We start from the raw sequence: 57,671 nt of genomic DNA on the forward strand, positions 1-57,671 counted from the left end.
CTTTCCGGCGCTCCTCTTCTTCCCGGCGCGCAAGCTCCTCCGCCTCCGCTTTCCGGCGCGCTTCCTCTTCGCGACGCGCAAGCTCCTCCGCCTCCGCTTTCCGGCGTGCTTCCTCAGATGACTCTTTCGAGATCGCGACCGCCGGGGTCACGTCCGCCAGTTTAAATCCGCAATACTTGCAGAATTTCGCTCCTGCTTTATAGGTCTTCCCGCACTGGGGGCAGGTCTCCTGCGCCGGCTGTTCCTGTACCTTGGGTTCGGAAACAATTGCTTTCGGCATAATCTTTGCTCCGCAGAACATACAGAATTTTGTCCCCGGTCTGTACGGTTTTCCGCATTCCGCACACTTCGAATTTCCCGCCATGTCCTTCATTCCGTTCTCCTTTTGCATAACTCTTTTCCTCCCCTTTATCCATGGTCCCGGATCATCGAAACACTTTCGAGATCCGTTTATTTCAAACCTGTCCGGAACAGCTTCTAACAATCCACAAGTCCAACAAAATTTATTATAACAAAACATACGTTTTTTTGCGATGAAATGTGTAAAATAAGTATCTAAATCTGTTTATTCACATCTTTCTCTCTGTATACTACCTCAGATCGCTCATGCATTTTTCAATCAAAGTATTCAACGAAAAAACGCCAGGAGCGCTACCCCTGACGTTTTTCATTCTTTTAACCCTGCCCCGTCTGTTTGATAAATCAACCTCCATGACAGACGTTTTCTGTCTGATCCAACTCGGAAGGGAGTGGTTCTTTACATATAAAAAGCTTCTTCCAACGGATCCTTTCCGTCATTCGGACGACCATTTCCGTGATAAGAACGATCTCGATCCACACTCAGATGCGAAGCGAGCCAGTTGTTCACTCTGCAGACGCCCCACGGCGCATAAATTCCACAGGTGACGGCGCTGAGAATGCAGATCAGGATGTAATGGCCAAACAGCTCAACTCCCTTTCCGTCAAACTTCAGACGGTCTCCGCAATACCGGGTGTGCTGCGCGCGCCAGTTGGTAATATAGCATTCCATCCACGGATACCCAATTCCGCAGGTGATCATCGTCACAATGCTCGTCATAATGGAATAACCGACATATTCAAAGGTATTGCCGTCAAATACCGACTCAGGGAATTCCTCTCCGTCCCTTTCATCCATTCCCTCATAAAAGGTGTGCTTGGTTTCCCATTTCAGCACTGCCACATGTACAAAGAAGGAGTAAATGCCGCAGGTAACGATGGTGAGCAGTTCCCAAAGCAGCCATCTGCCCAGAAGCTCGATTCCCCGTCCGTTAAACTGAAGGCGTCTGCCGTCAACAACCGTATGAGATTTTTTCCATTTCTGGATCATGCAGATGACCCACGGCGTTGCAATTCCGAGGGTGCATACGATAAGCAGTCCGCCCAGGAACCAATATCCGAGCAATTCGATTCCGCGTCCGTCAAAATAAGATTCTTTCGAATTCATCCGTTCTCCCGATACCGCGGAACGAGCCGGAGCTTTTTTCCGCGTTTCATCCTTTCCGTTTTGTTTCCGGTCAGAGTTGTCAAAATATCCCTTGAAAGCATCGAAATCTTTTTGCGGATCGATCCTGCTTCCGATGCCCTGTTTCTGGATCATCACTCTGGAAATCACATCAAGTCCAAAGACCAGAAGGATCAGGGCGATCACGGTTTTTCCCGGAATGCCAAAGGCCGCGATCAGGGCGATCACGTCTGCGGCAAGCAGAATGAGCGCAGAATAACCATTCTCTGTCCGGCATTTTTCATCGGTGGCGATCACATATCCCGCGGATACCACCGAAGCCATGCACAGAAGGATCACGGCAAAATCCAGGATATTTTTCACACATCTCTGAAAATAATAAAGGCCCAGGCCAAACGGCATAAAACGGAAAAGTCCAAAGACCAGTCCGATAACAATACCGACAACAATGCTCACGAACGGAAGGATCGGTCCTGCCGCCGCCAACAGTTCGATATTCTCAAGGGAAAGAAGCTCTTTCACGCCGCTGTTTTTCAGATCGTCGCAACGGCTTCCCTCACTGTCGGTTCCTGCTTTTTCAGTTCCGGCAGTTTCTGTCTTATTCCCGCTATGACCGTTTTCCGTTCTGCTGTCTGCCGGGGCAGTCGCGCCGTTCCATGATCTGGCGTCGGTCCCGTTTTCCTGCGCGCCGGCCTTCATCTCAGCCGCGACGTTCCCGGTCTCCGGGGCGCCGACCTTTATCTCTGCGATGTCAGTCTCCGCCTCTGCAGAGCCGTTCTCTGTCTCCGCAGCGCCAGTCTCCGTCTCTGTTGCGCCGGTCTCTGCCTCTGCGGCGCCGGATCCTATCTCTGCAACGCCGTTTTCCGGTCCGACAGTGTTTTCCTGCTCGCTTTCGTCAACCAGATAATCAGCCAGTTTCGTTCCGCAGCTATCGCAAAACTTTTGACCATCCTGAACTCTCTGTCCACAATTCGGGCAAAACATATCATTTACCTCCCCAAACATTAAACAAATTGCATCTCTATAACATATACCATATTTGCACTCTGTATGCAAAATGCGCATTTTATCGCTGCGCCATCTCCTCCCATTCATTCAGGATCGGTTGTATCTTCTCCAGATTGCGCACAACCCCAAAAACCATCAGGATGCAGAGAATGATAATCAGAAACAGGATCTCGGCGCGGTAAAAACCCGTTCTTCCATCTTTCACATAGGCATATGTCCTCCAGCCTGCATACAGACCCAGAATCGGAATTAGAGGCACCACGACCGGATTATGCTGCATTGCCTCCGCAACATTCCCTCTCAAAAGAGCCATGATCGCATGTGTAATGCCGCATCCAGGACATTTGAATCCCGTAACCGTCCGAAACAGACAAGGGATCCCCAGCCCGGCATACTCATAAACCGCAAGGCCGATGATCCCTGCGATCGCAATTTCGGATATCGTCATGATGACGCGGTCCCGTCTCTTTTTACGAGCCCGCAGTTCTTTTTCACTGACCATTTATTATCCCCATGATCCACTATGGTTATTGAAACAAAGCCCGCGGAGCGATTTTTGTGACAAGGAAAAATCGGAGAACTTTCCTGTGCCACAAAAAATGTGCAAGGAGGTTTTTCCTTGCACATCGATATCTGATTTTGTGTTCCGCGCTCCGCTCTTATTCCATGTTTTCAAGCATGACATCGATCGTGGTGATCCGTGCGGAAAGGGCAAAGATCTCCGCCGCCTTCTTCAGTTCTTCCAGAGACGGGAAGGACGGGGCGATACGGATGTTGCTGTCGTGCGGATCCTTGTGATACGGATAGGTCGCACCGGCATCCGTCATAGTCACGCCGCACTTCTTGCAGCGGGCAACGATGCGCTTTGCCGTGCCGTCCATTCCGGTGAAGGAGATGAAATATCCGCCCTTCGGTTTGGTCCAGGAACCGATGCCCAGTCCGCCGAGCTCTCTCTCCAGAATCTCTTCCACCGCCTCAAACTTCGGGCGAAGGATGTCCGCGTGTTTTCTCATGTGCTCGTTCATTCCCTTGATATCGCCGAAGAAGCGTACATGGCGCAGCTGGTTTACCTTATCGTGGCCGATGGTCTGTACCTTCAGCTGCTTCCGGATGTCGTCCAGGTTGTTGTGGGATGCCGCAATGGCAGCGATACCGCTTCCCGGGAATGTGATCTTGGAGGTGGAGCTGAACTTGTAGACAATGTCCGGATTGCCGGCTTTTTTACATGCATTGAGAATCTCCGGCACAAAATCATGATCATTGTCGTAGAGATGATGAATACTGTACGCGTTGTCCCAGTAAATTCTAAAGTCCGGTGCCGCCGGCTTCAAGTGGGCAAAGCGGTCAACCACTTCCGCAGAGTAGGAATTTCCGGTCGGATTCGAATACTTCGGGACACACCAGATTCCCTTAACCTCCGGATCATTGTTGACATACATCTCAACCATATCCATATCCGGGCCGTCCGGAAGCATCGGAATGTTGATCAGTTCAAAGCCGAAGAACTCGGTGATGCCGAAATGACGGTCATAGCCCGGAACAACACAGAGCCATTTTACCTTGTCGAGCTTGCACCACGGGGTATTGCCCATAACGCCGTGGGTGAACGAACGGGAGATCTGATCGTACATCACGTTCAGACTGGAGTTTCCGTAAATGATAACCTGCTCCGGAGATACTTCCATCATGTCGCTGATCAGCTGCTTCGCCTCCGGAAGCCCTTCCAGAACACCGTAGTTCCGGCAGTCACTGCCGTCATCGCTGCGCAGATCACACTCACTGTTCAGAACGTCCATCATGCCCATGGAGAGATCGAGCTGCTCGGAACATGGCTTTCCTCTCGACATGTTCAGCTGCAAGTTCTTGTCCTGAAACTCATGATACTTTACCTTGAGCTCTTTGCGGAGCACCTTGAGTTCATCTTTCGTCATCTCGGAGAATGGCTTCATCTTAATTCCTCCTGCGTCATTCACTTGGTCAACAGGCTGCACGGCATCGATTGTAACAGAAAACTGTCAATTCTGTCATTTCAATGATGTTCAATTTTATCATTAAAACTTTTCACGTACAAGGGATTTTTCCGATACGAAACCGCCTAAATCACATCCCCGGTTTCCTTCTTTTCTGTCAGAAACCAACAATTAATGTAAGGAATTCTTATGGTGACGGCCTCAGGGGCTGGAACTATAATAAATTTGATCTTATCATCAGTTATTATGTCAGGGAAGATAATACTATGAAATGTCCGAATTGCGGCGCAACAGTCAGAGATGGATCTCTATTCTGTGATGATTGCGGATACAAGTTTGAAACCGCCACAACAGATTCCGCTTTTACTCACGGTATTCCGAACGCAGAAGAGATTCCGAAAAAGAAAACCGGGAAAAAGATACTTCTCGTAATCGGCGGTGCAGCGTTTATCGGTACTGTAGCATTTTTCACCGCTAACCTTCTAAAGCCAGACAGTGTCCGTTTCATAGAACTTCAGGAGAAAGCGATCAAATCCGCTTATCTTGATCCGGTGGAGGCTTTGTCCGAGCCGGTAAAGGATAAGATTGACACCGAGCTCACACTGACAGCAAAGATATCTGGTGCCAAGATATCCGATATTCTCGCCAAGACCGCCCTCGTACTGAAAATGAACAGAAACGGACATAACGGAACGATGAACATTTCTTTCCGATATAACAACTCCGATATTCTGACCGGGCTTCTCTGCACAGACGGCAGGAAGCTCGATATTGCTGTCCCATCTCTGAATAAAAAGGTTTACAGCAGCAATATCGTGACGATGGTCAAAAACCTGACCGGCAATGGTGATGCTCAGATTCACTCCGATAGCATCACGGAACTGGCTCTTAGCAATAAAAAGCAGAAAGAGATCGCCCAACGCTATATCAGCCTCTTAAACGACATTCTGTCAGACCAAAATCTGACAGTCGAAAAGAATCAAAATCTCGACTTCTCGGTATCCGCCATCACTTCCGCGGACGCCAGGTACGCTCTGGACGGAAAATCTTTCACAAAATACACCTTTGTTCCGACTGAGGAAGATTACAAGACTCTGATGCAGAAACTCAGCGAAACCATGGAAAAAGATACCTATCTCAAAAACTGGTACATAAAGTGTCAGGAGTACGGAAAACTGGCTTTTCCGCAAATGCCGACCTATGATGAGATCTTAAGCACGGTGAATGATGACGGTGGGCAAATGTCCCGGAATCTGGCAGCGTCCGAGCTGAAATGGACTGTATATGCCGATGCGAAGCAGGCGCGCTACATCCGCATCGAGTCAAAGAACTATAGCACATTGGAGATGGCTTTTGCCAACGACGGAACCCAGACTGCAAACATCATCACCTTTGGAGATGGCTTCTCCTTCTGTAACAGCTTCACAAAGAGCGGTTCCGTATATAGCGGTTCCATAAGCTTCAACGACTACAAACTCAGCTACAATAACGTGGATACTTCCAAGTCTTCCATACTGGGACTCTTCGTCGGTTCCTATTCCGCAGAAGGCGTGACGATGGATGTCAGGGATGCAGACAATGCAAATGATTATGAAGTGAAGTTCATGGGCACAGCCATCAATCTGCATGCGACTAAAACTTCCACTGTTGTTCCCCCCGAAGGCGATGTCGTTGATATCTCTGACTACACCAAGGAAGATTATCAGAATCTTGCCATGGAACTCCGCAAGAATTTCTATCAGCTTATGATGAGCGATCCGAATCTTCAGGAGTTGCTATTATTTACTTTCATCAACTTGTTCTAAGCTATCTTTTTCACCGTCTTCCCATTATCGTCAGCGGTCTGTGCTTCCTGTCTCGACAGGCAGCATAGGCTGTCCTGCATTTTTTTCGGCCGAAGGAAGCAAAAATCTCCGCCTGATTAATGCCCGGCGTCTGCCGCGATAAGAAGCAATACCGCATAATATATTTTGTTTCTTGCCCAAACAGCGTTGCAAAGAGCTAATGAAAGAAAGAATCGCTATGAATACCACTTACTGCACGCTCTCCGGCGTAACCAAAACCTTTCACTCCCGGTCCGGAAACCGGACGGTCGGTCCCATTGACCTCGAGCTCCGCGCGGGAGAAGTTCTCGGAATCCGGGGAATCAACGGTGCCGGAAAAAGTACCGTCATGAATATGATCGCCGGAATGATCCGGCCGGAGCGGGGAACCGTACGTTTTGCTCCGGAGGCCAGAAACCGGATCGGCTATGTTCCGCAGGAGCTCTCTCTCTATGAGACGCTGACCTGCCGCGACAATCTCCGCTTCTGGGGCCGCGCCGCTGGACTTCCGGGAAAGCAGATCGCCACCCGCGCTTCCTGGCTTCTGCATGAACTGAATCTGGATGAATGGGCCGATGCCGCGGTTTCTGCCTGCTCCGGCGGAACCAAACGCCGGCTTCACCTTGCCACGGCGCTGATGCTTCTCCCGAAGATTCTTCTTCTCGATGAGCCGAGCGTCGGCGCGGATGAGGATTCCGCCGATTCTATCCTGAAGACGATTCTTCATTTGAAGACGCTCGGTCTCAGCATCATCCTGATCAGCCACCGGAAAGGCGACCTGGAGCGGGTCTGCGACCGGATCCTGACACTGGAAAACGGCGCTATTTCTTCTGAAGAAATTCCCCAGCACTGAGAAAGGTTCCGATATGTCAGGCTTCAAAGCATGTTTATTCAAAGATCTGAAACTGTTTTTTAAGCGGGCCGGAGTACTGTCCCTTCTCCTGCCCCTTCTTCTCTACACAGCCATGTATTTTGGCTTCCGGAGTTTTTCTTCCTCTGCGGCGGTCCAGCCATTTCCCATCGCCATCCGCGATGAGGACAACACGCTGATGTCCCGCAATCTCATTCTGCAGATGAAGGACATTCCGATGTTCTCCGAGGTCCGCGTTCTGGAAAACGGTGAGACCGATCGGGAGGTTCTGGAGCAGGGAGCCGCTGCCGTGGTCACAATCCCTCAGTACCTTTTTTACAAAATGTACGCGGTGGAGGAGTGCCCGGTGGACGTCGCCGTCAATGACCGCATGGAACTTCCGTCCGCCCTCTTCCGCTCGATTTTCGGTTCCATTATGAGCATCATGGAGAGTGACGAGAGTTCTTTCCGCGGAGCATACCGCTATATGTACACCCTGCAGAATGGAGCCGACGCGGCTGCCCGCGATCTCGAAGACCCGGACATCCGGGAGGAGATCAACCGCAAAGCATCCTCAGAGCTTCTCTCCGACGCACTCGGCCGCCAGACAATCTTCGATACCGAATACTCCGCTTCGCGCATCATGATCACCTCCGTACTGCGGGATATTCTCGCCGGCATTTTCCTGATCATGGTTCTCGGATATGCGGTGACCGCGCTGAAGACCATTCCGGAAGAGCGGCGTCTCGGCGTGATTCCCCGGCTGGAGGCGCTTGGACACAGCAGCATCGTCTTCTACCTGTCCAAGCTGATTGCTGTTTTTCTCCTTCTGATGCCGATCCTTTTGGGACTCTTCTGTCTTCTCCCCCGGAAGGCATTCTGGATGATTCTTCCGTGGACGGCGCTTTTAATCCTGCTCGGTTTTCTCGAAATCCTGCTCATCGCCGAGATCGCCCGCGACAGCCGTTGGATCCAGCAGATCGGAAATCTCTTCCTGCTGCTGATGCTCATCAGCGGCGGAACCTTCTGGCCGCGCGCCGCTCTGCCCGGATTTCTGCGCGCGGTTTCGGGGCTGTCGGTCTCCTACTACTTTTCCGAGATTCTGGAGATCGCGTCAAACCGGATGCTGTATACGCCGGAACACCTTATCAAAGCCACCTGCACCCCGCCGATGATCCTCTGCGGAGTTCTGTTTATCCTCATTCTGATCATGAAACCGATACGGAAACTCCGATACGTATCCGCGTCTGCGGCGTCGGCATCCGGCATGACGGATCCGGTCGCTCCGGCTTCCTCGGCGTTCACTTCGTCTCTTGCCGGTTGGAAAGCGCTGGTCTTCTTCGGAAATCCGTTCCGGATGCTTCTGATCCTTCTCTTCTCCGGCATCCTGCTTTTTTCGGTGGAGACGGCCGTCTCGAGAAGGCAGAGTTCGGTCCGGATCTCGATTCTGGACCTGGATCAGACGGAATACTCGGCAGAGCTGATCCGAACCCTCCGGGCACAGGATGGCGTGACGATCACCGACGACGGCGGAATATTTTCCCTTGAAGCGGAGCCGGAAGGCACTCTCACAATCCCCCGGGGATTCGGCAATCTCATCGCCGCCGGAAAACCGCTGACGGTTCACTATGAGGCGGCCCGGGACACCTATTCCGAGCAGAGCACCCGGGAAATTATCTCCGGCGCGGTCATCTCGAAAAAAAGCCTGTATAAAGCACGGGCCATGGTGGAAAATGAGATCGGCCGGACGCTTTCGGACGAAGAGTTTTCTGACATGAAGGAAATGATCCGGGCGGAACGCGCATCCATGCCGGATTCCTACCGGATCACGACGCTTTCCGGGCTGGAGGAAAACGCCGGAGAAAAGAACTCCCTCTCCTCCACCGGCATCGTGGAGAACTTCCTTCCGGATACCTGGACCTTCTCCATTCTGGTTGTGACCATCCTTTCGCTCACCTACACCTCTGTCCGGGGAAGTAAGAGCATGCGGGCGGCAGACCGGCGGCTTCGGACCATGCCGAGGGGACCGATCCGGGCAGTCGTCTCCGATACCCTACCGATCGCGGGTCTTCTCCTGATCATCCAGTTCGCAGGGCTTGCTCTCGGTGGAAACCTGAATCCTTATGCAGCGGCTTCCTCCGTCCTGTTCTCCGTTCTCATGGCACAGTTCGGACTCTGGATCTCATCCGTGGTGTCCACGGAAGGCCGCGTCGACGGTCTGGCCTGCTTCCTGTCCATTATGATCCTTCTGATCGGCGGATGCTTCCTCGATCTCTCGGTTCTCTCCGACACGATGCGGCTGGTCACCTGGATCTCTCCGGCCGGACTTGCCCGCGCGGTCATGAAGAAAAGTGCTGCGGCCGCGGGGCTCCTTCTTCTGGAAAATGTCATTCTGACGGTGATCCTGCTGCGGAAGCGGGACATCGGATAAAGAGCAACGCAGAAAGCCGCGCAGCGGTTCCATCCCCCGGAGGGGCCGGAACCGCTGCGCGGCTCTTCTTATGTTCTGTTTATTCTTTTTTCTATCCCAGACATTCAGTGCTTTCCGCGCATTTTCAGCTCACTGATCTTTGTGCGGTAAATACGCAGCATCAGGATGGTAGTCATGATCACGGACACGATCTCCGCAACAGCGAAGGAATACCATACCGCGTGAAGACCTGCCACGCGGGCGAGAATCCATGCCACCGGCACAAGGCAGAACAGCTGACGGGCTACCGAAACCATCAGGCTGTAGACGCCATTTCCCAGCGCCTGGAACATGGAACCGGTAATGATCGCATATCCCGCAAAAGTGAAGGAAAGGCTGATGGTCCGGAGTGCCGGAACACCGATCTCCAGCATCTGATCCGACGCATTGAAGAGCAGAAGGAGATCTGCGGTCTTCAGCTGGAAGATGAGAAGTCCCGCGAACATGATGATGACAGCAATCACAACGCCCGCGCGGTATGTCTGCATGATTCTCTTCTTGTTGCCCGCGCCGTAGTTATACGCGACGATCGGGATAAAACCATTGTTCAGACCGAACACCGGCATGAAGATAAAGGACTGCAGTTTGAAGTACACGCCGAGGACGGAAACCGCCGTCTCGGAGAAGGTAATCAGAATCCGGTTCATGAAGAACGTCATGACGGACACGATCGCCTGCATGATGATACTCGGAACGCCGACCGCATAGATGGTGCGGATCGTGTGCAGATCCGGATGGAAGTCCTTCCAGGAAATCTGCACATCCGGGTTCTTCCGGTGATTGATGAAGATCGCCATGATGCCGGCGACAAACTGTCCGCAGACCGTCGCATACGCCGCCCCAGCGATGCCGAGTTTCGGGAAGCCGAACAGACCGAAGATCATGATCGGATCCAGAATAATATTCGTGACCGCTCCGGAAAGCTGCGTGATCATGGAAAGCAGGGTACGTCCCGTCGCCTGCATGATTCGCTCAAAACACATTTCCGCAAAGATGCCGATAGACAGGATCAGACAGATCCGGAGATAAGTTGTTCCCATCTGCGCAACTTCCTGCGTCGGTGTCTGACTGTGAAAATACGCCTTCGCACCGAAAAGGCCGATCAGCGCAAATACGACTGCCCCGCAAACTGCAAGAAAAATGCCGTTTTCCGCAGTGCTGTTGGCTGCCGCCTGATTCTTTTCTCCAAGCGAGCGGGAAAGAAGTGCATTCATTCCGACGCAGGTACCCGCGCTCACCGCAATGATCAGCGACTGAATCGGGAATGCCAGCGAAACCGCAGTCAGTGCATTCTCACTGATTCTCGCAACAAAGATACTGTCGACAATGTTATATAACGCCTGAACCAGCATCGAAATCATCATTGGAAGGGACATACCGATCAACAGACGGTTGACCGGCATGGTTCCCATTTTGTTTTCTGCCATTGTTCTTCCTCCTGTTCTTCTTTCTTTCACATCTCAATTCACACTTTATGTGCACCGGCAGCGCGTCCGTACCGGAGGATCCGTATCCGAAACCCATCCCATGATCTCTCATGAGTTATTTCGTTGAATTCTGTAGATGTTCTTAACCGTAACCATTCTATTATAAATGAATCCTTCCTTCTGTCAATGAAGAGGTTCTTCCTGTTTTTTCGGCTTCCGTGTTATAATATGGGAACGTGCATAAAAAGGTGATGAAAGGAAACTGATCCATGAAATACGAATACCCCTCTGTCTATGAAACTTTCCGCTGCATCGGCGGCGCCTGTCCGGACACCTGCTGCGCAGGCTGGGAAGTCGACATCGATCCCGACACCTATGACTATTATATGGAAACGGAAGGTGAATTCGGCCGTCGTCTCCGCAGTCACATGACCGAAGATGAAGACGGCGACATCTATTTTCCGCTGACACCGGAGGGCCGGTGCCCGTTCCTGAACCGGCACGATCTCTGCGATATCTTCTCCGAACTCGGCGAAGAAAGCCTCTGCCGTGTCTGCACCGAATATCCGCGCTACTATCTGCCCGCAGGCGACTACGAGCAGATTGACATGAGTCTTTCCTGCATGGAAGTCGGCCGCCTCTTCTTCTCCGATCCGGAGCCGGTCCGCTATCTCACGCAGGAGGACATTATGGACGGAGACCCGCTGACCGGAGAGGAAGTTCTGAGAAGAGATGAAATCCTCCGCCGCCGTGATGAAATGCTCGCTTTTATGCGGAAATCCCACTCCGAAACAGCCGACAGCCGCTTTGCGGCGCTTCTTGCCCGCTTCCCGGCCCTCTCCCCCGAATCGGATGAAGATCTCCTGTCTGTCATGGATCGTCTGGAACTCATCGACGATCGCTGGAACGACGTCATGATCCCGATCCGCACCAATCTCACAGCCATTCAAAAACACGAACGGGAATTTTTGAACTGCGCAGGACCGGAATTTGACCGATGGACCGGAAAACTCATCTCCTATTTTCTCTTCCGCTACTGCCTGAACGTCTTCTCCAGCGGAAGCTGGGAGAATGAAATGCGTTTCATCCGCCGCAGTCTCCGTTTCATCCGGCTGATGTGTATCGCCCGGGAAATGGGTCTTCTTCCGCGCTCTTCCTATGGCGGCCGCCTTTCCGGGCAGGAGCAGCAAGAGCGATGCAACTGTTTCACGCTGAGTGACATGATCGACATTGCCCATCTCTACTCCAAACAGGTGGAGCACTCTGACGGCAATGTGGAACTTCTGCGAACAATATCGGGAGAAAACATTAAATAATAGTAGTTATTACTGAATTAATGGTATTTTTTTGTTTTTCCTTACCAAAAATTTTCCATTAATTTCATTAATCATTACAGAATGTTCGTTTTACATCTGTACATTGGTATCATCTAACGATATAATGAGCATAATGCAAACCCAATAAATTATATAACAAATTTATTATGAATCCCGTTTCTTTGATAATTGGCGAGTTTTTTTCTTTAAAAATATATCGCATGGTTGACTATCATATTTTTTGTTATAAAATTTATTTTGTGATTATATTATTTGAAAGTTATATTAGTTAGAAAATTGATTTTTCCATATCAGGCACAAATACAACGACTCTGAAGAAATGCGTTCGAACCGCTACCGCACAACAGTTCGAACGCTGTTTCTATACAGAGAGAAAAGGAGGAGGGACAGATGGCGAATACACCGCACGGACTCGGTTTTATGGAACCGACATATATCCGTGAATCAGATCGCAATGATTTCTATCGGGCAAAATATCGACGTTTCTGTCATTCATCTTGCGTGTCCATGACTCTCTCCATGCTGGTCGCTTTCGGATTTTTCTTCGTCAACATTGCCACAGAAAAAATATCCAACGTGCCGCTCCTTCTGTTTCTGGATGTCTCGCCGCTCATCGTCTGGCTCATACTGTATTTCATTCTGATTCGTCGAAAAGATATTCATTACCGCTGGAAGATCAAATCGATGTATTTCTGTGCCTGGCTGACACTGCTCTGTATCCTGATCTCGCACTACGCGCTTGATTTCACGGGTGCTCTGGTTGTGGATCTTACTCTCGCACATCTGATCATGTTTGGAATCGGTCTCAGCGCACCGGTAAAGGAGATCTCGAAGCTCTCCATTGCCTACTCCATCATCGAGCTGATGGCTTTGTTCGCTTTCCCGAGCATCAGCGCCAACTTCATTCTCGCAGTCTGTATTACCATGTCTTCCGGAATTTCTGTCATGCTCTATAATCTGGAAGAAGCCTATGCGGACCTTTATCTATCCAAGCGAAAGATCGAATATGACATGTTCCATGATCCCCTGACCGGGACCTTCAACCGCAACAAATGGAATGCGCTTGCGGCGGACCGCCGCATCAACCGCCGAAATGAAACGGTTCTTCTGATGATGGACATTGATAAGTTCAAGTCGGTCAATGACTGCTACGGCCACGATATCGGTGACAAGACGCTGCAGCGGACGGCCGATATTGTCCAGTCCTGTCTGCGCAGCGAGGACATCATCATCCGGACCGGCGGCGAGGAATTCCTTGTCATCCTCTACAACACCACTGTCGCAAAAGCATATCAGATCGCAGAGCGGATGCGTGCCGCCATCGAGGGCGCATCCTTCGAAAAGGTAAAACACATCACCATTTCCATCGGTCTGAGTGACAACACAAAGTCCGATTTCGACGACGCCTTCAAAAAAGCGGATATCGCACTCTACCAGTCCAAGAAAAAAGGCCGCAACTGCGTTACGGTCTATGATCTGACGATGGATGAGAGCTGCGCTCTGTCCACGGTTTGACACAAATTCGAAGGATACAGGAAGAATTCGGCTCTCCTTTCTTCGAATTTCAGAGGGCACAGGACAAGCTTTCGAAAAAACATTCTACATCAAAAACCACCCGAGACCTTTCCGGTCCGGGTGGTTTTTTGGTGATTTTGCTTTTCAGAACGGAGATCCGGCCGTTCAGCCTTCCTGCGCCATTTCCGCAAATTTTGCTTCGTTCTTTTCCTTGTAGTGGTGTGCGTCCTCCAGCATCATCGCTTTCACCTTCATGAGACGGATCTGCGTGGATCGCTCATTCTCATCCAGTTTCATCGTGATGTACTTGATGATCCTCTGGCACTCCGGAATCGTCACATGCTCCAGCGCATTGACACGCCGACGTGTCTTCTCGATCTCGGAAGCCATCAGCTGACAGGACTTCTCGATCTCCGCCAGTCTCAGCATATCCGGAAGAATATCGGCGAGGGATTTGACCGCCCCGTCGAGATCGCCGGACGTAAACGCGAAACCGTAGGAGTAAATGTCATTGGCGTCCGCCGTCTTCGTCTTTGTCGTGTAGACCGGGATATTCACGCTCATGACGTTTTTATATCCGATATCCAGATCGACAGCCTGCTTCGGCGTCATCAGCGCGGTAGACAGGGTCTGCTGGTCCATTCCGGCCTTTGCAACGACAAAATTCCGGTTGGCGTCGCGGATTCCTTCTTCCACTTTCAGACGAAGTTCCATGTTTTCACGTACCAGATCGAAGAACTGGCGCATCAGCTCATCCCGCTTATCCTTGAGGAGCTTGTGGCCCCGGAGGGCCATCGTCAGCTTCTTTTTGGTCTTCGCGAGCTCCATTCTGGTCGGTATGATCTGTGAAGATGCCATAATCCTTCACCTCCTCAGACTTTTCCGTAATACTCATCCAGGAACTTATCGTTAATTCTCTTCAGCTCGGTTCTCGGCAGCTCACTCATCAGCTTCCAGCCGATGGTCAGCGTCTCTTCGATGGAACGGTCCGTGGTATATCCCTGGGAAACATATTCCTTCTCAAAATTATCCGCAAACTTTGCATACTTCAGGTCAATCTCGGTCAGCGCCGCCTCGCCGAGGATGGTCATAAGCTCTTTCGCGTCTTTTCCTCTCGCGTATGCCGCGAACAGCTGGTTCATGACATTGGCGTGATCCGCACGGGTCTTTCCCTCACCGATACCTTTATCCTTCAGTCGGGAAAGCGACGGCAGAACGTCAATCGGCGGCTGGATTCCCTTGCGGTAGAGATCACGGCTCAGCATGATCTGTCCCTCGGTGATGTATCCGGTCAGATCCGGGATCGGATGGGTCTTATCGTCCTCCGGCATGGTCAGAATCGGGATCATGGTAATGGAACCGTTCTTTCCTCTCTGACGTCCTGCGCGCTCATACAGTGTCGCAAGGTCGGTGTACATGTATCCCGGATATCCGCGGCGTCCCGGAACCTCTTTGCGGGCTGCGGAAACCTCACGGAGCGCATCGGCATAGTTTGTGATATCAGTCAGGATAACCAGAACCTGCATATCCTTCTCAAACGCCAGATACTCCGCTGCGGTCAGTGCCATTCGCGGGGTGGAAATACGCTCGATCGCCGGGTCATTTGCCAGATTGACAAACATAACGGTACGGTCAATGGAGCCGGCCTCACGGAAGGACTGCTCGAAATAGTTCGCCTCCTCGAAGGTGATTCCCATCGCGGCGAATACTACCGCGAACTTCTCGTTGTCTCCGCGAACCTTCGCCTGACGCGCGATCTGCGCCGCCAGATTCGAGTGCGGAAGACCGGAAGCCGAGAAGATCGGAAGCTTCTGACCTCTGACCAGTGTGTTCAGGCCGTCGATGGCACTGACACCGGTCTGGATGAACTCCTGCGGATACGCGCGGGCTACCGGATTCATCGGAAGACCGTTGATATCGCGGCGCTCCTCCGGAAGGATCTCCGGACCGCCGTCGATGGGTCTGCCCAGACCGTCGAAGACACGGCCCAGCATATCTTCGGATACGCCAAGCTCCATGGCGCGTCCCAGGAATCTTACTTTACTGTTGGAAAGGTTGATGCCGGTCGCGCTCTCAAAGAGCTGAACCAGAGCATTTCCGCCGTCAATCTCCAGAACACGGCATCCTCTGGTCTCGCCGTTGGCGAGCTCGATCTCTCCCAGTTCCTCATATGCGACGCCCTCGACGCCGTGTACCAGCATCAGCGGGCCGGCAACTTCCTGTATCGTCCTATACTCCTTCGGCATGATCAGTCACCCTCCTTCACTGCTGCTGCGATTTCGTCGATAAGCTGCTGTTCAACCTTCTTATAGGTATCCTCGATCTGGTCCTCCGGAACGTATTTGAAACGTCCGATGGCCTCTCTCACCTCGAGGTCGATCAGCTTCTGCAGCGGCGCGTTCTTTCCGAGCGCCGCCTCGGACTCGGTGTAATATGCGATAACCAGCTTCTCCAGCAGATACTGTTTTCGGAGAGAGGTGTAGGTGTCAACATCGTCGAAGGAGTTCTGGTGCAGGAAATCCTCACGGATGGATCTTGCCGCCTCCATCTTCAGACGGTCTCTCGGTGAGAGGGCGTCCATGCCGACCATCTGCACGATCTCGTTCAGCTTTGACTCATCCTGAAGGATGCTCATCATCTGCTGGCGGTTGCTCATCCAGTCATCGGATACATTTTTGTCAAACCATTTTCCCATGTTGTCGAGATACAGGGAATAGGATGTCAGCCAGTTGATCGCCGGGAAATGTCTCTGGTACGCAAGGTTTGCATCCAGCGCCCAGAATACTTTGACGATTCGCAGGGTCGCCTGGGATACCGGCTCGGAAATATCACCGCCCGGAGGCGAAACCGCGCCGATAACGGAAAGCGCGCCTTCTCTTGCATCGCGGCCAAGAGCCACAACCTGTCCCGCTCTCTCGTAGAACTGGGCAAGTCTCGATCCCAGATAAGCCGGATAACCTTCCTCACCCGGCATCTCTTCCAGTCGGCCGGACATCTCTCGGAGCGCCTCGGCCCATCGGGATGTGGAATCTGCCATCAGTGCGACGGAGTAACCCATGTCGCGGAAATACTCCGCAATGGTGATGCCGGTGTAAATGGATGCCTCTCGCGCCGCTACCGGCATATCCGAGGTGTTCGCGATCAGAACGGTTCTCTCCATCAGGGAGTTTCCGGTCTTCGGATCCTTCAGTTCCGGGAACTCATTCAGAACGTCGGTCATCTCATTTCCACGCTCGCCGCATCCGATGTAGACGATGATATCCGCATCGGCCCATTTTGCCAGCTGATGCTGGATAACGGTCTTGCCGGATCCGAACGGGCCCGGTACGGCTGCTACGCCGCCCTTCGCGATGGGGAAGAATACGTCAACTACTCTCTGTCCGGTTACCAGCGGAGTCTGCGGCGGAATCTTCTTTGCGTAGGGTCTCTCTTTTCGAACCGGCCATCTCTGCATCATGGTCAGCTCGCGCTCTGTGCCGTCCTCCAGTGTCACAACCGCTACCGCGTCATCCACATGGAAGCTTCCTTCTTTGATCTCTTTAATCTTTCCGTTCACGCCCACCGGAACCAGAATCTTGTGGAGCACCGCGCGGGTCTCCTGAACGGTTCCGAACACGTCGCCCTCAGTGACTTCATCGCCGACCGCAACCTGCGGCTTGAAATCCCATACGGCTTCTCTCTTTAAGGACGGAACCGCAACGCCTCTCTGAAGGCTGTTGGAGCCGGCCGCTTTCAGGATATCATCCAGCGGACGCTGAATTCCGTCGTAAATGCTGCCGATCAGTCCCGGTCCAAGTTCTACCGACATCGGTGCGCCGGTGGACTCTACCGGCTCACCCGGTTTCAGACCTGCCGTCTCCTCATATACCTGAATGGACGCCTGGTCTCCATGCATCTCAATGATCTCGCCGATCAGTTTCTGGTCGCTTACTCGAACGACATCGAACATGTCGGCATCGCGCATGCCCGTGGCGATAACCAGCGGACCGGCAATTTTTTTGATCAGACCTGTACTCATATCGAATCTCTCCCTTTCTTGGCTAAGCTCTGCTTTTTTCCGGCAGGAAAGTTCTCCTCATCGGATCTCTTCCGGTCAGTTCTGTCCGCCGAACAGGATATCGGAACCGACTGCCTGTTCCACCGACTTCTTTACGTTTTCCACGCCCGCTCCGGTATTGCCCGAAACGCCGGGGATCGGTATGATCGCCGGAATCGCGCTCTCCGCGTATTTATCGGCTTCTGCCCCCAAAAGCGTCTTGGCCTTTTCGGTGATGTAGATTATTCCATAGGTTCCGGAAGCCAGCTCATGAAGCTTTTCCGCTGCCTCCTCCGCGGTTTTGACAGGGAAGATATCAAGACCGAGGGAGGCGAACCCATAAACACTGTCATAGTCCCCTAAAACTCCGATCTTATACATACATCTCCCTTACCCTTTCCCGGATTGCTTCTTCCTTCAGTCCGTTCTCTTTTCCGGAAAGAATGATTCTTACCGTCTTGATCTCATTCTGTCTGGCGATGACCCATGCAAACACCGGCCCGATGGTAAACGGGTTGTATTTCTGCGGTTTCATGGTCTCGATAACCCGGTTGTCGCACCAGCGCTCAAAGGCGGACATCGAATCGGAAAGTGCTTCCGCGCCTTCACTGTACGAAGTCTGGCCAATGTATTCTTTCACGCTGTCGAATCCGCCCGCTGCCGCTCTCGCCAGATGTCCCGCATCCAGCGATCCGCAGGCTGCCAGCGCCCGATTCAGAAATTCCAGTGTTTTTCCGGTCTTCGCGCCGCGCACGGCAGTGCGGATATCCGCCACTGCCACGGTCTCCTCCGCGTAATCGCGGACAATGCTCTCCTTCGCGTTCTTTCCCGCCGAAAGGATGGCCTCCAGACACGCCCGGTCGATGATCATATCCGAGAGCTGGGCGTCTCCCGTGTGAAGGAGAGTCTCCGCCGCCTCCTGCGCCGCTTCGCGCATGGAATCCGGCAGTCTGTCCCAGTTTTTTCCCTGTGCAATCTCTTCCATCGCTTTGCCCGGAATGGATGCATCCTCATAGTAGATTCCCGGAACCGAAACGCCGGTGCAGCTGCTCCGGACGGCCGCTTTCAGATTGTGAAAGGTCTTCGGAAGAGACAGCACATCGAAATTGTCCAGCCCGACGCGAAGCTCGGAGACAACTTCCCAGATCTTGCTCTCTTCCGCAGCGAGGAGCTCATCGGCTCCCTCCGACTCCGAAGGATGGCCCCAGCCGCGTTCCCTCAGGAACTGCAGACTCGCTGCCATATCCGGCATTGCGATCAGCTGATCGATCACCGAACCCGTGAAGAGCGAGACCTCCAACGCGCGGATGCGTGCAACCGCGTAGGTATATTTTTCGCTCATTCTTTTCCTCCTGATTATGATGATATGTTCCCCTGCTAAAATGCCGGCCTTCGGCATTTCGCACGGCGGAACCGGTTGTCAGATATAAAATCCTGCTTTTATTGGAAAAGAATTCTGCGCACACAGTCCGAGAGCTCATCGCGGCGGGTCTCAAAAATGGTCCGCAGCGTACAGTTCTCCTCCATGCCGTCATAGTCGAGGACGAAGCCGCCTCCGACCGCCTTGTCCGATTGCTCCACCGTGAGCTTTCCGCCTGCCTTCCCGGCCAGTTCGGAAACCTGCGCCGGGAAGTCTGCCGGCATATTCTCGTAATCCTTCGCGGAAAGAAGGAACTTTCCTTCCCTTCCGGAAGCATTCTTTGCCAAAAGTTTCAGAAGGAACGGATAGTAGCGGTCCGGAGCCATGTCAGCCAGCTCCTTCTTTGCCGCTTCCAGAACTTCCGTGATGGCATTCTGGCGGGCGGTCAGACGCGCGGTTCTGCGCTTCATGTCCGCACCGGAAATCGCTCTCTGGCGCTCGCCCTCCGCCTTTGTCTCCGCGTGGGCTTTTGCGTCCGCAATCTCCTTTTTCGCCTCTTCCTCTGCCAGTGACACGGTCTCCGCTGCGCCCTTTTCCGCTGCAGCGATCTTCTGCTCCGCTTCCTCTTTCGCCTCCAGCAGGATACGTTCCCTAATCTTCTCTATTCCTGCCATATGATGCTCTCCTTCCTCTATCAAACGTTGATCGCAGATACCGAAAGGATGGAAATCAGGAGTGCCAGGATGGCATAGGTCTCAACCATGGCCGGGAACAGCATTGCCTTACCGAACTGATCCGGCTTCTTTGCTACGATTCCGATACTTGCTGCTGCGGTCTGTCCCTGAGATCTTCCGGAGATGAGACCTACAATTCCGATCGGCAGGCAGGCTGCAAGGATCAGAAGTCCGGTCTGGAGATCCATCGCTGCCGGTGTTCCGCCGAGAAGGCCGATCTTGGACAGTGTGATGAATCCAACCAGAAGACCGTAGATACCCTGAGTACCCGGAAGAAGCTGAAGGATCAGAACCTTCGCGAATTTACCCGGATCTTCGGTTACAACTCCTGCTGCCGCCTGACCTGCGACCGCTACACCGAGAGCGGAACCCGCACCTGCCAGAAATACTGCAATTGCTGCGCCAAGTAATGCAAAAAATACTCCTAAGTTTTCCATATAATTTTTCCTCCTGAACTCTGTGTTCTGAGTGACTTTAACGTTTTTGAGATTTATTTTGTGTCATCCACCGGCACCGTCACATATTTGGTCTCCGCGTGGAATGGATCAAAGGGCTTTCCGCTTCCGTCATAGAATTTGCCGAAAAACTCGACATACTGCAGGCGGTTGGTGTGAACATATGCGCCGAGAATATTGATTGCCATATTCAGCAGATGTCCCGCAACAAAGACGACCGCGAAAATCACTGCTCCGACAACTCCGCTTCCTGCCATGGATCCCATCTGGTTGATAACCGATGCGATAACGCCGGTCGCCAGTCCCAGCGCCAGAAGTCTGGAATAGGACAGAACATCCGACAGCCAGCTTGTCACGCCATATACTTCATAGAGACCGAGCAGAAGCCGGAGAACCGGATTCTTCTGATCTCTCTGTGAGAACAGAATCAGTCCCACCAGACCGATGACCGCCATCGGCTGCGCCGCCGATGCGAGCGCTACAGGAAGAGTGATCTGTCCTCCCGCGATGGATGCGAAGAGGCTGCTCGGAAGAAGCATCAGGATGAGGCCGCCCAGGAAAATGTACCAGAGCACCACATCACAGAAGAATCCGATGTTGTCGCCCATCTTCAGCTCGTTGTATCCCTTGATTCCGAGACCCACAAACAGATGGATCAGACCGAACAGCATGCTGTAGAGCAACAGTCTCATCGGATCATTCAGCGGTACGAACCAGAGTGCCGGAATCGAAACCGTCTTTCCGAAAAATACTTTTGCCACCACATCAACCACATCGCCGAAATATCCTCCGAAGAGCACGCCCCAGACGAGGGTTGAGATACCGCAGTAGCCGAACATGGTCATGGTCTTCTTCATTCCCGGATCCATGTCTTTGTATTTCCCGATCAGGAAAAAGCAAGCGATCGCGATAATCGCGCCGTACGCCGCATCCGAGAGCATCATTCCGAAGAAGAATACATAGAAGAACGACATGATCGTCGTCGGGTCCATTTCTTTTCGGGACGGAAGTCCGTAGGATGCGACCACCCCCTCCGTTGTCGCGGAGAACGCATTATTGCTGAGGATCGTCGGAGCGTTTTCATCGTCCGGCGGAACCTCATCCGCTTCAAAGGAACAATCGAACGGCTTCACCAGCATGGCCAGAAGCGGAACATTTTCTTCCGCCGCGTAGCCGGTAATCACAAATGCGGATTTTGACCGCGGGATCTTTCCCAGAGCGTCGTAATTTACTGCCCGTACGCGGCCAAGATCGCTGACGACCTCGAGTTCTCCGCGTATCTGCGCCTTTTCGGCTATCTTTGTTTCAAGATCTTTTGCCTTCCCGTCCAGATCATCCGCCTGATTCAGGAGATGTTCGATCTTTCCGGCCGGCGTCTCATCCGTGTTCTGCCAGAATTTCGAAAATCCCGCGCTCCGCAGCGCATCTTCCACACGGCCGGCATCCGACTTCATGCAGATGATCGTCACACAGGTCTGATCCTGATCTTCCGTGATGATACTCGGATCGACGGCATCAAGACCGTCACACTTCTCGGAAATGATCCGGAAAATCGTTCCGACATCGGTACCGGGGGGCATGGTTCCCGCAAAATACGCGGTCCGCTCCGTGCCCGAAAGGTTCATCGGAACGCCGAGGTTCTTCCACGGCTTCAGTGTTTCTGCCTGATTCCGGAGTTTTGCGGCTTCCGCATTTGCTGCGGCAATCTCTTTTGCGAGACCGGTGATCTCCGACGCGGCGCTCAGAACCTTTTCCCGATTCTTTTCGGCGTTCTCCCACTCAGCCGGCGATACCTTCCGCTTCCCTTCCAGGCTTGCAAACATCGACTTTTTTACCGGTGCATACTGATCGAGGACTGCCAGCGCCTGCTCGCAGGCCGCTGTCTCCCGCTCGCTTTTCGATTTCTCGTCCGCGGCGGAGATAACCTCAAACCCGTCATCCTCCGGAACATCCGCCAGCTGCATCAGACCGCTGGACTGAAGTTTCCTGAGGATCGCCTTCCGATCTTGATTCAGCGCGCAGATCACGATTTTACGTATCTGCAAAACCGCCATATACGTATCCTCCTTTGTTCTTGAACTTCAACTGCTTCGAACTTACTCCGTCAGAATACGGAGGACCGCCTCGACAGCCTCACTCTTTTTTGCTTCCGCTGCCTTTACCAGATCTTCCGCTTCCTGCGCGGCTTCTTTTTCCGCGTCACTCAGCATCCGTTCCGCTTCCGAAGCAGCTGCCTTCGCGATCTCCGCAGCAGTCCCGGCGGCATTTCTCCTGGCATCTTCTTTGATGCCCGCCGCTTTCGCGTCCGCGTCCTGCATGAGACTGTGACATTTGTCCTCCGCCTCTTTCAGGATGCGTTCCGCTTCCGTCTCGGCTTCTCTGACTGCCTTCATGGTATCTTCCACCATAAAACCGCATCGCCTCCTTGCTGTTTTCTTACCATAACCATGTCATACCCGAAGAGACCGGGAAACTGTCTCTTCTTGCTGCTTTGTATCCAATATAATACAATTTCGTATTTTTGTACATGAAATTCTCGTTTATTTATCAGATTTAAACATTATATTTTGATAGTATGTATTTTCAAACTTTTACATCTGACAATTAAACATAATCATATTGGATATCCCCTATTTTCTTGTCTTTCGCCCATTATAGACAAAATTCGCAGACACGTACGGTTGTATTTCGTAACCATATCCAATAATTCATTTTATGATGTCCGCTGACAGAAAACTCAATATAGATTTATATCGGCAGTTTCATGCAGAATATTCATTCTTTTTCTCATCGGATCCATTTCCTCCTATCCGGTCTGCCCCCTCTTTCATCATTCCGGTGAATCCGGATTTTCGGAAAAGGCCGGATCTTACCCAAAATCAAATTGACGAAACATCACCTTGGGTTGTATATTATAGAAAGTACGGTTATGACTTTTATCCTTTAAAGTTATGTTTATAAAAAGTGCTGAACTGTTTTTTCACGCTTCATATCTGCCGCTTCATGACGGGCTGACCGCATCCCGTGCGGGAACGATCCGGCGGCAGATGCAATTCCGTTCGCCAATGGGAAAGTCCCGACCGGACAAATAATTTCTTGGGAGAATACAATTCTATGAGAGAAAGAGAAAAACTTGCATCCCGACTGGGCTTCATCTTCCTGTCGGCAGGATGTGCCATCGGGCTCGGCAACGTCTGGCGTTTTCCGTACATCACGGGCCAGTACGGCGGCGCAGCCTTCGTTCTGATCTACATCCTCTTCCTGCTGCTTTTAAGCGGTCCGATCATGGTAATGGAATTCGCCGTCGGACGCGGATCCGGAAAGAGTGTCGCGAAATCGTTCCATGTTCTGGAACCTGCGGGAACGAAATGGCACATTTTCAGCTATTTCGCGATGGCCGGAAATTACCTCCTGATCATGTTCTATTCCACGATCTCCGGCTGGGTCATTGCCTACCTTTATAAAATGCTGCGCGGAGAATTCACCGGAAAAAGCAGCGCGGAGATCGCGCAGATCTTTGCCGACCTGACCGTCGATCCGGTCCAGTGTGTGTTCTGGATGATCGTCATTGTCACCATCGGCTGCGCGGTGTGCGCCCTCGGCCTTCAGAACGGCGTCGAAAAGATCACGAAAGTCATGATGAGCGCGCTTCTCGCCGTCATGCTCGTCCTTGCGATCCGCTCCGTAACGCTTGACGGCGGCGGAGAAGGCATTAAATTCTACCTCATCCCGGATTTTAACAGAATGAAGGAAGCCGGAATTGTCAATGCCATCTACGCGGCCATGGGCCAGGCGTTCTTCACACTCTCCGTCGGCATGGGCGGAATGGCCATCTTCGGAAGCTACATCGGAAAAGAGCATTCCCTGACAGGCGAGTCGGTCAATGTTGTCCTTCTGGATACCTTTGTTGCCCTGACCGCAGGCTTCATCATTTTCCCGGCGTGCTTCTCCTACGGCGTCGACGCCGGCGCAGGACCGGGCCTCATCTTCATCACCCTCCCGAACATCTTCAAGGATATGCCGGGCGGACAGATCTGGGGCGCGCTGTTCTTCGTGTTTATGAGCTTCGCAGCGCTCTCCACCATCATCGGCGTATTTGAGAACATCATGGCATTCGGTATTGACCTCTTCGGTCTGACCCGCAAAAAGGCCGTTGCGATCAATTTTGTTCTTCTCATTGTGCTCAGCATTCCGGCAGCCATCGGCGGAAGCATCCTCGCCTGGTTCCAGCCTTTCGGCGAGGGCAGCGCGGTGCTCGATCTGGAAGATTTTCTGGTCAGCAACTGCATCATGCCGCTCGGAGCGCTCCTCTACCTCTTCTTCTGCACCCGCAACATCGGCTGGGGCTGGAAGAACTTCCTTGCAGAGGCCAATACCGGAAAAGGACTTCGCTTTCCGGCGGCAATGTATCCGTTTGTCGCTTACGTGCTTCCGGTCATTGTGCTTGCGATCTTCGTATTCGGCATTGTCCAGAAGTTTGCGTAAGGACAGACAGCTAGCTGCCGTAGTGAAACAGCATATTGAGACTGACACAATGAGACGAAACACGTTTTGCGAGTTTCGAACGTTTAGCGGCAGTCTCCAAGGCCTCGTGCAGGCACAGACTTTGGAGAGTTAGCCGTGCAGAAAAGGCATCCGCCGCGGAATTCACATTCCGCGGCGGATGCCTTTTTATGTCTATTGATTATAATTCTTTATTCTGTCACTCCGCCACCGGTCTCTGAACAACCGGTACGTCTTCCTTGAGATTTCTCTCGATCCGCTTTCCTCTTGCCGCTCTTGCCACCACCGCATTCAGTGCGATCAGCGCTACAAGGTTCGGCAGAACCATCAGACCGTTAAAGAGATCCGACAGGTTCCATACCAGATCGACCTTCAACAGGGATCCGAGGAAAATGCAGGCAACCACGATCACGGAGAACGGCTTTACCGCACGGCTTCCGAAAAGCTGTGTCACATTGGCCGCCGCAAAGAAATACCAGCCGATGATGGTGGAAAACGCAAAGAACAGAAGGCACAGCGCCACGAAGACAGAACCGAATCCGCCAAAGGCCGTGCCAAACGCCGCCTGTGCTACCGGGGTGCCGCTGACGCCGTTCGAGATCATGCCGTCCAGAACACCGGAAGAAAGAATGACCAGCGCGGTAACGGTAAGAACGATGAAGGTATCCAGGAACACGCCGACCATCGCGGTCTCACCCTGCTCCTGCGGGTGCTTTACCTTTGCCATTGCGTGAGCGTGCGGAGTGGAACCCATACCGGCTTCGTTGGAGAAAAGACCCCTCGCCACACCGAAACGCATCGCCATACGAATAGTCATGCCGGCAACCGCACCGCCGACGGCCTTCGGACTGAAAGCGCCGATGAAAATGGATGCAACCGCACCCGGAAGATTACGGAAGTTGATGGCAAGAACGATCACGCTTCCGATCAGATACATCGCTGCCATCATCGGAACAACCTTTTCGGTAAAGGAAGCGATACGGCCGATGCCGCCCAGGAAAATGAAAGCTGCGATCACTGCGATCACGATACCGACCGCAAACTTCGGTGCGCCAAAAGCTGTGTTGAATGCGTCGCTGATGGAATTGGACTGAACCATGTTGCCCATGAAACCAAGCGCACAGATGATGGCTACAGAGAAGAATCCGCCGAGAAACTTTCCGAAGCCGCCCGGAAATGCCTCCCGGATATAGTATACCGGGCCGCCGGTGATGTTGCCCTCATCGTCTCTGACACGGGTCTTCTGTGCTAGAATCGCCTCACCGTAGATGGTCGCCATACCGAAGAAAGCCGCGATCCACATCCAGAAGATTGCACCCGGACCGCCGGATACCAGTGCTGTCGCACAGCCGGCGATATTGCCGGTGCCGACCTGTGCCGCGATCGCGGTGGAAAGCGCCTGGAACGAGCTCATGCCGTCCTTTCCGGCTTTCTCACCGTTCAGGCTGAAGCCGCCGAATACGCGGTTCCACGCCTTCGGGAATCTCCGGATCTGCACAAAGCCGGTGCGGATCGTGAAAAAAATGCCGGTGCCGACCAGAACATACAGAAGAATGTTGTTCCAGACGAAATCATTGACCAGTACTACGATGTCATTCAGTTTGTCCATGTTTGTCCCCCTCTGAATAAAATTGATTGCAGGTGGGACGCAGAAATAAGCGGGAAAGTTCGGGACTGTTTTACTAAGTGCTGTAAACGCGGAAACGTAGCTCCACTAAACTCGGCTTCGCCTCGTTAAGGGTCGCTGCGTGGCTCGCACTAAGCTCGGAAATACCTCGCTAAGTGCTCTGCACAAAAAAACCGGCATTTCCGCACAAATCGCGAAAATCCGGCCCTGAAAAACAGCCCTGCTGAACGGATCCAGCAGAACTTATCCTAATACTCTGTCCTTTTGCCTGAGAGATTCGGCATGCATAAAAGCATGTTTCCTTGCACCTTCGGCACTCCTTTTCGGAGATTCTCCAGAGCCCACTCCGTTTTTAGTCCTCGTCTCCTGAGAGACACCTGAGAGTTTTACTCCTTCGGCGGAGGCCGGAGCCTCACTTTTCTAAAAACTTCTACGTCGCTTGTATTAAATTGACATCAACATACCATAACATCCGGTTCATGTCAAATATAATTTCATGTCTCTGTCGGCACTCACCGTATCTGACGTCAGGGAAGGTTTGAAAGTTTACTTTCAAACTTCCGCCTGCGAAATCTGGTATAATAAACAGAGAGCATTCTTGAGTGTTAACAAATCTTGGTTTCCTGTCGATGAATTACAGTGATCGAACAACACATTTTTTGTCAGGCAGTTTTATTAAAACAGGATATGTATCATACAAACGAAAATCAACTCACTAAATTTAAGCGATTGGGAGATCTTTCCCTTTTTAAGTTCATTGAATATCTGCCATCCATGGTTTTATCCAATATATCTGCGTTACTTATGGTGACGGTAAACGGACTGGTGGTCGGCAATTTTTTAGGAAATGATGCGCTTGCGGCTGTCACGGTTTTTGCCCCCCTGATCTTAATCGTCGGGGCCTTTTCGGTAATGGTTTCCTATGGGATCGGAATAAGTCTGTCAACATCGATCGGCAGTAATGAAGTCACACAGATTCACCAGGTCAAGACCGCATCCTTCTGGCTGATCATCTGCTGTTCTGTTTTTGCGGCCATTTTCCAGATACCGCTTTTCTGGATTCTTCTGAAAGCATACCGGCTTCCGGACTCCATTTATGCTCTGTCATGGCAGTATGCATTCGGAGCCATGCTTTCGACTCCGTTAAGCATGATTTCAACAATCGGTTCCAATATGCTGCAGATTTCCGGCAAACCAAAAATACTGACCAGACTTACTGTCCTGGAGGGATTCGTCAATCTTCTTCTTAATCTTTTGTTTGTCGGCTTACTGCACACGGGAATAGCAGGCGCAAGTCTGGGAACAGCCTGTGCCAACTTCATCAGGGCCGGTGCAACTCTGATTTGTCTGCTGCGATATACCGATATGATTTGCTGCCGGCGATGCAGCTATGGTTTTGCAGAATATATCAGTATCCTGAAACTGGGCGTACCCAATGCCGTATCTTCACTTTTGAATGCATTTCAGGATTACCTGTTTATGCAGATTTTGATTTTGGTTTTCGGAAAAAATGCCGGGACGATCGATGCCATCTGCACATTCAGTTTTTCCGTTTTAAATGGCCTGACTATGGGAATCCTTGACGCACTGCGGCCGATCGCAGGACTTCTGAGCGGTGCCGGTGACCGGGATGGATTGAAGATCCTAATGCGTCAGACCGCCCAGTTCATTGCCGGAATAATCGGTGCGATCACGTTGGCAAATGAACTTTTTCCGGGTTTCCTGTTTACACTTCACGGAATCAAAGATATTCCTCCGGGCGGTATCGCTTCTTTTCGTATTTTTTCATTGTATCTGCTGCCATATGCGTTTGCCAACTTTTTCCTTCTTTTTCTTGTAACCAGAAAGGATGTTGAGTATACCACAAAAATAACCGTAATAAGTAACATTTTTCAGCCCCTCGTTGGTCTTCTCATCATAAAAGTATGCAGCGCACCATGGGTATATCTGTCATATAGCATAACCGCCGTTTTGCTGCTCATTCCTTATATGCTTCGTTATCGCTGTTTATCCGAACGGGAAAAGCGTGAAGCAGAAACCTGCAGGGACACTGTCCTTTATATGAGTGTGAAACCTCACGAGGCTGTGGAGGCGTCCCGTGCGATCCGAGAATTTGCCGATGAACAGAGAATCCATAAAAAAATCGCGTACCGGATTGCATTGTGTATGGAAGAAATGGTTGCTTATGTGGAATATGTCAACAAAAAAAATATTGCCGCCCAGATCATCATCCGGTTCAAAGAAAGCGGGGATGCGACCTTTGCCATCATGGACAATGGAAAATGTATCGCATACCAAATGGAAGAAGATCGTGAAAAGGGGCTGAGCACCAATAATTATGTACTCATGCAGCGTTTGGCGAAAGATGTGAAATATCAATATGTGCTGAATATGAACTATACCATTCTGGAATTCGCTTAAACACACGGTATGATCTGCAAAGACGATACTGATTTTGGCAAATGTCTTCCTGTGACTTTGCCTGGACATCCAGAGGTTATCGTGCGCTGAAGCTGCCCACAATCGCGGCACAATTTGATCTCAATCAAGGAAATAATCCGGAAATAATTCAAAATAAAGGATGTGCGTTCTGTCACAGAAACTGTCGGCCATCACTTGCATTCAGAAAAAAAAGACTTATACTGAAACTGTTATCTGCGAATAACTGCTCAGTCAAAGGCTGCTATCTAAGGAGAAATGTATGAAGGAATTCAAACCGTTCAAGGAAGGCAAAGTAAGAGAGATCTATGATATTGATGACGCGCTCGTTATGGTTGCAACCGACCGTATCTCTGCATTCGATGTCATTCTGAAGAACAAGGTTGTCGGAAAGGGCAAAGTACTGACCCAGATGTCCCGCTTCTGGTTCGATCTCACAAAAGACATCCTTCCGAACCACATGAAGAGTGTTGACACAAAAGATATGCCGGAATTTTTCCAGCAGCCGCAGTTTGACGGAAACAGCATGCTCTGCCAGAAACTGAACATGATCCCGATCGAGTGCATCGTTCGCGGATACATCACCGGCAGCGGCTGGGAGAGCTACAAAAAAGACGGAACTGTCTGCGGTATCCGCCTTCCGGAAGGGCTGAAAGAATGTGACAAGCTTCCGGAGCCGATCTACACCCCGTCCACTAAGGCCGAGATCGGTGATCACGACGAAAACATCAGCTATGAGCAGTCCATCTCCGTGCTGGAGAAAGCATACCCGGGTCACGGTGAGGAATACGCCGCAAAGATCCGCGACTGCACCATCGCTCTTTATAAAAAATGCGCCGATTACGCCCTTTCCAAGGGAATCATCATCGCTGATACCAAGTTTGAGTTCGGTCTGGACGAGAACGGAAATGTCGTCCTCGGCGACGAGATGCTCACCCCGGACAGCAGCCGCTTCTGGCCGCTGGAAGGCTACGAGGCAGGCCATTCCCAGCCGTCCTTCGACAAACAGTTCGTCCGCGACTGGCTGAAGGCAAATCCGGACAGCAACTACGATCTTCCGCAGGAGATCATCGACAAGACCATCGCAAAGTACAAAGAGGCATATAAGCTTCTGACCGGAAAAGATCTGTAAGAAGGAAAAAGACCGCCGGACTCCGAATCCGGCGGACTTTTTTTACGCGGCTGACCTGCCCCGTTCAGAAATCATCCCGAAAATCCACTCGATGCGCATACCACAGCGCATCGATCGCAACGCCTTCCTTCCACTCTCTCTGTTTCCGGATCATTTCCTCTCGCATGCTGAGGTTTGCGCTGATGCCGATCATCACGGTCAGAAGCGCCGCCGCCCAGACATAATTTGCCCGGATCGACAGAAACTCGAGAATCAGAAACATAATCATCAGGAGCGCCGATACCGCGTAGGTTGACCACAGAACCCAGCGGCAGTAGCGTTCCATTCGTCTCCCGCTCATGGGTTCCAGCACTGCGGCTCTTCCGGTCTGGCCATTCATCACAAACCACACTTTCCGTTTTCCCTGCGGGGCAACCGTAAAGAACACAGGAAGATACGCTCTCTCAAAATCCATATTGGTTGTGCGGAGCCGCGAACTGCGCGCCGTCATTCCTTCCGGTTCTTCCTGATCCAGAACAAACGCGGATCTGGCTGCGCTCTCCATCTTCGTGCGGATCCGTCCGCTCATCTCTCGGATCGTCTCCGTTGCAACCGATGCCGGATGCTCATACAGGTGCTCTGTACGGAACCGCTCTTTACAGCGGCTGTCAAACGGGCCGATGGTGTCAATCATCGTATCCGGAAGTTCGTTCAGCGCATCCTGCGGAACGCCCTTCAGCGTCACACCGCCGAACCGGTTCAGTTTCACCGGCATTTCATGCGTTCCCTTATAGTTCCGGTGATACTCCACTCTTCCGCTGACGTCGCCGCTGCACAGATAGAACGGAATGTACATTCCGTAAATATTGCGTTCCATACGCGTCGGTGATTTGGACGTCCGGATCAGTCCCTGACGCTCCATTCTCCGAAACGCTTCCACCGCGTCCTCTCTTGTTTTCCGGAACGGAACAATATATGACGCCCATTTTTCCACGCGGTTCTTCGGTTCCACCTCCATCAGGCCGTTGCAGAAGGGACATAAAAACCCTTTGAAATCCTTTGCTCCCAGCATTTTGGATCCACACCGGATGCACTCCCATACCGAAATCCCGTCATCCGGTCTCTCATCGGACATTTCTTCCGGCATCTCATCCCGATCCGGTTCAGAAGAGAACTCTTCCGGTACTCCCTCCGACGAAATTTGCGAAACCAAATCCGATTCCGGAAACCTGACCGAACGGCCGGCGTTTTCCTCTGAATCTGTGTATTCTTCTTCGCCGAACCCCGGCTCATTGGACTGCTCCGACAGCTCCTCCGCCTCGGCATAGGACATTTTTTCAAAAGCGATTCCTTCGGACAATGCCCCCTTCGCATCTCCGCTTATGCGCTCCGCCAGAACATCCTCATAATCATTCAGTCCGTCATAGACCGCCGCTCTGGCATGCTTTCTGTAATCCAGTGTAAGCGCCGATCTTGGCTTGTCCGACGATCCCGTATCTGTCTTGTTCTCTGAACTCATGTTTCTCAGATTCCACTTCCATTGTTATTTCTGCTGGCCGGTCCCCTCAAAGATCGCATTGAAGAGATGATCCACATCATCCTTCGTCCAGGTGATCTCTCCGGTATAACCAGCATCGGCCAGAAGACTCTTTCCGCCTTCTCCTGCCGTCTCTTTCGCGCTGTCATAAATACGCTGCACCGCGATGGCAAATGATTTCTTGTCCGCGGTCGCGTTGGTAAATTTCTCCGTCTCGCGCATGATGCTGTCGCCCGACGGCTTCGTCTTCACATACCATTCCATCAGAGATGCCGCGCGTGACGCCGCTCTCAGCGAGATTCCCGCCGCTCCCTCGGCATAGTTCTCCCGGATATCGCTCAGAATCTCCGTCAGTTTTCCGCCACCTTCCGGCACCTGCTCCGCCACCGAGCTCGCCGCTGTCTCCTGCGCATCCTGCGTCGTGGTTTCCGCCGGAACAAGCTCCGTGCTCTCTTTTGCCTCCGCCGCGGTAGTCTCTGCCGCTGACGCGGTATCCGCCTTGCTTCCGCAGGCAGTTCCGGCCGCCGCAAGCACGACGAACGCCGATGCCAGCATCATATTTCTCAGAACGGGTCTGTGCCTTCTCATTTTATCAAAAAAATCCATTCCTGCCATGATTCTCCTCCTCTGACGATGCGGAAACCGCAGTGTACCGTTTCTCTTTCACATCCTAACATACAATGGTGAAGGAAACTTTAACGGAAACTTACGATTCGGCTAATCCGCCGGAAAATCTTCGTCAGTCTCTTCCGAGTGAGAGGTCATAGGTCTCCGGCGCATAGTAGATCACGCGGGTTCCGCCGTCCTCAAAGGAAAACGGCACATAAAGGAGATCCTTCATCGCTGCCATCACGGCCTCACGGTGTTCCGGAGTGACGTAGAACAGCACAAAGCCGCCGCCGCCCGCACCCAGAAGTTTTCCGCCAAGCGCGCCGGCTTCCAGCCCCTTCTGATAGATTCCGTCGATCGAATCCGTCGAAACCTTGCTGCCTGTCTGCCGCTTCAGTCTCCAGGTAACATCCAGAAGGCGTCCGAACTCGTCGAGATCCGCATGGCGGTCCTCCAGCACATGCTCCGCCTCATCCACCAGACGGTACATTTCCAGAAGCTGCGCCGTCTTGTCGCCGCTGGTGATATGATTCGTCTTCTGCACTTCCGAGGAAAGGCGCGTAAATCCGGTAAAGAACAGCATCAGATTCTCGTTGAGCTGCCGCTTTCTCTCCGGAGAAATGATGACCGGCTTCACTTCATACCGGTCCCCGACAAAGTTGATGCGGTTCAGACCGCCGAAGCTTGCCGCAATCTGATCCTGCCATCCGCCGGCTTCCCGGCAGAGTTCCCGTTCCAGATAAATGGCGTCATCCGACAGTTTCTTCTTGTCCGCATATTTCCCCTTCAAAGCGTAAAATGCGTTCAGCATGCCGACCGCAAAGGAGCTGCTGGTCCCGAGTCCGCTTCTCGCCGGAAGGTCCGCCTCATAAGTCAGACGGATCTCATGCATATCCAGCATCTTCATGGCATTCCGAACGGCCGGATGCTCGATCTCATCCACCGCCTTTACGCGCTCAATCCTGGAGTAGGACAGCTCCGTCGTGTAGTCGAAGAAACGCGGAAGGTGCCGCACGTTCACATAGCAGTATTTGTCAAATGTCGTCGACAGCACCGCGCCGCCGTGTTCCCGGAAAAACTCCGGTATATCGGTACCGCCGCCGAAAAACGACATTCGAAACGGCGTCTTGGTAATGATCATTCGTTTGTCTCCTCCTTATCCGGTTCCGGACCTTTTTCCGCTGCCGGCTCCGGTTTCTGTTCTGTCTCTTCCGGACCTTTTTCCGCTGCCGGCTCGGTTTTCTGTTCTGTCTCTTCCGGGCCTTTTTCCGCTGCCGGCTCGGTTTTCTGTTCTTCCGGTTCCGTCTGCGCCGCAGCCATGTCAGATGCGGCCGTACTCTTCTGTTCTTCCGTGTCCATCCGGCGGAAACCGAGTCCTAAGGCAATCAGAAGCCACAGAATCGGGGCAACGATCGGAAGGTTGATATTGACGCTTGCCTGCGAAAGGTAAGCGATGCAGCCTGCGGCAATCGCAAAGATATACGGTCTTCTTCCCGCTGACTTCAGCATTTCAGCAATGGAACTCAGCATAAACGCGATATACGAAACGGTTCCGACAATGCCGATCGTCAGAAGAAGCTGAATGTACTCATTGTGCGCCGCATCGTAGTACTGTCTGGTATATTCGATGGTCTCTTCGCGATAGGCATACGTCACGATGCCAAATGTCTCCGGGCCGTAACCGATCAGCTTTTTCAGAAACGGCAGCTGATGAAATACATGCATGCTGATCCTCCAGACGATACCCCGGTTCGTTCCCCAGGAATCGCTGAAAACCAGATACTGGGCAAGCTTTGCATACCGCTCCGCATGTCCCGCGAAATTGGCGTCATACAGGACAAAGCAGAATCCGGCCGCGCAGACCGCAATAAAGCCGCCCCAGAGGCGAACCATCCATTTCGGCATTTCCGGCGTCTTCGCCCGGTATGCGAAAAAGCCGGTGACGGCACAGATCACGGCCTCAAGCCAGAACATTTTCTTCAGTCCTCCGATCTTGATCAGATGAACGATCAGACCGTCGATTCGTCCATGGTTCCTGACCGGAACGGTTTCGCTGATGTACCGCACCCACAGCACCGCGCCGAGAAAGGCGAGAATCACCATGAGATAGCTGAACACACCCTTTTTCGTGCGGAAGGCCATAAACGGCAGAACCGCAAAGATCACACCGATGGAAATCCAGGCATTGTCGCTCTGTCCGGTAAAGAGAGCGGCAAACGCAAGAGTCAGAACCACAAAGTAAAAAAGCCTTTTCCACAGTTTTTCCGTCACGCAGAAAAGTCCGGCCGAAACCGCCAGCACAATGCCGACGTAAGCAGTGTAATTATTGACATTTCCGATGGATGATGTGAACTGACGGATCGCGGAATCCGCGATATACTGCGCCTTGAAGCGGAAAATATCCATGTTGAAAAAGTCGGTCAGCCCCCAGATCATGACCGGAAGACTTCCCAGACAGAAGACGTCCAGAATCCACGGACCGCTCTTCCAGTTTTTCGCGATCAGAACCGTCGTGAGCGCATACAGGGAAAGCAGGAAAAGCCCCGTAAAGCGGCCTTCATTTCCCCAGAAAGACTCGTAGAGGTAATCCGATGTCACCGTTGAGAGCACGATGACAATGTAATACACCAGAAGAAGTTTCCACGGAAGTGCAAGTCCCCGGAACCATCCGGCAATCGCCGTTCCAAGCGGCTTCTTACCGGAAGCAGTCCCGGCTTCCCTCTTTCTTTGCACCGCCATCAGGATCAGCGACACCGCGCTGAAGATTGCGGCGGATCCCCAATACAAAAGGTACCGGAAGGACATAATATCCGTATAATAGTGATTACACCAGAGCAGAAAGACAGTTGTCAGAAAAACCGCAAACACGGCCGTCACAGCCGCCAGCGGCTCCATCCGCCTCTCCTTTTTTGTTTCATTCAGCATTTCTTTATCCTCTTTGTTTCGCTCATTCTGTTCTGCCGGCCGGAATCCATATCATTCCGTCTCTTCCGGCACGATCATCCGGATCCGTTTCGGGCAGACCGAAACGTCGATTTCTTCCGGCGCGCCGCCGTACTCTCCGTCCAGCGTCCAGGCCGCGTCGCCCACAACCCTGATGTGAAGGCGGTCCGTGCGGAACACTTTGACATAATCCCCGTCCATTTTCCCGGAGGCAAGCGCTGTCAGAATCTCACGGACATCCCCCAGAGAATCCGGGGCCTGAATCAGCGTCACCTCGAAGACCCCGTCGTCCATCTCCGACTTGCGGATTAACGGGGACGTTATCCCTGCGATGGACGTCGTATTGCTGATGGCGCCGTAAAGGTATTTCCCCTCCTCGCGCTCGCCGTCATGTTCAATCACCAGATGGCACCGCATGGCGATAGACTCCGGAAACGTGACAATACTCTGCAGAAGATACGCCGCATAACCCAGGACATTCTTGGATGCCTGATTGGTCTCGTAACTCACCTGCGTGAACGCCCCGAACGCGGCGACATAGTTGAAATACCGGTCGTTGAACCGGCCGATATCATAGGCAAATGTCGTTCCCGCCGACAGTGCCCTGCAGTATTCCTCGGGCTCAGCCGGAATTCCGAGGCTTCGCGCAAAATCATTCGTGCTTCCCGTCGGAAGATACGCAATGGGCTCACGGATTCCCGCCTGAACCACACTGTTCACCACATGGTTCAGGGTTCCGTCGCCGCCGACGCACATGATGATGTCAAAGCGCCCCGCGCACTGCTGAATGATCTTCTCCGACGTCATTCCCCTGTCCGGAACGATCGGATATGTCGTCACCTCAAATCCGGCAAGTGTCAGTTCTTTCAGGATCTCAAACATCCGGTTCTTCGCCTGCCCCGTCCCGGAGCCTGCATTGAGGAGCAAAAGAACTTTTTTCATATCCGTCACCTTTTTCTTTCCGCTTTCTTTCCGGTCACGCCAGCTCCTCGCGGCATTTTGCCAGCGCGGCCGCGATCACCGCGTCCATATCGTAATATTTGTACTCGCCGAGTCTTCCGCCGAAGATGACCTTCTGCTCGCCCGACGCCATTTTCCTGTACTCCTCGTAGAGTGCACCGTTCTTCGCGTCATTGACCGGATAATACGGCTCATCTCCCGGCTTCCACTCCGAGCTGAACTCCCGGCTGATCACCGTCTTCGGGAGATCTTTTCCCTGATCGTCTTTTCCGAACTCAAACCACTTGTGCTCAATGATGCGGGTCCACGGTGTCTCGCGGTCCGTATAATTGACAGCAGCATTGCCCTGGAAATTCGGAATATCCAGAAGCTCCGTCTCAAACCGGACGGAACGGTACTCCAGTGCGCCGAGCGCATAATCAAAATACGCGTCGATGGCACCGGTGTAGACCACGCGGTCTGCCATCGCGTCAAATTCTTCCTTGTTCTTCAGATAATCCTCGCCAAGGCGGACTTCCACACCCTCCAGCATGTTCGCCACCATTTTGGTGTATCCGCCGACCGGAATTCCCTGATAGAGCGCATTGAAATAATTGTTGTCAAACGTCAGGCGCACCGGAAGTCTCTTGATAATGAAGGCCGGAAGTTCCGTGCACGGACGTCCCCACTGTTTCTCGGTATATCCCTTGATCAGCTTCTCATAGATATCCGTTCCGATCAGAGAGATGGCCTGCTCCTCGAGATTTTCCGGCACAAACTCGCTGTCCACGGAGAATCCGCGCTCTGTCTGCTTCACCGCGATGTACTCGCGCTTCTGTTCCTCGATTCTATTCTGCGCCTCTTCCGGTGTCACAACACCCCACATCTTGTTGAAGGTATACATATTGAACGGAAGCGAATACAGTTCCCCGCGGTAGTTGGCCACCGGCGAATTGGTAAAGCGGTTGAACTCCGCAAACTTTGTCACATATTCCCACACCTCGCGATTGTTGGTATGGAAAATGTGCGCGCCGTATTTATGAACATGAATGCCCTCGACATCCTCCGTATATACATTTCCTGCGATGTTCGGGCGGCGGTCAATCACCAGTACCCGTTTTCCCGCCTTCTTTGCCTCCTGCGCAAAGACAGCACCGTAAAGCCCTGCGCCTACAATCAGATAATCGTATTTCATGGCTTTTCTCCTCTTTCTGTAATTTATCTTTATTATCCTTTATTTATCTCTATTATCTTTAATTTGTGTTTATGATGCGTCCGGACCGGAATCCTTCTGTCTCCCCGGACTCCGCCCGGAGCTATCGTCGATCGGCCACGGTCAAAAGCCGCTCCCGCAACATTCCACGGATGAAATTCCCATCACCAGATCAACAATCCGGATGAATTTTCCTATATGCTCCCGGCAGTCTATCTTAAAAAGTATACCACAGCGAAGGTTTTCTGTGTTCATCTTTCGAATTTTGCAAGATTTATCCCGGAATCCCATCTTTTCACGCGAAGGTCTCTCTTTTTGCCATGCGGAAAAAAACACATTTTTTTCACATTTCGAACATAATTCGGAAACATTTTCCGCATAAGATTAGGCCATGATAACGAACAGCCAATCGTTATCACACCACAATTTTTTTCATAACACGGTGGGCACCTCACGGTGCCCACCCCTCCCCAATTTTCATTACAAAATTCTGTCCGTTTTACGGAAACTGTTTTATTCCTCCCGAAACTTTTTTATAATAGAATGACACAAGGATAGAAGCCGTGCTTTCCGTCTGCCTTCCGCATCCGGGACCGGCCTGAAATCACACAGGGAGGAATTTGTTATGACAATTCGCAGCATCCGCCTGACCGCGCTTCCGGTTCTGATCGCCGCCATGCTGTTTTCATCCGGCACATCGGCGCTCGCAGCATCCAAGGACGACAGAGAAGTGGTCAAGGTTGTTTCCGTAAGCCTTAATTTTTCCAATCCGGAGCCGGGCGATCCCGTCGATAAGGATATGGAAGACTCCGTCTCTGTCGATGACGGCACTTATGAAATCTCGGAAGCGGAGTACACCACCAAAAAGGAAGAGTGGGAATACAATGACAAGCCGGTTCTGAAGATCAAGGTCAAGATCCCGAAGGACGATCAGGATGACTATAAATTCAAGAGCAAAGCAAAGCTGAAGCTGGAAAAGGGCGATGTGAAGGTCGACCGAAGCGAGATCTCCAACAGTTCCACCTCCGCCACCGTGACAGTCTATCTGAGACCGGTCAGCGGAAAGGCCGAGGCAACTTCCGATCTCCGCTGGGATGAGCGTTACACCGCAAACTGGGAGAAAGTGGACAATGTGCAGTCCTACACGCTCCGCCTCTACCGCAATTCCACCCAGATCGCGGATATCGACACCACGGCAACGCACCTGAATCTGGCTTCCTATATGACCACACCGGGCAAGTACAGCTTCCGCATCCGCTCCAACGCCGGCGGCGCAGCCAAGGACAATAGCCGGTTCACCGAGAAGAGCGATTACAAGACGATCACGCAGGAGAACATTCCGACGGAAGAAGACATCCGCCAGGGCGACATTTCCCTGCCGGTCTGGGTTCGTGACGGCGACTACTGGTACATCGACCAGGGCGGTCAGAAACTCCACAACACCTGGTTCCAGGATACCGACGGCAACTGGTATTATCTCGGCGCCGACACCTACATGAAGACCGGACTGTTTAAGGACAGCGACGGCAATCAGTATTATCTGAATACGAAGGATCAGCCGGATGCGAGCATTCCGCTGGGAGCAATGCGGACCGGCTGGCTGACCTACCATGACCGTACCTACTATCTGAATCCGAACGAGGGCGGCCCGAAGGGTGCCATGCTCGTCAATACCACCGTCACCATCGACGGAAAAGAATGCACTTTCAATGAAGATGGTGCGCTTCAGCAGTAACCCAACGATCCGGCGCTGTTTCACAGACAGTCTTCTCCCCGCAGGTCCTCCCGGTCCTGTGGGGATTTTTATGTCATCCAAACATCTTCCCGGCATCCTATGCCGTTAAAAACGCTCATTGCAGATGCGTTCATCGCAGGTGCTCCCATGGCGGTTCTCCTGTTTTTCACATTTTTTCCACACTTCACCCACGCTTCCTTCACATTTTTTCGATAGACTTCAGACATCTCATAAATCACACCCCTAAAACAAACTGTCGAAACAAACAAGGAGGCCCCTATGAAAATGAATAAATTCAAGGCAACCGCACTTACCCTGATGACTGCCGGAACCCTTGCCGTATCCGCATTTCCGTCACTCGCCTCAACATCCGGCGAGAAGGTTTCCACCGTCAAAATCAACCTGAACCTCGAGAACATCCCTGCAATGGGCGATGAGGTCGATGACGATCTGGACGGCGAAGTTACCTCAGCCGAAGATGCCTACAGCATTACCGATGTCGAGTATTACAACAGTGATGACGAATGGGAATACGGCGATAACCCGGTCATCAAGGCAGTTGTCGAAATCAATGACGAGGATGACTACTATTTCCCGTCCGGCGTCAAAGTGAAAATCTCGAACAAGAACGTTTCCGTCAGCAGTGTTTCCATCAGCCGTTCCAGCTCCAGCAAGGCAAAGATCACCATCAAGCTGAAGCAGATTGACGGCGATCTGGATGCACCGGAAGAACCGGAATGGTCCAGTTCCGGCGTCGCGTCCTGGTCGGAGAGCGATTACGCATCCTCTTATTCCGTAAAACTCTACCGGGGAAGCAGCACTGTCACCACCATCTCCACCACATCGACCTACTATGATTTTTCCAGCTATATGACCACAGCCGGCTATTACACCTTCAAGGTCAAGGCCGTCGCCAGCGATACCAGCGACAACAGCAGCTGGAGTGATGAATCCGACGAGCTCTATGTCAGCAGCGATACCGCGTCTTATAACAAAACGCACGCCTCAACGACCCTTTCCACCGCCAGTCCCGCATCCACCACTTCCGGCTGGCAGTCGGATTCCAACGGCTGGTACTATCTCCAGAACGGAAGCCGTCTCTGCTCCTCCTGGTTTCAGGACACGGACGGAAGATGGTACTATCTCGGCTCCGACGGATATATGCTGACCGGATGGATCCAGGACGGTGACGGTCACTACTATTACATGAATCCGAACTCCGGCGGCCCGCAGGGTTCCATGATGACCGGCCTCGTCACCATCGGCAGCAGCACCTACTATTTCAACCCGAATACTGGCGGCCCGCAGGGTTCCATGGTGACCGGCTATGTCACCATCGACGGGACGCAGTATTACTTTGATCCGGTCAGCGGCGCTGCACGATAATGCACTCTGTCCGAACCCTTCATGTTTTCTCACCCCTTGTGTTTTTTCTTCATTGTCCGGTGCCGCCGAAACAGCGAATCCGGACGCACTCCCTCATGAATCGAAAGCCTCCGGCCCATCATCGGCCGGGGGCTTTCGGCATTGTCCAAACAGCGGGAAACGTAGTAAAATATCCTCATACTACCGAAACGAAAAAAGAGGAAGATCCCATGAAGCCGATTTCATCATTTTTCCGTATTTTCTCTGTCTGTATTCCCGGCACCTGCCTGGTTATTCTCTGTTTCCTGACCTCCTGCGCTTCCCCGGCAAAAACAGCCGAAACGACCGCCGGAAACAATCATCTTCTCGTTGTACACCTGCCATTTCCGGATGGGACCTACACGCCGATCGTCCGTGAATTTGAACGTCGGACCGGTATCTGGGTCGAGACGGATACGGCGGAGCATGCCGACCTGATCCTCGGCGGTGACAGTTTTCTTCTGCGTTCCGAACCGGACCGGTATGAACGCATCATTCCGTTTTCCGCATCTCCGATCGTCATTGTCTACAATCCCCGCCTGATCCAGATGACGCCGCCCAACGGCTGGCTGAGTCTCTTTGACTCCATGTGGACGGGCCGGATTGCATACGAGAATCCCGCCGACTCCGCAGTTTCCATGGCAGCTCTGTGTGCCATGACGCAGTCGCTCTCCGCCGAGTCCGTCGAAGATCCGGATGCTTTGGCAGCCTACGGCCTCGGTGCAAATCCGACGGGAATCGCCGCGTCCTGGTTTCGCCAGCTGGACTGCAAAACCGTTCCGGACGCTGACTCCGTCATCACCTCCGTCACCGACGGTTCCTGCTATGCGGGAATCACCTCCGAAGCCCGGGCTCTGACCGCAAGGCGGGGCGGTCTTGACATCACCATTGTCTATCCGGTCGAGGGCACGTCCGTCCACACCTCCTGCACGGCAATCGTAAAAGGCTGCGCACACCCGGATAATGCGCGAAAATTCGAAGAATTTCTGCAGACCGACGATGTACAACGTTATCTTCCGGACCGTGTCGGAAGCCGAAGTCCGTACGCCGCGGCAGAATACCTCACTTCCGCCTATGATCAGTCCGACAATTCCATGCTTCTGCGCAGTGAGCCGGAGGATGCCTCCTCCGTCCCGCAGGAGGCGAAACTTCGGCCGCTCTCAAAGATTCCGCTTCTGCCGAACCATGAAGAATGGTCGGCGGGACAGTGGAAAACGCTTCTGAGCACCTGGCTTACCGTCTCCGGCGAACAAAACGGGGACCGGACCGGCCGGCCGGTTCTCTCCGACCATCCGGCCAATTACAAAAGGGCTGGGGATCCGGAATATATTTCACCCGAATTCCTATTCAACCAGGGAGGTGTGCGATGAACCTGAACAAATGGATCCGCAGTTCCTTCCGCCACCGGCTTTTCGCCGCGACGATGGTTTCCGTCCTCCTTCCGGTCCTTCTCTGCAGTGTTCTGGTGTTTACCGTTTCGCTCCGGCAGAGCCGTCTATTCCTTCGGGAACACGCGGAATCCGACCTTTCCGACGTCGCCGATGCCGTAACCGGTTTTTCCCGCGATCTCTCCGAAGCCGAGGACTTTCTGCAGAAAAGCACGCTCGTCCGGAGTACCCTCCGATACGGAGCCTGGAATTCCAATGCGCTCTATTCCGTGCTTCTGAAAAAAACGCATTCTCTCCGCAGATATGCGGATCTTTCCATTCTGGACAAAAACGGCACCGTGCGCTTCACCACCGCATCCGCCTCCCCCGCCGCTCCGGAAACGCTGCCTCTCGACTGGGGCATTCTCCGGCTCGCCCGGGAACACCACCGGATGACCGTGAACGAAGCATCCGCTTCTGCAGAAGACACGGGGGCCGCCGCGGCACGGCTCTCTGACCAGCCAAATGGTTCCGCCGCGGCAGGGAATTCCCCGCCGTCACTTCATTCCGCCGAAAACTACGTCACCGGAGCCGGCGAGGACGGCGGTCTGGAACAGGCGGTTCTCCTGACCTCCTACGACGGTGAGGAACTCGGCTACATTTTGATCCGAAGCTCGATTGATCAGATGGCGGCGCTTCTGACCGGTACCTACTCTGCCGGCAACGATGTCTTTCTTCTGGACTCTTCCTGGCGGCTGATCTACAGTTCCCAGCGGCCGGCAGACGATGTTCTGATTAACCGCCTCCGATCCGCATATCTCCGGAGCGAGGCAGATGAAAGCCGCCCGTATGATCTGGATCCGGCCGGAAGTTACACCAATTCCTATAATTACACGGTCGCGGGCATCGCCCCGTCCGGATTCACGGCAGTCCTTCAGCAGCCGAAACTCTTCACCACCGCAGTGACACGGACGCTCATCCTCATCAGCGTTTCGATCGCGCTCACCGGTCTGCTCCTTGGTCTGTTCACGACCTGGAAGCTCAGTCGGCATATCTCGGAACCGATCCTTGATCTGGACCGGGCGATGAAACAGGCGATGAACGGGGATTACTCGGTCCGGATCGCCAGCAACCGCACCGATGAGATGGGACACCTCACCCGTTCCTTCAACCATATGCTGGAAGAGCACGCGCTCAACCTCCGGCGCTCTGTCAAGCGCCAGAAAGAACTGAACGAGACACAGATCCGTATGCTTCAGGCGCAGCTGAATCCGCATTTTCTGTACAACACTCTGGATACGGTGAAATGGCTCGGCGTTTCCCACGGCGTCCCGGATATCGCGGCACTGTCCACGTCTCTCGCTGCCCTGCTCCGCGCCAGCATCTCGGACTCGCGTCTGATCACCCTCGATGAAGAGCTCGATCTCGTGGAACGCTACCTCTCCATCCAGTCCATCCGGTTTGAGGACCGCTTCACCTGTGAGATCGACGTGGACGAGCGCTTCCGGAGCTGCCTGATTCCCAAGCTTGTCCTTCAGCCCGTTGTGGAAAATGCGGTCGTTCACGGTGTCGCCGACATGGACGAAGGATACATCAAGATCACCGCGGAAGAGAAATTTGAGGACGCCAGCCGTCACGTCCTCGTCCTCACGGTATCCGACAACGGAACCGGCATGCCGCCGGAAACCCTGAACGTCATCAACAGCGGCGGTTCCCTGAAGCCGCGTGGTCACCTCGGCTGCTACAATGTCGGAAAGATCATCCGCCTCTACTACGGGGAATCCTACGGGCTCTATGCCGCTTCCTCCCCCGGCCGCGGAACGGTCATCACCCTGCGGCTTCCGCTGGAGATATCGGATCCGGCGGGTGATACAGGACCTCACATATATCCGGAATAAACACCGTCGATTCTATCGTTTGCTGTGATCACAGGAGAAAGTTTGAAAGTAAACTTTCAAACTTTGATTGACGGCTCAAATAGACAAGCAAGCTTGTCTGCTTGAGCCTGGAGGACAAAAATATCATGCTGAAAATACTGATTGTGGACGACGAGGCCGTCGTCCGTCACGGAATCGCGCTCGGCATTGACTGGGCGCAGGAAGGCTGTGCCGTGGTCGCCGAAGCGGCCAACGGCGCCGAGGGAATTGAAGCCGTGCACCGGTATCATCCCAACCTCATCATCACTGACGTCCGCATGCCCCATATGGACGGGCTGGAGATGATGAAGCAGCTCCGGGCTGAGGGATGTGAGGCCCACGCCATCATCCTGACCGCCTACAGCGACTTCGAATACGCCCGCAGCGCCATCCAGTTCGGCGCGGTGGACTATCTTCTGAAGCCCTTCGAAAATGAAGACCTGATCGCTTCCGTCCGGAAAGTTCTCGAACTCGACCGGCGGCAGGCTTCCGTCGGCACCGATCCGCTGAAAGCTCTGCCGAAAGGCGACAAGAGCCGCATCGTCATGCAGGCCATGAGCTACATCGCGGAACATTATGCCGATCAGGGCATCAACATCAGCACCATCGCCGAGGCAGTCAGCGTCAGCGAAGGTCATCTCAGCCACGCCTTCAAAAAGGAGACCAGCTACACCGTCAACAATTATCTGACCGGTTACCGCGTACATCAGGCCATCCGGCTTCTGAAAGATCCGGCCATCCGCGTCTACGAGGTGGCCGAACAGGTCGGTTACCGGGACGTTGCCTATTTCTGCAGTATCTTCAAGAAAAACACCGGTATCTCTCCGTCGGAATATCAGGATCACTGGCACGCACCGGTGAACGGATTCTGATGGATCCTACGGGGCCGTTTGGCTCCGTTTTTTATCTATTATTTCTATATTTTCTTTATTATATTTTTGACCGTTGTGCATTTTGATGGCAAAATCGCAGAATCCTTCTATAAATCGCAGATTTCTCCCATTCAATTTTCCTTTCCGTTTGGATAAAATGTGATTATACGAGGGATCAATGGTGGTCCCCGAAAACAAAGGGAGGAAATGTATATGAATTTCAAGAAATTTACAGCATTATCACTCACCGCCGCTATGGCAGCATCCATGGCAGCATGCGGAGGATCTTCTTCCACCGCCACCACAACGGCAGCTGCACAGCAGCCGTCTGAGTCTGCAGCAGAGACCACGGCAGCCGCTTCCGCAGAAAAGAAGGATTATTCCGATTACACCATCCGCATCTATTCCAACTCCAACTCCACCGAGCGCACCACCTGGCTTATCAAGGAAGCGGAGGACGCCGGCTTCAAGATCAGCATCGACGATAACTCCGTCATCTCCGGCGATACCGCAGCGGTTCAGGCAGCAAACGAGAAGAAAGACGGAGATATCATCTTCGGTCTGAACGAGACCAGATGGTCTCAGATCATTGGCGGCGAATATGAGAACTTAAAGCTCGTGGACTGGGCTCCGTCCTGGAAAGACAAAGTCGGCTCCTACAAGTTCGACAACGCGGCATACGGCCTGGTTGTTCAGGGCTCTCTCCTTCTGTACCGAACCGATGACCTCGGAACCAACGGCAAAGAGCTCAAGTTCGATCACTGGGCAGACATGCTGGATTCCGGCTACAGCTGGTACCGTCAGAACAAGGTCGGCGGAACCACCAACACCAATATCAACAACTCTCTCCTCTTCGCTTATGTAGATCCGAGTTCTCCGGCCGGCGGCATTTCCGTTGACGGATGGAAGATGCTCTGGAAATACTGCGCAGACGGAAAGTTCTCCTCTGACGACACCTACAAATACGGCTTCGATCCGCTGAACAAGGGCGATGTGGCAGTATCTTCCTTCTACACCTCCTCCCTCTACGGAAAGATCGATGCGGCAGCCGAGAACTCCGACAAGCCGTTAAAGGGCACCACAAAACCGGAGAACTGGGCACTGGCAGATGTCAAGGACGGCGTATTCTACATCGCAGAGTACATCGGCGTTCTGGATAAGAAAGATCGTACCCCGGAGCAGACCGAGGCAGTCAAGGCATTTGCCGACTGGTTCGGAAGCGCCGATGTGCAGGCTGCATGGGGTGAAGAATTCGACTCCTTCCCGTGCAACGAGGACGCCGCTAACACTCTGTATCCGGACGGCATTCCGGCACTGTACACACAGCCGAATATGGCTCAGCAGACCGTTGACGGCATGACCTACGCAGAGTATGCTGCCAAGCACAACGCAGAGTGGACCAACATCGAGACAAACCTCGGCTACTTCTGGGCAGATGCAGCCGGCGCAGCAAAAGAGCCGGATTGGGACAAGCTTGACTGGGCTACTCTGACACAGAAGAAGGGCAATTGATCCCTCCAATAAAAAATACAAAGTCCGCATGAGGACTTCGGCTCCTCGTCCCCTCTTTCCGGAGGGGATCCTGACGGACCGTGTGAGACGGCGGGCGCAGATGCCCGCCGTTTTGTGTTTCATGGGAAATATCTCCGAAATTCCCTATGAAACACAAACGCCCCGCGGACTTTGTTCTCTGAAAAGCCTCCATGGAAGGCATTTTGCCGCATCCCGAAAGAGCCTTTTGAGAATGTTTTCGGCCCGGAACCATCCGGAGCCATCCGCAAACTTCCTTCCATGGAAGCTTTTCCCGAACCAGCAAACGGATATGACGAATACCAATAGTAGGAGAACAATCTATGTCAATGATCGAATTAAAGAATATCGTCGTAAAATTCGGCGATTTCACGGCACTCCGTGACATCAACATTCAGGTTCAGGAAGGAGAGTTTTTCACCTTCCTCGGGCCGTCCGGCTGCGGAAAAACCACCACGCTCCGCACCATCACCGGTTTTATCGAACCGGCAGAGGGCCGGGTCTTTGTCAACGACCGAGACATCACGAATGTTCCCATCGAACAGCGCAATGTGGGCATTGTCTTCCAGAGCTACGCGCTCTTCCCGACGATGACCGTGTACGATAACATCGCTTTCGGCTTAAAACTCAAGAAACTCTCCAAAACCGAGATCGCCGAAAAGGTGCACACCATCGCGAAAAAGGTAGATCTCACCGAAGAACAGCTGGGGAAGGCTGTTTCCCAGCTCTCCGGCGGCCAGCAGCAGCGTGTCGCCATCGCGAGAGCTCTGGTCACCAATCCGGCCATCATCTGCATGGACGAGCCCCTGAGCAATCTGGATGCCAAGCTCCGTGTCCAGCTCCGGAACGAGCTGAAGAAAATGCAGAAGGAATTCGGCATCACGACCATCTATGTCACCCACGATCAGGAGGAGGCGCTGACGCTCTCCGACCGCATCGCCGTCTTCAACAAAGGCGTGGTGGAGCAGATCGGAACGCCGAACGAGATCTACAATCACTCCAAGAGCGAGTTCGTCTGCAACTTCATCGGCGACATCGACCCCATCCAGCCGCAGCTCGGAGAGAAAATCGCAGAGACAATGCGGACAAATCCGGCCGCATATCCGACGGAACTTCCGATCCTCAGCACAGCGGACCGCAACTACATCCGCCTCGAGCGTCTTCATGTCAATGTGCCCGCAAAACCGGGCCAGCTGGAGATTCCGGGTGTCGTGGAAAGCATGGAATACTATGGTCTCTACATAAAGTATTATATTCATGCCGAAGGTCAGATCATTAAAGTGATCGAGAAAAATGACGGAATCAATATCTACGGAGCCGGAGAACATGTCCACATTGTTCTCGATCCAAAGGATATCATGTCCTATAAACCGGCTGATTATTCCGAAAATATGTAAACAGTCCGATTTATTCCACAACAGACTGGAGGAAATGATATGAACACTGCCAAAACGAATCCCATCACGACTGATTATATCGTCCGGATGGTCGGCATCGCATTTTTCGCCTACCTTTTCTTCGGCTTTATGCTGATGCCGTGTCTGAATACTCTTTCCAGCATCTTTCTGACGAAAAATGCCGCCGGCGAAACCGACCCGCTTGCCGTTATCCGGTTCTTTCTGGCCGGAAGCATGGGAAAGTATGTCTGGAATGCCCTTAAGCTTGCAATCTGTCTGGTCATCACCGTCAATGTCGTCGGCATCAGTCTGGTGCTCCTGACCGAATACTTTGACATCAAGGGATCAAAGATCCTTCGCCTCGGCTACGCAACAACCATGATCTATTCCGGTATCGCGCTGGGAACCGGATACCTCTTTCTCTACGCTCAGGACGGCGTGGTGACCGGATTTCTCTCGCAGATTTTTCCGAATATGAATACGGAATGGTTCACCGGATTCCGGGCCGTTCTCTTCACCATGACCTTCGCCTGCACCAGCAACCATATGCTGTTCCTGCGAAATGCAATCCGCGGAATCGATTACAACACGGTGGAGGCAGCCCGCAATATGGGAGCAAATCCCTTCCAGGTCCTTGCCAAGGTTGTCATGCCGACACTGGTTCCGACCCTCTTCTCGCTGACCATCATGACCTTCATCACCGGTCTCTGCGCCATGAGTGCCCCGACCCTGATGGGCTATGACACCATCAATCCGGAGATCGTCCGTCTTGCCGGTTCCTCCGTTGCCGACGAGTCCTTCCCGCAGGCAAGAGCAGCACTCCTGTCCATCATCCTTGCCTGCTTCACGATTGTCCTTTTGACCGTACTCTCCGCCTATGAGCGGCGGGGGCACTACCTCTCCGTCTCCAAGACGAAGGCAAAACTCCAGAAACAGAAGATCACCAACAAGACGGTCAACATGCTCATGCACATTTACGCCTACGTGCTTTTTGTGATCTACATGATGCCGGTGGTAATGATCGTCATCTTCTCGTTCCAGACTTACTCGGCCGTCCGCAACCGCCAGCTCGACCTGACCCAGTGGACCACCCTGAACTTCTTCGGAACCGCAGATTATGAATACATGACCAACCGCGGAAAATACAAGACGAGACCGGGTTCCATCTCCGGTGTATTCAGCAACGAGGCGACCCTCGGCGGCATTAACCTCAGTTTCATCCTGTCCGCTCTCGCGGCAGCCATCGCCTGCGTCATCGTCGTTGCCGCCTGCACCTATATTTTCAACAAATATCACAAGAAACTGGGTGTCATCATGGAGTACGCCCTGCTCTTCCCGTGGCTGCTTCCGACGATTCTGATCTGCTATTCCTACCGGACCTTCTTCAACAGTTCGGATGTATGGTATGTGGGCTTCCAGAATCTCTACTTCGGAAACAACGTCCGGTTCCTTCTGGTCATGGCCTACATCGTGACGAAGCTTCCCTTCTCATTGCGCATGGTAAAAGCCTCGTTCTACGCCATCGATGAGGAGCTCGAAGACGCCGCGAAAAACCTCGGTGCTTCCTCGATCTACACCTTCCTGAGAGTAAAGCTTCCGATCATTCTCCCGAGCGTCCTCGCGGTATTTGCGCTGAACTTCAACGCGCTCTTTACCGAATATGATATGTCGGCGACCTTCGCCAGCACCCAGGCCACCTCCTACGCCATGATCATTCAGGCCATGACGCGAGAAGAAGGACTCTACGGATACAACATCAATGCATCCGGCCGGCGCTGCGCTTCCACCGTCTTCATCATGATCATCTCCGGTCTGATCCTGTACCTCGTCTACGGCGTCGGCGCGAGGGATCTCGGTGAACGGCTGGAAGCCAAAGAAAAGAGAAAACGCCGGATCGCGAAAATCGTGCAGTTCTTCGGATTCTCATCCGTAAAGTCTTCCGATGATCGCTCAGAGGATTGCGTCAAAAAAATCGAAACGGAATCCGGGTCTGAAAAGAAAAAATCAAGTATCTGAGCGAAACAAACCGGATATGGTTATGTTATAATTGACTTGCAGCAGAAACTTCTATCAGAAAGGATATTGCCATGACCGATAAAGAGAAAATTCTACAGGTAATGAAGGAAGCCGGCACTCCGCTGAACGCAGGGAAAGTTGCCGAACTTTCGGGACTGGACCGCAAGATTGTAGACAAAGAATTTGCGGCAATGAAGAAAACCGGCGAGATTGTATCTCCGGTGCGCTGCAAATGGGAACCTGCCGACAAGTAAGCTTCTGAAAAGAAATTTTCAAAAGAGCATGGTTCCAATCCATCACCCACTGAAACAAGATTCTTCAAAAACACTAATCTTCAAATGCATTAATCTTTCATGCTTTAACCTTCAATGCATTAACCTTCAAAAAAAGCTTCGCCGGCGGCAAACCGTCGGCGAAGCTTTTTTCCTTTTTCTTTTCCTGTCTCACAGACTTTTCAAATTCAGATGATCGTGTGAGTCTCCGGATCCGAAATGCACTGATCCATCTGCTTCGTCACACGTCATCCGCAACCGCGACTCCCTTTTCCCTCATCTCCCGGCGCAGACGTTTCGCATCGCCGTAGAAGACGATTCCCTGCATTCCGGTGATCATCGCGCCCTCGATATTCCACGGCGCGTCATCAATAAACAGAGATTCCTTCGGGACAAGCCCGAAGTGCGCGCAGAACGTCTCATAGATCTCATGGGACGGCTTCATCAGCTTCCAGTCTGCCGATATATATTTCCCGTCAAAGCAGTCCGACGCCGGAAGACGGTCAAAAAACTCATGCACATGCGATGACGCGTTGGAGAGAAGATAAATGCGGTATCCGTTCTTCTTCAGCTCACGGACCAGTTCCTCCATTCCCGGAATCTTCGGGCTCCAGAGGTTCCACCAGCCGGTCACCGCCATCCGGACATTCTCATGCAGCCGCTCCGGAAGCCGGCGGCAGGCCGCCGCCACGATCTCGTCATCACTCAGAATGCCGCGGTCTCCCGCCGTCCACTCGTAGCCGCCAAATGTCTCCCTCACAAACATCTCCGTATCCTTGTCCGGAACGCCTGCTGCCTGCGCAATTTTCTCCGGATTCCAGTCAATCAGAGTTCTGCCCATATCAAACACAACATTTCGAATCTCCGGCTTCGCCATAACCTTTTCCCCTTTCATTTTCCGGCTTTTTTACTTTCCGTTTTTTCTTCTATCTTTTCACTTTCCGCTTTTATATTCTCACTTTTGACTTTCCGCTTTTGGCTTTTGCCTTTCTACTTTTCGCTTTCCGCTTTTATATTTCCGCTTTTGGCTTTCCGGTTTTGCCACTCGGATGACGTTATCAGGCATTTTTCACAAGCAATAGTGTTCTCAAAAGAGGGATCTTACCGCCGATTTTCGTCACTCCAACCGATAGAACAAATGTCAGCACCGTCACAAGGAGGCATTGCGCCTCCAGATTTGCCCACAGCCCCATTTTCCAGAGAAGGACGCCGATGACCATCACATGAACCAGAAATACTCCAAATGAATGTACCGAAATATCGGTCACAAGCCCCCGGAATACTCCCGGCTGCGGTAGCCGGCAAAGAAGCAGGAACGCGCAGCTTCCCAGAACCGGCATGATAAAGAACGTGTACCAGACATTGTAGTCATAGTTTGCCTGCAGAATCCGGATCTGGATCCAGACCGTAAAGACCGCGCTCACGGCAAATACCGCCGTCACCAAAATCACGGCCCACGCTCGCTTCATAATGCTTCCCAGTTCCTCCCGGTATCGCCAGAAACAATACCCCAAAACCAGATAGAAGCCGTAATAATCCCCGCTGAAATTCAGATCCAGCTGCAGTTCCCTGAGATTCCACGGATGAACATGGAAGACATCCATCAGGAGGTTGACGCTCTCCAGACAAAACCGGTAAAGATAAACCATCCCCAGCAAAAGAAACAGGATTTTTCCCTCCATCTGCTGCACGCCCATCGCCACATAGGGCAAAAAGAGATATACCCCGAGAATCATCGGAATGTACCAGCTGTGCGGCATGCCCTCGTATTCCAGAAAAAGTGCCCTTCGAAACCATTGGCCCGCCTGAAACGGAGTTTTCAGCCACCAGACCATGTATGCCTCATACACCAGGCACCACGCTTCCCATGAGACCAACAGCGGAATCAGATTGTGTCGGTAAAACCGTCGGATTCTCCCGGTGTCGTATTTCCTCGGCAGAAGAAGGTATCCGGACAAAAACAGGAACAGCGGCACGCCAAGGCGCCCTGCCGTAAAGAGCCCGATGCCGAAGAGTTTTCGAACCCCGCTCATCCGGGCGATCCCGTCCGGGTGAAGAGGGAACATCAGCTGAACCGTGTGATTCAGCACGACGAAAAAGGTCGCCGCCGCGCGAATCCGGTCCAAACACTCATTTCGGCCGCCTGCGAATTCTGTTTTCTGTTTTCGATCCAAATCGTTCATAAAAATCCTGCCATTCGTTGCTGTTCACCGCATCCATTTTCCGCAGATCGCTTTATCAGGCGATATTCGCAAATCTATTGATAGGATACGATCATCGTCATTTCTCCACGCACAGCCAAATCCCCGAATCCGCTTGGGACGATAAAATGATCGCCCGCCTTTACTCCACGTCCGCAGATTTGGCCCGTGCCCTCGATTATATCACACAGCAGGAAAGAATCGTTGTTTTTCCATTTTTCGTCCGCAATTCGGACTTCATACACTGCTTCTGATGCATCCACCGCTTCCGCTGCCTCTGCTCTCTTCGCCGCATACACGGTTTCCACCGCTTTCGCTGGCTTCCCGTCATACGCTGCCTCCGCGTTCTCCCCTGCGTTCACTCCGCTGCCCGTCCGGATCGTCCACTTTTCCACCGTGAACTTTCCGCTGTCCACAAGAATCTGCCGTTCTCCTCCCGGAATGTGGACCGGCGATTGTTCCGTCTTTGCCAGTGACTGCGGGCAAGTGATCACGTCTTCTGCTTTTTCCAGATGAAGCTCCCTCGGCTTCCCGTTCTGCATCCGGTCATAATCATAAAGCCGATAGGTCAGATCGCAGCTTTGCTGCACCTCCAGAAGAATTGTCCCTTTTCGGATCGCGTGCACGGTTCCGCTGGGAATATAGAAAAAATCCCCCTTCTTAACAGGCCGCACACAGAGAAGATCACTCCACCGTTTCTCCGCGATCATTCGCTTCAGTTCCTCTTTCGACTGTGCATGATGGCCAATGATGATGTCCGCATCTTCTCCGCATTCCACGACATACCAGCACTCTGCCTTTCCCCGGCTTCCGTTCTCGTGTTCCCGCGCATAGTCATCATCCGGATGCACCTGAATGCTGAGATCGTCCCTTGCATCAATCAGCTTGACCAGAAGCGGAAACGTGTCGTCGCTCCGGTTCGCTGTATCCTGACCGGAAAGTTTCCTGCGCTCACAGCGAAGTTTTGACGCTGCCTGACCGGAAAGTTCTTCTTGCTCCCACTGCGCTTCCGCCTTATCCCGTCCGAACAGTTCCCCGTGCTCCCGCCACAGCTCCGCCAGCGTCATCCCGGCGTATTCTCCGTCTGCGACCACACTTGGCCCGGCCGGATGTCCCGAGATCACCCACGCTTCCCCTGTGTGCTCACTCGGGATATCATATCCGAACCGGTCCCTGAGCGCGGTTCCGCCCCATAAAACCTCCTTCAAAAACGGCTTCATGAAGAGAAGCGTTTTCTCTTTAGCTATCTGCGTCATACCGAAAACTACCTTCCCCAACATCCTTAAACAAACGGGCCGACACCCCCAAAAAAGTGTCAGCCCGTTTTCCGATCCTTACAGCACGTGAATATTGTCTGCTGTCACACTGACAAATGCTTCATCTCCGACATTGTAGATCTTCTTATTCTTCGGATTGAATTCCGTAAGTTTTACCAGAGTATCCCCCACCATCACATGATAGTTCTGATAATGTCCCATGAAGGTGCTCAGAATCACCTTGCACGGAAGCTGTCCCTCGTCCGCCAGCGTCGCCGATTCCGGACGAATGACCAGAGTCGCGTCCGCGCCGGCTTCCAGATGAGAGACATCCGCAACATCCACCGCGTGTCCCATGACATCCACCGTTCCTGCACTGCCGTTTTTCGCCGTCAGTTTTCCTTCCAGGAAATTGGCTTCGCCGATGAAGTCCGCGACAAATTTGTTCTTCGGGTGATAATAGATCTCCTGCGGCGTTCCCATCTGGGAAACGATTCCCTTCTCCATGATGATGATCTGATCCGAGATCGCCATCGCCTCGGACTGGTCATGTGTGACATAGACAGCCGTAATGCCGGCTTCCTGCTGGATGCGGCGGATCTCCGTGCGCATCGTTACGCGAAGTTTCGCGTCCAGATTGGACAGCGGCTCATCAAAGAGCAGAACTCCCGGCTCCAGAACCAGCGCTCTCGCCAGAGCGACTCGCTGCTGCTGACCGCCGGAGAGCTGGTTCGTCATACGGGATTCCATCCCCTCCAGGCCCACCAGTTTGAGAATTGCGGTGACCTTCTGCTTAATCGTCTCCTTATCCATCTTCCGAAGCTTCAAGCCGTAAGCCACATTATCAAAAATATTGTAGTGCGGAAGCAGCGCATAGGACTGGAATACCATCGCCGTATCGCGCTTGTTCGGCGTGAGCTCATTGATCGGCTCTCCGCCGAGATAGATCTCGCCCTCATCCGGCGACTCAAACCCCGCAATCATGCGGAGAGTTGTGGTCTTTCCGCAGCCCGATGGACCGAGCAGTGTCACAAAGGAACCCGGTTTGATCTCCAGATCAGTGTCATGAACGGCATAGAAATCCTTGCCGGTCTTCGGGTCCTGATAAATCTTCGAAATATGTTCCAGGCGAACGCCTTTTTTCTCTTTTGCCATGATGTCAGCTCCTTATTTTTACACCAACCATTCCATCGTTTCCCGAATGGCCGATCCCATAACGCCCGGTGATTTCTGCAGACGATGTCTCAGTCCGTCTCCGTCATCCCCGGCTCCGAACCGTCCGGCCATTCCGCAGACGATGTCTCAGTCCGTCTCCTTCAACCCCGGCTCCGAACCGTCCGGTCATTCCACAGACGATGTATTATTCCGACTCCTTCATTTTCCGGCTTGTTCCAAAATACTTCATCACCAGATTCATTAAGAGAACCGCGCCGTAGGTGATGAGGATCAGAATGGTTGCAAATGCACACGCGATGCCGTATGCGCCCTTCTCCGCAAACTCATTGATCTGAACCGTGATCAGAAGGAACTGCGGAGTAACCAGCAGAATGATCGCGCTGATCGCCGTGATGCTTCGAACGAACGAGGTGACAAGGCCGGACAGAAAGCTGTCCTTAATCAGCGGCAGCGTTACCGTCATGAACACGGTGAAACTGTCTGCGCCCATATCGTAAGCCGATTCCTCGATGCTCTTGTCGATCTGACGCAGCGCCGAGATACCGCTTCGGGTACCGGTCGGAAGGCTTCGAACGATAAAGACGATGATCAGGATGGCTCCGGTGCCATAGAGGCTCTGCAGTACGCCGGTGTGGAAGATACCGCCGGAAAATCCGCGAATGTATCCGATACCGAGAACCGTTCCCGGAACCGCCATCGCCAGCATGGATACTGCCTCGATAAAGCCCTTCGCCTTAAATTTCCGCTTTACCACAAGATAGGAAATGATCATGGACAGAAGAGCCGTGATCGGTGCGGATACAAAGGACAGAACAAAGGAATCCTTGAACGCCTTGAAGCCCTTGTATTTCGAGAATACCTGACCGAACCATTTCGTCGTCAGATGGAAATCATATCCCCAGGTCTTAAAGAGCGCTCCGAAGGGCACGCAGATGTACATCATGACCACAAAAAGCGCCAGCGCCGAGCAGAGAATCGTCAGCGGAAGCGTTACGCTCCGGTCCATAATGAGCATTCTCGCTCTGGAAGCCTTACCGGAGAGTGTCGCCGTGCTCTTTGCCTCAAGGTAATATTTCTGGACAATGAACATCATCAGCGTGATGCACAGAAGAACCACCGCCATGGCGGATGCGCCCTCTTTATCGTAAGCGCCCGTGATCTGAAGATAAATGGTGGTCGCCAGCGTATCGTAGGATCCGCCGATGATCATCGGGTTCGCGAAATCCGCGATGGACTCGATGAACGTGACAAGGAATGCATTTCCCAGACCCGGGAGAATGAGCGGCCAGGTCACTGTCGTAAACACCGTCCATCTCGTTGCGCCCATATCACGGGCCGCCTCCTCGAGAGACGGGTCAATGTTCTTCAGAAGGCCCTTCAGCATCATGTAGCAGACCGGGAAAAAGGTCAGCGTCTGCACCACAAAAATGCCCCAGAAGCCATAGACGTTGTTGTCATAGATATGGAGTAAATATCTCGTGATAATGCCGGATTTGCCGAAGAGCATGATCATCGAGAGGGAAAGTACAAAGGGAGGAGACACGACCGGGAGCATGGATACCACCCGGAACAGTTTTTCGATCACTTTTGTCTTCAGCTTTACATAGACCTCAACGTAGGCGAAAAGGAGTCCCACAAGAGAAGACACAATGCCGACGAGAAATCCGACCTTCAGCGTATTCGTGATCGCGGTGCGGAAATTCGACATTGCCATAACGCGCCGAAACGTATCCAGCGTAAAGCCCTGTTTTTCGCTCACAAAACTGTCAACCAGAAGAATTGCAAGCGGATAGAGAATGAATAAGGTCAGAAATGCGATCAGAACGACGATCGTCGTCACCATGACCGGATCCGCCATCAGTTTTTTTCGATCCAGCTCGGCACTTTTTGATTTTGCCATAACGTTTTACCATCTTTCTGTCATAACTTTTTAGGGAAATGCTGATCAAAGCGTTCCCCTGGCCGGATTTTCGCTGCAAAGCAGCATTTTCCTTTGAAAATCCATGCCATCCGCCGGAGGCTTTAAGAAGACACTGATATCATCAGTGTTTCTTTAAAAACAGCCGGGCAAGGGGAGCATCCCTCCTCTCGTCCGGCCATATCTGCAGCTGTGACTATGCTTTGCCCGCCGGGCCCGGATGATACGGTCCCGGTCGGTTTTCACATTTGAAAGTTTTCACTTCCAGACTTATTCTGTCTTGAATCGGTCATCAGCAGCACTGCCGAGTGCGTTCATCACGTCCTCAACATACTTCTTGGTGTTGTTCTTCGCATCCTCGAAGTCATACTTCATCACGTTATCCGGATCAAGGCCGAACTCAGATGCCTGCTCCGGCTGCTTTGCGTTGTCGATGACAAGGAACTGATAAGAACCGTTCTGTGCCGCCAGCTCTACGCACTCCGGGCTGAGGGCGTACTCGATCCACAGTTTTGCTGCGTTCGGGTGCTTTGCGCCCTTGAAGATCGCGGTTGCTCCTACCTCAAAGGATGTGCCGGACTCCGGAATGATCAGATCCACATTGCCGTAACCATTGTCCACGATCTGTGTGATACCGTCATGCAGGAAGCCGATGCCGACTACGCACTCACCGGTGCCGACATTCTTGGACGGACCGGAACCGGATTTGGTGTAAACCTGAACATTCTTGTCCAGATCGGTCAGATACTTGATACCATCGTCATGTCCGTACTTCTGGATCATGGTGTTGACAACCAGTTTTGCGGTTCCTGCCGTGTTGTAGTTGGAAAGCCAGATCAGCCCCTGATACTTCGGATCGAGAAGATCCTTCCAGTCCTTCGGCTCCTCAATGTTCTTGCGTGCAAGTTCATCCTTGTTCACCATGAAGCCCAGGATACCCTTGTAGATACCGAACCACTGGTTGTCCGGATCCTTGTACTGCGCATCAATCAGGTGCTTTGCATTCTTTGCATCGTAAGCCTCGAGAAGACCTTCCTTTGCCGCTACGTTGTACGGATCGGTTGTGCCGCCGAACCAAACGTCGCCGGACGGATTGCCCTTCTCTTCCTCGATCTTGGACTGAACCTCACCGGTGGACAGTCTCTGATACTGAACATCGATGCCGTAGAGCTCTTTGAAATGATCGGAAGCAGCTGCCAGGTAGTCCTCCTCGCAGGAACCG

Annotated in this window: 44 protein-coding genes and 1 riboswitch (1 of these 45 running past the window's edge); of the genes, 17 read left to right on the plus strand and 27 right to left on the minus strand. The window is 52.6% G+C overall.

Going from position 1 to position 57,671, the window contains the following annotated elements; all coding sequences use genetic code 11:
- The 4 genes from BMW41_RS14115 to BMW41_RS02865 form a co-directional block, all read right to left on the minus strand.
- A partial coding sequence (locus BMW41_RS14115) for a zinc ribbon domain-containing protein (RefSeq protein WP_207646865.1) occupies positions 1–391 on the minus strand: 391 nt, incomplete at its 3' end.
- Positions 392–757: 366 nt separating this feature from the next.
- A complete protein-coding gene (locus BMW41_RS02855; RefSeq protein ID WP_177171144.1) occupies positions 758–2,467 on the minus strand; it encodes a DUF898 family protein in 1,710 nt (569 codons plus the stop codon).
- An 82-nt stretch (positions 2,468–2,549) separates the two neighbouring features.
- On the minus strand, positions 2,550–2,993 hold the full coding sequence (locus BMW41_RS02860; RefSeq protein WP_074648707.1) for a DUF2752 domain-containing protein: 444 nt from the start codon (positions 2,991–2,993) through the stop codon (positions 2,550–2,552).
- 157 nt (positions 2,994–3,150) lie between these two features.
- Positions 3,151–4,440: an aspartate aminotransferase type Ic gene (locus BMW41_RS02865; protein ID WP_031474949.1), complete on the minus strand. Its 1,290-nt coding sequence runs from the start codon at positions 4,438–4,440 to the stop codon at positions 3,151–3,153.
- A gap of 287 nt (positions 4,441–4,727) precedes the next feature.
- Here BMW41_RS02865 and BMW41_RS02870 point away from each other — a divergent pair, with 287 nt between their 5' ends.
- The 3 genes from BMW41_RS02870 (at position 4,728) to BMW41_RS02880 (ending at position 9,565) form a co-directional block, all read left to right on the plus strand.
- On the plus strand, positions 4,728–6,266 hold the full coding sequence (locus BMW41_RS02870) for a zinc ribbon domain-containing protein (RefSeq protein WP_074648708.1): 1,539 nt from the start codon (positions 4,728–4,730) through the stop codon (positions 6,264–6,266).
- Positions 6,267–6,465: 199 nt separating this feature from the next.
- Positions 6,466–7,137: an ATP-binding cassette domain-containing protein gene (locus tag BMW41_RS02875; RefSeq protein ID WP_083378750.1), complete on the plus strand. Its 672-nt coding sequence runs from the start codon at positions 6,466–6,468 to the stop codon at positions 7,135–7,137.
- Between the two features lie 13 nt (positions 7,138–7,150).
- Positions 7,151–9,565 (plus strand): ABC transporter permease, encoded by a 2,415-nt coding sequence (locus BMW41_RS02880; protein ID WP_074648711.1) that lies wholly within the window; start codon positions 7,151–7,153, stop codon positions 9,563–9,565.
- A gap of 104 nt (positions 9,566–9,669) precedes the next feature.
- Here the strand turns inward: BMW41_RS02880 and BMW41_RS02885 are convergent, their stop codons facing one another.
- Positions 9,670–11,031 (minus strand): MATE family efflux transporter, encoded by a 1,362-nt coding sequence (locus BMW41_RS02885; RefSeq protein WP_074648712.1) that lies wholly within the window; start codon positions 11,029–11,031, stop codon positions 9,670–9,672.
- 269 nt (positions 11,032–11,300) lie between these two features.
- On the opposite strand from BMW41_RS02885, the gene fliB reads away from it, so the two are divergent.
- Both fliB and BMW41_RS02895 read left to right on the plus strand, forming a co-directional pair.
- A complete protein-coding gene (gene fliB / locus BMW41_RS02890) occupies positions 11,301–12,347 on the plus strand; it encodes a flagellin lysine-N-methylase (protein WP_074648714.1) in 1,047 nt (348 codons plus the stop codon).
- A gap of 411 nt (positions 12,348–12,758) precedes the next feature.
- A complete protein-coding gene (locus BMW41_RS02895) occupies positions 12,759–13,883 on the plus strand; it encodes a GGDEF domain-containing protein (protein WP_074648715.1) in 1,125 nt (374 codons plus the stop codon).
- Positions 13,884–14,048: 165 nt separating this feature from the next.
- On the opposite strand, the gene BMW41_RS02900 is transcribed toward BMW41_RS02895, so the two are convergent.
- The 9 genes from BMW41_RS02900 to BMW41_RS02940 form a co-directional block, all read right to left on the minus strand.
- A complete protein-coding gene (locus tag BMW41_RS02900) occupies positions 14,049–14,741 on the minus strand; it encodes a V-type ATP synthase subunit D (RefSeq protein WP_074648717.1) in 693 nt (230 codons plus the stop codon).
- Positions 14,742–14,755: 14 nt separating this feature from the next.
- Positions 14,756–16,129 (minus strand): V-type ATP synthase subunit B, encoded by a 1,374-nt coding sequence (locus tag BMW41_RS02905; RefSeq protein WP_031474964.1) that lies wholly within the window; start codon positions 16,127–16,129, stop codon positions 14,756–14,758.
- A gap of 2 nt (positions 16,130–16,131) precedes the next feature.
- Complete coding sequence (locus BMW41_RS02910) at positions 16,132–17,901, minus strand: V-type ATP synthase subunit A (RefSeq protein WP_074648719.1); 1,770 nt, start codon at positions 17,899–17,901, stop codon at positions 16,132–16,134.
- Positions 17,902–17,976: 75 nt separating this feature from the next.
- Positions 17,977–18,300, minus strand: coding sequence for a V-type ATP synthase subunit F (locus tag BMW41_RS02915; protein ID WP_074648720.1), 324 nt, complete (start codon positions 18,298–18,300; stop codon positions 17,977–17,979).
- On the minus strand, positions 18,293–19,261 hold the full coding sequence (locus BMW41_RS02920; protein WP_074648722.1) for a V0D/AC39 family V-type ATPase subunit: 969 nt from the start codon (positions 19,259–19,261) through the stop codon (positions 18,293–18,295). Before BMW41_RS02920 ends, BMW41_RS02915 begins: the two co-directional genes overlap by 8 nt.
- Positions 19,262–19,359: 98 nt before the next feature.
- Positions 19,360–19,953, minus strand: coding sequence for a V-type ATP synthase subunit E (locus tag BMW41_RS02925; RefSeq protein ID WP_074648723.1), 594 nt, complete (start codon positions 19,951–19,953; stop codon positions 19,360–19,362).
- A 20-nt stretch (positions 19,954–19,973) separates the two neighbouring features.
- Positions 19,974–20,450, minus strand: coding sequence for a V-type ATP synthase subunit K (locus tag BMW41_RS02930; protein ID WP_031474974.1), 477 nt, complete (start codon positions 20,448–20,450; stop codon positions 19,974–19,976).
- 53 nt (positions 20,451–20,503) lie between these two features.
- Positions 20,504–22,522 (minus strand): V-type ATP synthase subunit I, encoded by a 2,019-nt coding sequence (locus BMW41_RS02935; RefSeq protein WP_074648725.1) that lies wholly within the window; start codon positions 22,520–22,522, stop codon positions 20,504–20,506.
- Positions 22,523–22,564: 42 nt separating this feature from the next.
- Positions 22,565–22,876, minus strand: a complete 312-nt coding sequence (locus BMW41_RS02940; protein ID WP_074648726.1) for a hypothetical protein — start codon at positions 22,874–22,876, stop codon at positions 22,565–22,567.
- 706 nt (positions 22,877–23,582) lie between these two features.
- Between BMW41_RS02940 and BMW41_RS02945 the strand changes: the two genes are divergently transcribed.
- The gene (locus BMW41_RS02945) at positions 23,583–24,953 is read left to right on the plus strand and encodes a sodium-dependent transporter (RefSeq protein WP_074648728.1); all 1,371 of its coding nucleotides are present in this window, start codon (positions 23,583–23,585) and stop codon (positions 24,951–24,953) included.
- 217 nt (positions 24,954–25,170) lie between these two features.
- Here the strand turns inward: BMW41_RS02945 and BMW41_RS02950 are convergent, their stop codons facing one another.
- Entirely contained in the window at positions 25,171–26,580 is a 1,410-nt protein-coding gene (locus tag BMW41_RS02950; protein ID WP_074648730.1) for an alanine/glycine:cation symporter family protein, read from the minus strand.
- Between the two features lie 264 nt (positions 26,581–26,844).
- A riboswitch (glycine riboswitch) is annotated at positions 26,845–26,946 on the minus strand.
- Between the two features lie 381 nt (positions 26,947–27,327).
- Here BMW41_RS02950 and BMW41_RS02955 point away from each other — a divergent pair.
- The gene (locus BMW41_RS02955; protein WP_074648731.1) at positions 27,328–29,019 is read left to right on the plus strand and encodes an MATE family efflux transporter; all 1,692 of its coding nucleotides are present in this window, start codon (positions 27,328–27,330) and stop codon (positions 29,017–29,019) included.
- 280 nt (positions 29,020–29,299) lie between these two features.
- Complete coding sequence (locus BMW41_RS02960) at positions 29,300–30,169, plus strand: phosphoribosylaminoimidazolesuccinocarboxamide synthase (RefSeq protein ID WP_074648733.1); 870 nt, start codon at positions 29,300–29,302, stop codon at positions 30,167–30,169.
- A 64-nt stretch (positions 30,170–30,233) separates the two neighbouring features.
- Here the strand turns inward: BMW41_RS02960 and BMW41_RS02965 are convergent, their stop codons facing one another.
- The 6 genes from BMW41_RS02965 to glf all read right to left on the minus strand — a co-directional run bounded on the left by BMW41_RS02965 (position 30,234) and on the right by glf (position 37,371).
- Positions 30,234–31,667: an FUSC family protein gene (locus BMW41_RS02965; protein WP_074648735.1), complete on the minus strand. Its 1,434-nt coding sequence runs from the start codon at positions 31,665–31,667 to the stop codon at positions 30,234–30,236.
- Positions 31,668–31,691: 24 nt separating this feature from the next.
- Positions 31,692–32,300, minus strand: a complete 609-nt coding sequence (locus tag BMW41_RS02970; RefSeq protein WP_074648736.1) for a hypothetical protein — start codon at positions 32,298–32,300, stop codon at positions 31,692–31,694.
- A 124-nt stretch (positions 32,301–32,424) separates the two neighbouring features.
- Positions 32,425–33,435 carry a GHMP family kinase ATP-binding protein gene (locus BMW41_RS02975; protein WP_074648738.1) on the minus strand — a complete coding sequence of 337 codons (1,011 nt, stop codon included), beginning with the start codon at positions 33,433–33,435 and terminating at the stop codon, positions 32,425–32,427.
- The gene (locus BMW41_RS02980; RefSeq protein WP_074648740.1) at positions 33,432–35,219 is read right to left on the minus strand and encodes an O-antigen ligase family protein; all 1,788 of its coding nucleotides are present in this window, start codon (positions 35,217–35,219) and stop codon (positions 33,432–33,434) included. Before BMW41_RS02980 ends, BMW41_RS02975 begins: the two co-directional genes overlap by 4 nt.
- A gap of 51 nt (positions 35,220–35,270) precedes the next feature.
- On the minus strand, positions 35,271–36,179 hold the full coding sequence (locus BMW41_RS02985) for a diacylglycerol/lipid kinase family protein (RefSeq protein WP_074648741.1): 909 nt from the start codon (positions 36,177–36,179) through the stop codon (positions 35,271–35,273).
- Positions 36,180–36,213: 34 nt separating this feature from the next.
- Positions 36,214–37,371: a UDP-galactopyranose mutase gene (gene glf / locus BMW41_RS02990; RefSeq protein WP_074648743.1), complete on the minus strand. Its 1,158-nt coding sequence runs from the start codon at positions 37,369–37,371 to the stop codon at positions 36,214–36,216.
- A gap of 643 nt (positions 37,372–38,014) precedes the next feature.
- On the opposite strand from glf, the gene BMW41_RS02995 reads away from it, so the two are divergent.
- The 9 genes from BMW41_RS02995 (at position 38,015) to BMW41_RS03035 (ending at position 49,880) form a co-directional block, all read left to right on the plus strand.
- A complete protein-coding gene (locus BMW41_RS02995) occupies positions 38,015–39,124 on the plus strand; it encodes an N-acetylmuramoyl-L-alanine amidase family protein (RefSeq protein WP_074648744.1) in 1,110 nt (369 codons plus the stop codon).
- Positions 39,125–39,403: 279 nt separating this feature from the next.
- Positions 39,404–40,510 carry an N-acetylmuramoyl-L-alanine amidase family protein gene (locus tag BMW41_RS03000; RefSeq protein ID WP_074648746.1) on the plus strand — a complete coding sequence of 369 codons (1,107 nt, stop codon included), beginning with the start codon at positions 39,404–39,406 and terminating at the stop codon, positions 40,508–40,510.
- Between the two features lie 209 nt (positions 40,511–40,719).
- The gene (locus BMW41_RS03005; RefSeq protein ID WP_074648747.1) at positions 40,720–41,898 is read left to right on the plus strand and encodes an extracellular solute-binding protein; all 1,179 of its coding nucleotides are present in this window, start codon (positions 40,720–40,722) and stop codon (positions 41,896–41,898) included.
- Entirely contained in the window at positions 41,895–43,793 is a 1,899-nt protein-coding gene (locus BMW41_RS03010; protein ID WP_074648749.1) for a sensor histidine kinase, read from the plus strand. The genes BMW41_RS03005 and BMW41_RS03010 overlap by 4 nt, the downstream gene beginning before the upstream one ends.
- A 125-nt stretch (positions 43,794–43,918) precedes the next feature.
- The gene (locus tag BMW41_RS03015) at positions 43,919–44,683 is read left to right on the plus strand and encodes a response regulator transcription factor (protein ID WP_074648751.1); all 765 of its coding nucleotides are present in this window, start codon (positions 43,919–43,921) and stop codon (positions 44,681–44,683) included.
- Positions 44,684–44,896: 213 nt separating this feature from the next.
- Positions 44,897–46,195, plus strand: a complete 1,299-nt coding sequence (locus tag BMW41_RS03020) for a type 2 periplasmic-binding domain-containing protein (protein WP_074648753.1) — start codon at positions 44,897–44,899, stop codon at positions 46,193–46,195.
- Positions 46,196–46,536: 341 nt separating this feature from the next.
- Entirely contained in the window at positions 46,537–47,610 is a 1,074-nt protein-coding gene (locus tag BMW41_RS03025) for an ABC transporter ATP-binding protein (protein ID WP_330386908.1), read from the plus strand.
- Positions 47,611–47,649: 39 nt separating this feature from the next.
- A complete protein-coding gene (locus BMW41_RS03030) occupies positions 47,650–49,626 on the plus strand; it encodes an ABC transporter permease (RefSeq protein WP_074648754.1) in 1,977 nt (658 codons plus the stop codon).
- A 101-nt stretch (positions 49,627–49,727) separates the two neighbouring features.
- A complete protein-coding gene (locus tag BMW41_RS03035) occupies positions 49,728–49,880 on the plus strand; it encodes a hypothetical protein (RefSeq protein WP_330386909.1) in 153 nt (50 codons plus the stop codon).
- 259 nt (positions 49,881–50,139) lie between these two features.
- Here the strand turns inward: BMW41_RS03035 and BMW41_RS03040 are convergent, their stop codons facing one another.
- From BMW41_RS03040 to BMW41_RS03065, 6 genes are all read right to left on the minus strand, one after another.
- The gene (locus tag BMW41_RS03040) at positions 50,140–50,793 is read right to left on the minus strand and encodes an HAD family hydrolase (protein WP_083378753.1); all 654 of its coding nucleotides are present in this window, start codon (positions 50,791–50,793) and stop codon (positions 50,140–50,142) included.
- Between the two features lie 163 nt (positions 50,794–50,956).
- Complete coding sequence (locus tag BMW41_RS03045) at positions 50,957–52,081, minus strand: acyltransferase (protein ID WP_074648758.1); 1,125 nt, start codon at positions 52,079–52,081, stop codon at positions 50,957–50,959.
- 74 nt (positions 52,082–52,155) lie between these two features.
- Positions 52,156–53,307, minus strand: a complete 1,152-nt coding sequence (locus tag BMW41_RS03050; RefSeq protein ID WP_242870280.1) for a type I phosphomannose isomerase catalytic subunit — start codon at positions 53,305–53,307, stop codon at positions 52,156–52,158.
- Positions 53,308–53,433: 126 nt separating this feature from the next.
- On the minus strand, positions 53,434–54,510 hold the full coding sequence (locus BMW41_RS03055) for an ABC transporter ATP-binding protein (protein WP_074648761.1): 1,077 nt from the start codon (positions 54,508–54,510) through the stop codon (positions 53,434–53,436).
- Between the two features lie 205 nt (positions 54,511–54,715).
- A complete protein-coding gene (locus tag BMW41_RS03060) occupies positions 54,716–56,431 on the minus strand; it encodes an ABC transporter permease (RefSeq protein ID WP_074648763.1) in 1,716 nt (571 codons plus the stop codon).
- Positions 56,432–56,719: 288 nt separating this feature from the next.
- On the minus strand, positions 56,720–57,671 hold the 3' portion of the coding sequence (locus BMW41_RS03065; RefSeq protein WP_074648765.1) for an ABC transporter substrate-binding protein. It continues 227 nt past the right edge of the window; the window shows 952 of its 1,179 coding nt (coding positions 228–1,179); its start codon lies beyond the right edge, outside the window; it ends in the stop codon at positions 56,720–56,722.

Origin of the sequence: [Clostridium] aminophilum (assembly GCF_900101295.1) — a bacterium.
Lineage (GTDB): Bacteria > Bacillota > Clostridia > Lachnospirales > Lachnospiraceae > Clostridium_R > Clostridium_R aminophilum_A.

Bases quoted from the DNA above. Each gene is read 5' to 3' on its own strand.
- BMW41_RS02855 (WP_177171144.1), bottom strand. From the start codon at position 2,467: ATGTTTTGCCCGAATTGTGGACAGAGAGTTCAGGATGGTCAAAAGTTT.
- BMW41_RS02860 (WP_074648707.1), bottom strand. From the start codon at position 2,993: ATGGTCAGTGAAAAAGAACTGCGGGCTCGTAAAAAGAGACGGGACCGC.
- BMW41_RS02865 (WP_031474949.1), bottom strand. From the start codon at position 4,440: ATGAAGCCATTCTCCGAGATGACGAAAGATGAACTCAAGGTGCTCCGC.
- BMW41_RS02870 (WP_074648708.1), top strand. From the start codon at position 4,728: ATGAAATGTCCGAATTGCGGCGCAACAGTCAGAGATGGATCTCTATTC.
- BMW41_RS02875 (WP_083378750.1), top strand. From the start codon at position 6,466: ATGAAAGAAAGAATCGCTATGAATACCACTTACTGCACGCTCTCCGGC.
- BMW41_RS02880 (WP_074648711.1), top strand. From the start codon at position 7,151: ATGTCAGGCTTCAAAGCATGTTTATTCAAAGATCTGAAACTGTTTTTT.
- BMW41_RS02885 (WP_074648712.1), bottom strand. From the start codon at position 11,031: ATGGCAGAAAACAAAATGGGAACCATGCCGGTCAACCGTCTGTTGATC.
- fliB (WP_074648714.1), top strand. From the start codon at position 11,301: ATGAAATACGAATACCCCTCTGTCTATGAAACTTTCCGCTGCATCGGC.
- BMW41_RS02895 (WP_074648715.1), top strand. From the start codon at position 12,759: ATGGCGAATACACCGCACGGACTCGGTTTTATGGAACCGACATATATC.
- BMW41_RS02900 (WP_074648717.1), bottom strand. From the start codon at position 14,741: ATGGCATCTTCACAGATCATACCGACCAGAATGGAGCTCGCGAAGACC.
- BMW41_RS02905 (WP_031474964.1), bottom strand. From the start codon at position 16,129: ATGCCGAAGGAGTATAGGACGATACAGGAAGTTGCCGGCCCGCTGATG.
- BMW41_RS02910 (WP_074648719.1), bottom strand. From the start codon at position 17,901: ATGAGTACAGGTCTGATCAAAAAAATTGCCGGTCCGCTGGTTATCGCC.
- BMW41_RS02915 (WP_074648720.1), bottom strand. From the start codon at position 18,300: ATGTATAAGATCGGAGTTTTAGGGGACTATGACAGTGTTTATGGGTTC.
- BMW41_RS02920 (WP_074648722.1), bottom strand. From the start codon at position 19,261: ATGAGCGAAAAATATACCTACGCGGTTGCACGCATCCGCGCGTTGGAG.
- BMW41_RS02925 (WP_074648723.1), bottom strand. From the start codon at position 19,953: ATGGCAGGAATAGAGAAGATTAGGGAACGTATCCTGCTGGAGGCGAAA.
- BMW41_RS02930 (WP_031474974.1), bottom strand. From the start codon at position 20,450: ATGGAAAACTTAGGAGTATTTTTTGCATTACTTGGCGCAGCAATTGCA.
- BMW41_RS02935 (WP_074648725.1), bottom strand. From the start codon at position 22,522: ATGGCGGTTTTGCAGATACGTAAAATCGTGATCTGCGCGCTGAATCAA.
- BMW41_RS02940 (WP_074648726.1), bottom strand. From the start codon at position 22,876: ATGGTGGAAGATACCATGAAGGCAGTCAGAGAAGCCGAGACGGAAGCG.
- BMW41_RS02945 (WP_074648728.1), top strand. From the start codon at position 23,583: ATGAGAGAAAGAGAAAAACTTGCATCCCGACTGGGCTTCATCTTCCTG.
- BMW41_RS02950 (WP_074648730.1), bottom strand. From the start codon at position 26,580: ATGGACAAACTGAATGACATCGTAGTACTGGTCAATGATTTCGTCTGG.
- BMW41_RS02960 (WP_074648733.1), top strand. From the start codon at position 29,300: ATGAAGGAATTCAAACCGTTCAAGGAAGGCAAAGTAAGAGAGATCTAT.
- BMW41_RS02965 (WP_074648735.1), bottom strand. From the start codon at position 31,667: ATGAGTTCAGAGAACAAGACAGATACGGGATCGTCGGACAAGCCAAGA.
- BMW41_RS02970 (WP_074648736.1), bottom strand. From the start codon at position 32,300: ATGGCAGGAATGGATTTTTTTGATAAAATGAGAAGGCACAGACCCGTT.
- BMW41_RS02975 (WP_074648738.1), bottom strand. From the start codon at position 33,435: ATGATCATTACCAAGACGCCGTTTCGAATGTCGTTTTTCGGCGGCGGT.
- BMW41_RS02980 (WP_074648740.1), bottom strand. From the start codon at position 35,219: ATGCTGAATGAAACAAAAAAGGAGAGGCGGATGGAGCCGCTGGCGGCT.
- BMW41_RS02985 (WP_074648741.1), bottom strand. From the start codon at position 36,179: ATGAAAAAAGTTCTTTTGCTCCTCAATGCAGGCTCCGGGACGGGGCAG.
- glf (WP_074648743.1), bottom strand. From the start codon at position 37,371: ATGAAATACGATTATCTGATTGTAGGCGCAGGGCTTTACGGTGCTGTC.
- BMW41_RS02995 (WP_074648744.1), top strand. From the start codon at position 38,015: ATGACAATTCGCAGCATCCGCCTGACCGCGCTTCCGGTTCTGATCGCC.
- BMW41_RS03000 (WP_074648746.1), top strand. From the start codon at position 39,404: ATGAAAATGAATAAATTCAAGGCAACCGCACTTACCCTGATGACTGCC.
- BMW41_RS03005 (WP_074648747.1), top strand. From the start codon at position 40,720: ATGAAGCCGATTTCATCATTTTTCCGTATTTTCTCTGTCTGTATTCCC.
- BMW41_RS03010 (WP_074648749.1), top strand. From the start codon at position 41,895: ATGAACCTGAACAAATGGATCCGCAGTTCCTTCCGCCACCGGCTTTTC.
- BMW41_RS03015 (WP_074648751.1), top strand. From the start codon at position 43,919: ATGCTGAAAATACTGATTGTGGACGACGAGGCCGTCGTCCGTCACGGA.
- BMW41_RS03020 (WP_074648753.1), top strand. From the start codon at position 44,897: ATGAATTTCAAGAAATTTACAGCATTATCACTCACCGCCGCTATGGCA.
- BMW41_RS03025 (WP_330386908.1), top strand. From the start codon at position 46,537: ATGTCAATGATCGAATTAAAGAATATCGTCGTAAAATTCGGCGATTTC.
- BMW41_RS03030 (WP_074648754.1), top strand. From the start codon at position 47,650: ATGAACACTGCCAAAACGAATCCCATCACGACTGATTATATCGTCCGG.
- BMW41_RS03035 (WP_330386909.1), top strand. From the start codon at position 49,728: ATGAAGGAAGCCGGCACTCCGCTGAACGCAGGGAAAGTTGCCGAACTT.
- BMW41_RS03040 (WP_083378753.1), bottom strand. From the start codon at position 50,793: ATGAAAGGGGAAAAGGTTATGGCGAAGCCGGAGATTCGAAATGTTGTG.
- BMW41_RS03045 (WP_074648758.1), bottom strand. From the start codon at position 52,081: ATGAACGATTTGGATCGAAAACAGAAAACAGAATTCGCAGGCGGCCGA.
- BMW41_RS03055 (WP_074648761.1), bottom strand. From the start codon at position 54,510: ATGGCAAAAGAGAAAAAAGGCGTTCGCCTGGAACATATTTCGAAGATT.
- BMW41_RS03060 (WP_074648763.1), bottom strand. From the start codon at position 56,431: ATGGCAAAATCAAAAAGTGCCGAGCTGGATCGAAAAAAACTGATGGCG.